This window comes from Streptomyces sp. NPDC006643 (assembly GCF_042870175.1).
Lineage (GTDB): Bacteria > Actinomycetota > Actinomycetes > Streptomycetales > Streptomycetaceae > Streptomyces.
In genome coordinates this window covers 1-57,449 of sequence record NZ_JBIAHA010000034.1, presented here as the reverse complement: position 1 = coordinate 57,449, position 57,449 = coordinate 1, and the positions used below count along the sequence as shown (strand labels likewise).

The following is a 57,449-nucleotide window of genomic DNA, read 5'->3' as shown; positions in this document are numbered from 1 at the left end:
CGGACAGTTGGACGGCGGACTGCGTGCGGGCCGGTGCGGGCAGTCCGCTCCTGCTGCACGCGCTCCTGGAGGATGTGGGAAACAGCCCTGCCTCGCCCCTTCCCGAGACATCGGCGGCGCTCTATCCGGGGGCGTACCCGGCGGCCGTCGGCTGGTGGCTGAACAGCGCCGGAGCGACCACCGCCCACGTGGCACGCGCGCTCGCGGTCGCGGACCGCGACGGACTGTGGGACGCGGGCCCGGAGTTGGTGCCACTGCTCACCGAGGCGTCCGGCGCCGACCCGGCGCGCACGCTCGGCTGGCTCACGGCGATGACGCGCCTGGGCGTTCTGAGTGAGGACACGGACGGTTCGCTGCGCTACGCCCATCCTCTGCTGCGCGACGCCGTACTCGGCGACTGGCCGGCGGAGCTGCGGGAAGCGGCCGGCCGCTCCTTCGCCTACGTGATGCTGCGCCGAGGTGACCGCATCGAGACGGTCGCCGACCAGTTGCTGAACAGCGGGCCGGTCCGGCAGCCCTGGGCCTTGCGGGCGCTGGAGGAAGCGGCGGGGGCCGCTGCCCGCGCGGACCGGCCGCTGAAGGCTGTCCGGTATCTTCACCGGGCCCTGGCGGAGCCGAACTCCGACGCGGGGCGCCATCGCCTCCTGAACAGACTGGGCTCTCTGGAGTACGCCTACGGCAGTGCCTCGGCGGGGATACAGCGACTCCACGAAGCACTGCTCACGGCGGCCGGGCCCCATGACCGGGCGAGGACCGCCATCGCGCTGGGCACCGCGCTGACCGGACGAGGCGAAGTACCGGAGGCCGTCGGCCTGTTGGGGGAAGCGGAGCGGGAACTCACCGGGCATCCGGTGGCGGCCCAGGGCGTCCGGGCCGCCGCCGTCCTGCTCGCCGACCGGGATCAGAACGTGCGCGCGGCGGAGTACCGGAGGCTCCTGGAAGGCTCCGCGGGTGCGCCGGAAGCAGTCGGGGTCGCAGGGCGAGCGCTACAGGTCCGGCACGCGGCCATGGCCTGCGAACTCTCCGCGGCCGAAGCGGCGGCGCGACTGCGGGCCATGCTGAGTGAGCCCGCGGACGAACTTCTGGAGCCCTTCCTCCTGGCCACCGCCGCCACGGTCACCCTGTGGGCCGACAGTCCCCAGGAGGCGGAGAATCTGGCCGAACGCGGCCTGAGACAGATGCCCTTGACCTCTCTGCACCCCGCCGCGCACATGCTGCGCGACGTGCGGGCCGAGGTCGCCGCGCTGCGCGGAGACTACGAACCACTGCTCACGGACCACAAGGAGACGGCCGCCACCACCCGGCGGCCGGGTCCGACCGGCGCCGACTCCTACGCACTGCACGCGCTCACCGAGAGGGGCGAGTTCGAGGACGCGTGGCGCCTGGTTCGGAGCGTCGACCTGCACGAAGCGACCGACTCCTGGGCACTGAGTCGCTTTCTCCACGCCTCTGGGTGCCTGCGCGCCGCCGAAGGCGATATGACGGGTGCCTTGCACGACTTCCTCGACTCCGGACGCCGGCTCACGGCGTACGGGGTGGTCAACCCCGTGGTGGTCCCGTGGCGTTCGGCCGCGTCCGCCTGCCGGCTCGCCATGGGCGACCGGGCGGCGGCACGGGTCCTGGCACAGGAGGAACTACGGCTGGCCCGGATGTGGAACACCCCTCGGACGGTGGGGCGGGCGCTGCACGCCGTCGCCGCCGCGACCGGAGGGCGGGAAGGGCTCGCGCTGGGGGCGGAGTCGGTACACGTGCTGCGGCGGTCCACCGACGTCGCGGAACTGGTCGCGGCGCTGCTCAGCCACGGCCGGCAGTTGGCTTCCGCGGGACAGCGGGTCCAGGCGCGGGACTTCTACCATGAGGCGGCCCGGTACGCGGAACGGGTGGGCTCCGTACGGCTGCGCATGGCCGCCGAGAGAGACCTGCGCACGGTGGGCGCCCGTCGCCCCTCGGCCTCCGTCACCGGCTCCGGGTCCCTCACGGGAAGCGAGCGCCGAATCGCCGAACTCGCCGCCGAGGGCCGCACGAACACCGAGATATCCAGCTTCCTGCACGTCGCCCGGCGCACGGTCGAGTCTCACCTCACCAGCACCTACCGCAAGCTCGGCATCTCCGGCAGAGGAAAGCTGAGGGCCGCCCTCGGGGCGGGCGAGGAGACCGGGTGACGCGGCGTGTCCGCCTTCCCCCGCGTCCCTGTCACCCGCCGCTTCTCCGCGCGACGAGGCCACCACGGCCTCCTCACCACCTGGCACGTCAGGGCGCTCCCGGCGTACGGCGAGCGGAGTCGCTGTCCACGGCAGCCGACAGACATCCGAAATAGCGCACGACAGATGGAGATGAACATGGGCAACTACGCTGTGACGGGTTCGGCATCGGGAATGGGGGCCGCGGTGTCCGAACGGCTCCGCGCGGCCGGGCACACCGTCATAGGGGTGGACCTGCGGGACGCGGAGATCGTCGCCGATCTCAGCACTCCCGACGGACGCTCCGCAGCCGTCACCGAGGTGCTGGACCGGTCCGGGGGCCGGCTCGACGGAGCGGTCCTCGCCGCCGGGACCGGTCCCCACCCCGGGCCGGACCGGCCGCGGCTGATCGCGCAGGTCAACCATCTGGGCACCGTGGAAGTGCTGGAGGGCCTGCGGCCTGCCCTGGCGGCCAGTGGCGACTCCAGGGCCGTGGTGTTCGGCAGCAACTCGCCCACCGTCACACCGGGCCTCCCCCGGTATCTGGTCCGGGCCATGCTCGCCGGCAAGATCGACCGCGCGGCGCGGATGGTACGGCCCCTGGGGCCGGTCGCTCCGAACTTCGCCTACGCTGCGTCGAAGTTGGCGGTGACCACGTGGGCCCGCCGTGCGGCCGTGACCCCGGAGTGGGCCGGCGCCGGGATCCGGCTCAACGTCCTCGCCCCCGGCCCGGTACAGACCCCCCATCTCGAGAAGGATCTCGCACACCCCGCGGCGGCCAGGGCGTTTCGCGCGTTCCCCATTCCGACCGGTGGTGTGGGAGACCCGGAACACCTCGCCGAGTGGGCCATGATGATGCTCTCCCCCGCCGCGGCGTTCCTCTGCGGCAGTGTCATCGTCGTGGACGGCGGTTCGGAGGCCTGGTTCCGGGGCGACGAGTGGCCCCGGCCCATCCCCCTTCGCAAGGTGCCCCGTTCCCTGATCCGCTTCCGGGCGTTCTCCCGGTCCGCCTGAACACCGCGCGTCGCCCGGTCACGGAACCGAGCGGAGTCAGAGGGCGGCGGCGGCTTCGCCGATCGCCTGGTCCAGGATCTCCAGGCCCAGCGAGAGCTCGTCCTCGGTGGCGGTCAGCGGCGGTGCGATCCGGAAGACTCCGCCCATGCCGGGCAGTTGGACGATGTTCATGTGCAGGCCCAGTTCGAGGCAGCGGTGGGTGACCCGCGCGCCCAGCTCGTCCGAGCTCCGCCTCGTCCCGCCGTCCACCACGAGTTCGAGTCCTGCCAGCAGACCGCGGCCCCGGACGTCGCCGACCACCGCGTGACGGTCGGCGATGTCCGTCAGGCCGCGCCGGAGGAACTCCCCGAGCGACCTGGCGCGCTCGTCGAGCTTGTCGCCGATCAGGACATCGAGGACGGTGTTGCCCACCGCGGCCACGAGCGGGTCGGCGACGTGCGTGGTGAAGAACAGGAACCCGCGCTCGTATGCCTCCCGCTCGATCTCGGCGCTGGTGATCACGGCCGCGAGAGGGAGACCGGCGCCGAGTGTCTTGGACAGCGTGAGGATGTCGGGGACGACGCCGTCACGTTCGAAGGCGTACCACGTACCGGTACGGCACAGACCGGTCTGCGCCTCGTCGAGGATCAGCAGCATGCCGCGCTCGCGGCACTTGTCCCGCAGGGCCGCGAAATACCCGGCCGGCGGCTCGACGACTCCGCCCGAGCTGAGGATCGGCTCGACCAGGCATGCCGCCAGGCTGCCGGTCGACTGTGCGTCGATCAGGTCGAACGCGAGGTCCAACTGGCGTCGCCAGTCGAGCGATCCGTCGGCCGTGGTGATGTCGGGCCGGTACGTGCTGGGCACGGGGATGGCGAAGTTGCCGGGCGCGGCCGGGCCGTAGCCCTTGCGTCCGGCGCTGTAGGTCGCGGACGCCGCCGCCTGGGTCATGCCGTGCCAGGACCGCGCGAACGAGACGATCTCGTGCCTGCCGGTGACGAGTTTGGCCATCCGGATCGCGGCCTCGTTCGACTCGGCACCGGTGGTCAGCAGCAGCGCCTTGTCCAGCGGCGCCGGCAGTGTCTCGGCGAGCCGCCGGGCGAGGTCGACCACCGGGCGGCTGAGCATCCCGCTGTAGAGGTGGTCCAGGGTGGCCACCTGCCGCTGGACGGTGGCCACGATCTCGGGGTGCGAATGGCCGAGTATCGCGCTCATCTGGCCGGAGGTGAAGTCGAGTATCCTCCGGCCGTCCTCCGTGAACAGGAAGCTTCCTGCGGCCCGTTCGATGATGACGGGGGTGAACTCGACCCCGTAGCGGACGAGATGACTCTCGGCATCGGACCAGAAACCTTCGTCGGACGGCGAGGTGGTGATCGAGGCAGCCATGCCTTCGACGGTAGATCGCGCCGAGGTTCACGTCCATCTCCCCATGGTGGCTTTCCTGTTCGGCCGAGCCGCACGACAACTGCCGCGTGGTGAACCCCTGGTGGGTGGTTCAGGTGATCGGGTCGCCGATGAGTCCGCCGGTCGCGGTGCGGATGGCGTGGGCCAGGCGCCGGGAGGAGCACGTGACGTCGTGGACTTCCCCGGCGTCGTTGCCGGCGAGGACGGCGGCGCCGGTCTGTTCGCCCAGCACCCGTACGACCGCGGCGCTCACCGCGGCGTGCCGCCGTACCTCCGCGTCCTGGGGCGGGCGGCCCAGCCGGTCGCCGATGATCAGACGCAGCTCGTGCTCGGTCTGGTCGCAGGCCATCAGCCAGGCCGTGCGGAGCGCCGGTTCGCTCTCGGCCAGCCGGATCATCCTCACCGCGAGCATCTCGTCGGCGAGATCGACCGGCGCCATCCAGCGATCAGGACCGTCCAGCTCCGACGCCAGATGCTCCTCCAGAGAACACTCACGCGGCCACCGGCCCAGCACCCGGAACAATTCCACGACCCGATGCATCACGATCGGCTCCGCGCAGCTCTCCTTGCTGCGGAAATACCGCCACACCGTCCGCGTCGACACACCCACCGCCCGCGCGATCTGGTCACCACTCGTCGCCCCCACCCCCTGCTCCCAGAACAGCCGCGACGCCTCCCGTGAGATCTCCAGCCGCAAGCGCGCCCGCCGCTCCTCGCCCGGCCCGCCCCCGCCACGCTTCACCGCCATGACACTCCAGCACTCCCCTCCACCCCCTAGACGTCATCACACGACACTATGTCACTTAATGCCGAAACGTCGACAACGGCTACACCGAAGGCCGTCGAGCACCACGGCCACGGCCGGGCGCGTAGCGCGCGTCGAGACGTCACCGGCGAATGGGGCGAGGGCTGCGCTGGACATCGCGGCGATGTCCGTACGACACGGGCCGCTCGGCGCGAGTGCGGGCCGCAGGGGCGTGATTTCAGGAGGATTCCGCGGCTGCGGCGACAGCGCCCGCCGCGCGCACGTGCCGGGCGAGGCGAGCCGGGTCCACGCCGTCTCGGGCGGTCAGATGGCGCGCGAGAGTGGCGTGCAGGAACTGCCTGGAAGACGGGGGAAGCGTGCCGAGGACAACTTCGCGGGGCAGTTCGGGAAAGCGATAGCCGCTCACGGCGGTCTCGTCGGGTCCCGTCTCCTCCCACGTCAGCAGCCGCGCGGCGACCGCCGTGTCGACCAGGGGCAGGAGTTCGTTCAGCGGTTCGTCCTGGATCTCCGCGAGCACCCCGATGTCAAGCCACTCACCGTCCACGGCGGCGTACGTGAGCAACGCCCGTACCGGATCGGGCAGTTCGGCGAGCCTGGAGAGGACCCTGCCGCGCACGGCTGTGGGCACCCTGGCCAGTGGTCCGGTGCGCCGGTCGGGCGGGAGTTTGAGCAACTCGCCCAGGGTGAAGGGGTTTCCCCCGCTGCGCCACCACAACAGCGTCGCGTCCTCCTGCGTGGTGGTCTCGCCGCGCAGCGCGAGGACCTCGGACACCTCCCGGGCGGTCAGCGGCTCCAGCGGAAGCCAGGTCGCTCCCCGTCGTGCCAGAGCGGTCAGCAGTCCGTCGGACAGGGGGTCGTCGGCGGTTCGCACAGCGAGCAGTACGGCGATGTGGCCCTCCGGGACCGCATCGACAAGTTGCGTCAGCAGCGAGTGGAATTCGGGCGGCGCCGAGTCGAGGTCGTCGATGACGCACAGGACGGGCCTGCGGGAGAGAGCCCGGACGAGCGTTTCGAGCATTGTCCCGGAGCCTCCCCCCGCGGCGCTCTCGGGAGGGCGGCCCTGGCGCAGAGCTTCGAGGAGCCGCGCGGCCGGGGAGGACCGTGGGCCTTCGCCGTTCGGTCCGGGCGCCTGGCCACCGTCGACGCGGGCCACGGTGAAACCCGAGGCACCCGCCCGGACCGCCGCCTCGTCCAGCAGCCGGGTCTTGCCGGAGCCCGGTTCGCCGGAGATCACCGCCCACGTGGTACGGCCCGTGGCGGCGGTCGCCAGGACGGCCGCGAGTTCGGCGGTCTCCTCGGCCCGCCCCACCAGAGGCGTGGTGGCGGGGACCAGGTCGGCCGGGGAGGTGTCGGCGGGGGAGGCACGGAAGCCGTCGAGGAACTCGCTGTCGTGACGCAGGATCGCGACGTGCAGACGGCTCAAGGCCGGGCTCGGGTCGAGGCCTACCTCATCGGCCAGCATCCTCCGGAAGCGCTCGTACTGCCGCAGCGCCTCGGCCGGCCGGCCTCCCTCGTACAGGGCACGCATCAGCAACTCCCAGGACCCCTCACGCATCGGTGCGCCGGCGGCGAGGCTCTCGGCCATCTCCACCGCCCGCTCCACGTCTCCCTGCTTGAGCAGAACCGTGGTCCGCAACTCCCTGGTCTCCTGGAGCATCCCGTGCAGCCTGGCTCTCGCACGCGTCGCGAAGCCGTGCCCGGCCGCCTCCTGGAACGCGTCCCCGCGCCACAGGGCGAGCGCCTCGTCCAGTCTCCGCCCGGCGAGCGTCAGGCGGCCGTGTTTCACCGCACCCCGGGCGCTGTTCAGCAAGTCCTCGAAAGCGGTGCTGTCCCGTGCCTCGCGAGGCACGTGCAAGGAGTAGGCCGACGTCCCGGCGACGAGCACGGTGGAGGCTCCCTGCCGCCGCGGATCCAGGACCGATCGCAGGCGGCTGACATGAGCGCGTATGGAAGACAGCGCCCCGGCGGGGACGCGCCCGTGGGGCCAGAGAGACTGGCACAGCTCGCCGACGGGAACGGGTCTGCCTTCCACGACCAGGAGGTGGGTGAGCAGGAGCCTGCGTTGTCGCGGCCCGAGGTCGAGCGTGGTCTCCCCGCGCTGCACCTGGATCGGCCCCAGCGAGCGGTACCACGATGTCTGGTCGACCGCAGAGTTCATCTCATTCGCCGCTTTCCGGGGATGTCCCCGCGGAGAGAGCGCGGCTTGTTCGGGTCGTACCGATGCCGCGGCCCTCGGTGGCCGGGTCCGCCACCGGCGTGGCAGCTCTGATCACGTGCACAGTGCCCGGACACGGGATGCGTCGGCCGCCGGGCGCCGGAGCGGCGCTGAACAAACGTTCTCCATGTCCACAGGCTCGCTGTCGAGCGAGGACCGGTGACTACTTGTCGCGTCCAACCTTGTGCGGGGTGACGGGTGCGCGCAATTGTGGAGCGCCACGACGACCACCACGTGAACAGCGGCCGGAGCACCACGACTTGCCGCGAACGCGCGCACATCACCGCAGCTCAGAGACGGCCTCGGTGACTCGCCGGACGGCGGCGCTCTTCCCGGGTATCGCATCGTGAAGTACGCCACACGCGCCACACGCGTGACGCACGCGGCGCAACGGTGCGATGGCGCGATGGCGCGGGCGCCTTGAGGGGGCGACCGGGCGTCGCCGAGGGCGGCCCGTCAGGTCACTTTCTCGTGGTGGTGGTCCATAAACACTGTGGTCTGTCATGTGTTGTTCCATCATTGCCCCGGCCCCGGCAGGTACCGGAGGGTGGGTACGTTCCACACGCACAGGACTTGGACACCAACCTGTCCGCCGTCATGCGCGAACGCCCCGGATGGTGTCCGAGCAGACGAGGGAAGAGGTTGATGAAGCGCATACTCATACGCTCGGGGAAGAGCCCGTTCCACGTTGCCAGCCAACAGGAGTTCCTCCAGAAGGACCTGATCGGCACCAACTCGGGCAACCTGCTGTTCAGCGACGCGGCCCACAAGATCCTGCTCACCGACCGGACCGAGGTCACCTCGAACGGCATCGGCACCGTCGCGACCCCCGAGCGGGCACGGGAGATCAACCGGGACTACGACGTCTTCGTCATCCCCCTCGCCAACGCCTTCCGCCCCTCGTTCAAACCCAACCTCAACAAACTCTCCGCCCTCATCGAGCAGCTCACCATCCCCGTCGTCGTGGCCGGCGTGGGCGCCCAGGTGCCCGACGACTACGACACCACCCGCCTCGCCCCCATCGAGGCCTCGGTCAAACGCTTCGTCAGAGCCGTCCTGGAAAGATCCGCCTCCATCGGCGTACGCGGCGAACTGACCGCCTCCTACCTCGAACGCCTCGGCTTCAAGCGGCACGTCGAGATCATCGGCTGCCCCTCGATGTTCCTGCACGGCGACACCTTCCCCACCCCCCGCGACCCCGGCACCATCGACACCCACTCCCGGATCGCGATCAACATGTCACCCGGCGCCATCGCCGTCGGCGACATGGAAGCCCTGGCCCGCCACGCCCTGGAACGCTTCCCCCACCTGCGCTACTACGCCCAGAACATCGCCGACGCCGAAGTCCTCTTCTGGGGCGACACCTCCGCCGTCACCGGCCCCAGGACCCGCTTCCCCCGGGAGCTGACCCACCCGCTGTTCGCCCAGAACCGCGTACGCGTCCCCCTCGACCCCAAAACCTGGATGGACGAACTGGCGACGTACGACTTCGTCTACGGCACCCGCATCCACGGCAACATCGCCCCCCTCCTCGCCGGCACCCCCAGCGTCGTCCTCGTCCACGACTCCCGCACCCTCGAACTCTGCCGCTACTTCGGCATCCCCCACCGCATGCTCAGCACCACCCCCGCCGACATCCACCCCCAGAAACTGTACGAACAGGCCGACTACAGCGAGATGCTGAACGGCCACAAGGAGCGCTTCGACCGCTTCGTAGGCTTCCTCGACCGCAACGGCCTGGAGAACACCTTCACCCACGGCGACGGCGGCGCCGCCTACAACCTGAGACTCGACGCCCTCGACCTGCCCCCCTCACTCGGCGTCTGGAACGGCGGCGACGACGGCTCCCTGCACTACCGCTTCAGCCGGCTCCACGAACGCCACACCGTCGCCGACCGCCGCATCGACAACCTCACCAAGAAGAACAACGAACTCCAGAAACAGCTCAACCTCATGGAACGGCGGCTGTCCAGCCTGGAGCGGAGCCTGCCGGTACGCATCGGACCGGCCGTCCGGCGCCAGATACGACGCCGACTACGACCGGGCAACTGAGCCGCTGCGAAGGGCGTTTCACTTGGCCGGCCGTTGAGTCGGGCAGCGGTCGGCGCGAGCGTAGCGAGGCACCGCCGGGGCTCTCTGATTGTCGAAGGCTTGTCCATCCCCTGCCTCCGGGAGTGTGGACGTCGACACGCGCCGGTCGCGAGTCGCGTGCCCCATCTGCGGTCGAGTCCGTGGCGGTCCGCCCCACCCGCCGCGCCCCGTTTCCTCGCTGCTCGCGGGTGCGTCCCCGCAAGATGTCGCGGCCTTGACAGAAGATCAGGGACATCGTTTAACTCTCGTGACGCCGGTCCCAGATGATCGGCCGCAGAGGTACGCCCAGCCGGTAACCGGTCTCGTACCGTAAATCCGGACTCAGTCGCCAGGACCGCTGAGCGCATCCGAGGCGGGGACCTACCCACCACATCGCCGGAGCTTCCAGCAATGCACCACACCAAGTCATCTGTCTACAAGAAGTCGGCGCTCGTCGGCCTCTGTACGGCCGCCGTGCTCGGCCTCGTCTCCGGGTTCGCCCCGGGAGGCGCACAGGCCGAGGGGGCGGCGCCGACGCCGCCCCCCGCCCATGCGGGCTTCGACTACCAGATCGGTGGCGCCTACACCCCGCCCACCGGTGTGCAGGTGGTCAGCCGGGACCACGAGGCATCCCCTGCCGCCGGCCTCTACAACATCTGCTACGTCAACGCGTTCCAGGCGCAGCGCGGCGCCGAGGACGAGTGGGACGACGATCTGCTGCTGCGTGATGCGAGCGGGAACATCGTCTACGACGGCGAATGGAAGGAGGCCATCCTCGACACCCGCACCGCCGACAAGCGCGAGCGCATCGCCGAGAAGGTCGGCAGCTGGATCGACCAGTGCGGGGACAAGGGATTCCAGGCCATCGAGCCGGACAACTTCGACAGTTTCTCCCGGTCCAAGAACCTGCTGGACGCCGCCGATGCCCAGGCGTACATCAAGCTGCTCTCGGCTCGTGCGCACGCCGGAGGGCTGGCCATCGGCCAGAAGAACACGGTCGAGCTCGCCGGCAACCGTGTGGCGAACGGGCTGGACTTCGCGGTCGCGGAGGAGTGCGGGGAGTGGGAGGAGTGCGGTGACTACACGGCCGAGTTCGGGAACAACGTGATCGTCATCGAGTACACCGACGAGGGTCTCAGCACCGCCTGCGCGGACTTCGCCGACACACTGAGCATCGTGCAGCGCGACATGGACGTGTTGCCGAAGGGCAGCAGCGGTTACGTTCGCGAGACCTGCTGAGTTCTCACCGAACGGGGCCGTCGTGTGGGGCCGTCGTGCCGGGGCCGTCGTGCGAGGTGCGTCTCGCACGGCGGCCCCGGCGCGTTCAACCGGCAGTGGAATTCCACCCCGGGGGCGCGGATGCGGCAGAGCCGGACTGTCCTCGCAGAAACACGCACCCCATGTTGAACCCTTCAGTGGCGCACACCGTAGTTACCACTGACACCGCGGGTGCGCACAGCCCTTCCGCTCCCTACTCCCCCGTTATGGGAGCGGTCGCAGTGGTGTCCTCCTCCTCCCACGTTCGACGGGAGAAGGCGGCCGTGGCCTGGACCCAGGCACTTGGGCTTCAGGCCACGGCATGACCGGCGCCGGTGAGCACCGGCCCGCCCTGGCTCCTCCTCCCCCCGGCGTCCACGGCGTCCCTCCTGAGGAGCGTCCGAGTCGCGCGCTCTCGATCGGTCGGGGTACGCGTACGGCGGGCCGGACACCGCATCGGTGTCCGGCCCTCACTCCGTCCCCGACCTCAGCTCCTAGCCGGCCGAGGCAATCGTCCAGCGCTGCGCGCTCTGCGCCGTGTCGTTGCAGTCCGTCACCTTGAGTCTGGCGTCGTTCCCAGCGGCTCGGCCGCCGTCGACGGCCATGCACCGGTTGTTGGTGGCATTGCGGATCCAGAAGCCGCCCGGATGCGGATCCAGCCACCAGCGCTGGTTGTCCGCGCCCGTGCTGTTGCAGTGGTACTGCGCGAGCTTCGTCCCGTGGGCAGGGGCACCGAAGTTCGGCAGGTCGACGCAGAGTCCGTCCTGCCGGTTCTTGATGATGAAGAGACTCGCCCCACCGGGCCCGCCGTCGCTGTCGACGACCCTGAGGTCCCACAGCTGGTTGTCCTTGGTGGTGGGGCGGCAGTCGTACTGCCTGACAGGCCCGTTGACCTTTCCCTTCCCGAAGTAGGGAAGGTCGGCGCACTTGCCCGTCTCGGCGCTTTTCAGCAGTATGTTCACCCGTCCGGACAGGGCGTTGGCCAGATCGCGGGGCGTGGGTGCTTCGGTCTTCTTCTTGGCCGCCTTGGGCGTTGTCGCCGGCTTGTCCTTGGCCTCGGTGCCGCCCTCGGCCACGACCTCGCGCTTGCTCGGCAACGTGCTCGGCGACGTACCAGCGGGCGGATTCCCCGGCATCGACACCGACTTCGGCGCCTTCTCCTCCTTCGTGTCCGGCTTGGCGGGCGCGGTCGGTGACTTGCTGCCGTCCGTGTCGGGGCGGGCGGAAGTCTCGGTGTCCGGCGACGCACCGGCCACACTGCCGGCCCGGTCCGGTTCGCGCTCGTCCTCTCCCGCCGCGAGGAGCGGAACCGCGATGAGGAGGACCCCGGCGATCGACGCCGCCACCAGCATGTGTTTCCTGGAACGGGCGCCGGGGGGTGTGTCGTCGGAGCCCGAGCGCACCACGGGACCACGGTTGTTGTGGGTCGCTCCGGCGGTCGTCGCGGGGCTGGGAGCATTGACGACCGTCGGCGTCGGCGTCGCGGCCGGTGCGGGGACGGGCTCGGGGTCGGGCTCGGCCGCGGGCGTGGGAGTGGGCGTGGGCAACAGCGCCGTGGGAGCCCCGGAGGGAGCGCTTCCGGCCGACCCGGAGTCGCCCTCGGGCGCGTCGCCGGCACCCGCCGGTGCGGCAGCCGACGCTGTGACGCCCGCTCCTTCCGTGGACGCGCCCTCCGTGGACGCGCCCTCCGCCGACACGCCTTCCGGGGATGTCCCTTCCGCTTCGCCGTCGGCCCGGCCCTGCGGTACCGAGACCTCCTCTTCAGCGGCTGGTGGTACGGGTGTTGCCCTCCTGGAGCCCGGCGTCAGAGCGTCACCAGGATCGCCGGCGGTCCCTCGCATCGGCACGGCCCGGCGGACCGATACCGGCGTACCGCCGGGTTGCCCCACGCTCGCAGACGTACGCGCGCCGGAGGACGTCGCCGACTGCGTGGGTATGCGGTTGGGGGGATCGCTTTCACGTTCCACGTAGTTCCTTCTCCTCTGTCTTGATTCGGTTTCGGGTCACGGCCCGGCACCCACGACACGTCCACCGACGGCGCTTTCAGCGGTACGGGGCCCGCACGGCAGCACCCGGCCTCATCGAGACTGGCTGGGAGCTGTGCGAGTTGTGTGTTCCTCATCCGGCCGCTCGGCGGGCTCCTGCTCCGCCGGTGCCGGGCCGTTCGCCTGCGCCGAGGTGCCGTGGGCCTGTTCGCGAGTCGGCCTCAGTCGTCTGGCACGTTCCAGTGACCCCAAGGGGACCGCGTCGTCCGACCAGTCGAACACCGAAGGCGCCCCGTCCGGTCCCGGCCGTGCGGGTCGAGGGGGTCCCGATTCCGGTGACTCGACAGGTTCCGGAGAAGGTGCAACCACCGTCGACGGTGGTACCGGCCGGGCCGACAGCCCGTCCGGCCGCGCGGTCTTCGCCTGTACGCCCGGGGCCGGCTTCGGCGTCGGCGTCGGCCGACCCGGGGCGGACACCTGAGCGGGTCGCGCCCCGGCGTTCCGCCCGGCGCCGACCGCAGGCCGGGCGGGTCTGTCGTACCGCAGGGTGCGCACACCGTGCTGGGAGGCCAGGCGGCGCAGTTCGCCTCCCCCGTCCATCGGCACTCCGTGCACGAGAAGCGTCGCGCGCGTCCGCAGCCCCGGCGCCAGAGCGCTGAGCAGGTTGGCGAGCGCGGGCCAGAGCGAACTGTCCATGGCTTCGCCCTGTGTGCCCAGTTCGATCACCGGCCCGCCGGCCTCAACCCGCCTTGCCGTGGGGGACAGTTGGGGCCCGCCGCGCGAACCGACCCACAGTCCCGCCCTGGTCACGGTGACCTGCCAGCGATCGCTGAGGCCGATCACACCTTGCTCCGCCCGTGCGGGCCCGGGCAGCGGAGGCGCCCAGCGAAGCAGCCGGGGCGGTTGGGCCCGGCCGCCCTCGTCCGGTGGCCGGCACAGAACCGCGTCCACGAAAGGCATCCACTGCGGCGTACCGTCAGGAGCGGTGACCACGGACCGTATCGAGTAGGCCCCCGCCACGCCGGCTGCCGCGATGAGCGGCAGCCCGGTCATGACTTCGACGCCGATGCGCAGCCGGTCGGCCACCGACTGCGCGGTGGGCAGCACATCGCGTCGCCCACCGGGCAGGAGCCGCACGCCGGACCTGATTTTCGCCGGCAGGGCCGTCAGCACCTCGGTCACCTCCTCGACCGAGACGTCCTCACCGCTGGGTACGCCGATCACGACGGCCAGCCGTCGCGGATCCACCGGCACGGCGTGGTAGAGGTCACCCGGCTCGGTCCTGGGAGCCTCGGCCGGGCGGATCAGCAGCCCAGCCGGAATCTGTTCCACCACGCTCCCACCGGTCACAGCCGTCGGCACACCGGGCAGCGCGGACTGCCAGGAGGGCTCCGGGCTGCGAGGGCCCAGCGCCCGTGGGGCCGCTCCCGGGGCGAACTGCCACCACCCGCCCGCCGACGGCGTTCTTCCGGGAGGAGGCGGGACGAAGAGAGAACCGCCGGGCACGAAGAGGGGGGCTCCGTCCGGGGCACTCACACTCATGGACCAGGCGTCGGCGATGCGTCGCGCGGCGGAGGGCCGCTCCTTCGTATCGTCCCCCGCACCAGCCATGACCAGGCGTACGGTGTCGGTTCCCGACTCGTCCAGCGAGTCGAGCAGTTCACTCAGCCTCGACCAGACGTCGACGGGCTCCACCCCGTCGGCGCCCACGATCACGGTCACGGTGCCGTCCCCCGTACGCATGCCGCGTGACAGATCGGCGACGTCGGATGCGGTCAGCGTGGTGTCCGAGGCGGTCCGGAGCAGGAGGAGGCCGTCGTGGTCCTCGACCAGGAGTGCTTCCGTCTCTTTGCCGACCGCCGCACCGGGCGCCGTCGCGCTCGCATCGGCGCGCTGACGCCGCGGACCGGCGGAGGCCCGGACGTCGCGCCGCCTCGGGATGAGGCCACCCCAGCGTCTCACTTCTGAAACTCTCCGCGCCCCGAGGACGAACCCGCGTCCCTCGCCTCGACGTTGCCGTACATCGGCATCTCGGGTGTGGGGCGCTGTGGGAGCCGAGGCGCACAAGCAACCCTGGAAGTGGGCATGTTGTCGTACTCACTCACCGGCTGGCACTCCAGAAGCAGTGGATGTTCCGCTCATGTACAACGTCCCAGTTAACCAGTCCGCAGAAGCGAAACCTTGTCGTGAGATTGCGTCCTGGGATGCCGCGGTCCGAGTGCGGCAAGGTGGTCTCTGCGGCTGGTTCACGCGCGCCGAGAAAGCGGATGGTCGACGTCGAAGGTCGCGCGAACCAGGACGACCGGGCGCAGCGCCGGCAGCGAGTGGCCGCCGGCGAGAAGAAGTCGGCGGCGGCGCCGACAGACGGTGTGTCAAGTGTGTCGGCTGCGTCGGCTGTCGGCTGTCGGCTGTCGGCTGTGTCGGCGAACAGGGCGGTCGGCTCAGACCGCGACCGGGTCTCCTACCGCTCCGCCGGTGGCCCTGCGGACCGCGTGTGCGATACGGGCGGACGTGTCCGCGAACTGGCGGGGATCAGCGCCTTCCAGGAGTCTCGCCCCCACGTCCTCGCTGATGACCCGCAGTGTGGCGGAGGCCGCCGCGGCATGCAGGCGTACCTCGATGTCCTGGGCCGGAAGCCGGAGCCGTCGCGCGATGATCTCCACCATCTCCCGTTCCACCTGGTCGCAGGCCATCAGCCAGGCCGTACGGATGGCGGGCTCGCTGTCGGCCAGCCGGATCATCTTCATCGCGAGCACATTGTCGGCCATCATCACGGGATCGGCCTCCCGGCCGATCTTCTTCGATTCGGCGAGGAAATGGTCCTCCAGCGAGAGCTCCGGAGACCAGCTGCGGAGCATGGACATCTCCAGCTCGACCCCCTCCATCACGATGGGCTCGGCGCAGCTCTCCTTGCTGCGGAAGTGGCGCCAGATCGTGCGGGTCGACAGACCGACGGCCTCGGCGATCTGGTCACCGCTGGTCGCGTCCACGCCTTGATCCCAGAACAGACGGGATGCCTCGCGTGAGATCTCCAGACGGATACGGTGCCGCCGAAGCTCACTCATCCCGCCCCCGCCACGTTTGGCCGCCGCCTCACCGACCATTCCATCGCTCCTCACTCCGAACCTCCCGGGCAGTGTCATAATGACACTTAGTGACGCCCAAGGCCAGCGTGAGGCCGACGTGACAGCTTCAACGGCCTTCCTGGACTCGTGTACGGGCCCGGCCGCACGCTGACGCGTGCGCAGGATCGGAGTCCGTCGGGGCAGTCCGGGTCAGGTCCTCGTGCTCGTTACGCGGCACCCCGGGCGGGTGGGCCCGGGGCAGGAAGAGGGCTATGAGCAGACCGACCGCCATCGCGCCTGCCGCGATCAGGAAGGAGATCTGGAAGCCCCGCATGGCCGGGACGGTGACGCCGTTCACCGAGTGCGCGGTACCGGCCAGGACCGTGCCGACGACAGCACTGGCGGCCGAGGAACCGATCGAGCGCATCAGGGTGTTGAGGCCGTTGGCCGCGCCGGTCTCCGAGGCGGGGACGGCGCCGATGATCAGGGCGGGGAGGGAGGAGTAGGCGAGGGCGATGCCCGGCCCCAGGATCACGGTGATGACGACGCTCTGCCAGGGGGCGTTCAGCAGGCCGAGGCCGGAGCCGTAACCGAGCGCGATGATCACCATGCCGAGGATCAGAGTGCTCCTGGGTCCGTACTTGCCGGACAGCCGGGCGTGGACGGGGGTGGTGACCATCATGGTCAGGCCGAGCGGTGCCATGAGCAGGCCCGCGACCACCATCGACTGGCCGAGGCCGTAACCGGTGGCCTTCGGCAGCTGGAGCAACTGGGGAAGGACCAGCGAGACGACGAGGAAGGAGACGCCGACCATGATCGAGGCGAGGTTGGTGAGGAGCACCGCGGGTCGGGCCGTGGTGCGCAGGTTCACCAGCGGTGCCTTGAGACGTAGCTCCATCGCGCCCCACAGGACGAGCACGACCGCCGCCGTGGCGAACAGTCCGAGGGTGGTGCCGGAGGTCCAGCCCCAGTCGCTGCCCTTGGTGATCGGCAGCAGGAGGAGGACGAGACCGGCTGACAGCCCGACGGCGCCGAGGACATCGAAGGTGCCTTGTGCGCGGACCGGGGACTCGGGGACGACGAGGAGGGTGAGGACGACGCCGAGGAGGCCGAGTCCGGCGGAGCCGTAGAAGAGGACGTGCCAGTCGGTGTGCTGGGCAACCAGGGCCGCGGCGGGCAGCGCGAGGCCGCTGCCGACGCCCATGGAGGAACTCATCAGGGCCATCGCCGAGCCGAGCTTCTCGCGGGGAAGTATGTCGCGCAGCAGGCCGATACCGAGGGGGATCACGCTCATCGCGAAGCCCTGGAGGGCCCGGCCCGCGATCATCGTGAGCAGGTCGTTGGTGAGGGCGCTGACGAGCGCGCCGACGACCATCACCGCGAGGCTGAGAAGCAGCATGCGGCGCTTGCCGTGGAGGTCGCCGAGGCGGCCCATGATCGGCGTGGCGACGGCGCCGGAGAGCAGAGTCGCGGTGATGACCCAGGTCGTGTCACCGGGGTCGGCGTCCAGCAGTCGCGGCAGGTCCTTGAGCACCGGGACGAGCAGGGTCTGCATCGCCGAGACCACGATGCCCACGAAGGCGAGCACCGGGACAAGGGCCCCACTCGCTCTCCCGGCGGGCCGGTCGGTCGACTTGTGCGTCATGAGGGACGGCCGGCTGTCGCCCAGGGGCCGAGGGCGAACCCGTCTCCCTCCCGCCGGACTTCCAAAGCGCCCGCGCCACCGAAGTGCGCGGGGACGAGCAGTTCCCGTTCATCGGCCGCCCGCGCGAGAATCCGACGGCGAGTGGCCACCGCTTGTTCCGGGGCCAGGCAGGCGTTGCTGTTGCAGCACGGATCGAGAATCTGCACCGGGCTGTGCAGCAGATCTCCGGCGAAGACCGCCCGGTCGCTCCCGGACGCGAGCCGCAGCACGGACGAGCCGGGGGTGTGGCCGGGCGCGGACTCCAGGGTGAGATGTTCGTCGATGCGGTGGATGCCGTCCCAGAGCACGGCCTGTCCGGCCCGGTGGACGGGTGCGACGCTGTCTTCGTAGATCAGGCGGTCGACCTCCTGCGCACCGTTTCCGTACGCGTTGTCCGGGCCGTAATGGAAGTCGTCCGCGGCCGGAATGAGGTACTGGGCGTTGGGGAACGTCGGTACCCACTGCCCGTCGGCGTCGACGGTGTTCCAGCCGACGTGATCGACGTGGAGGTGGGTGTTGACGACGACGTCCACGTCCTGCGGACGCACGCCGGCCCTCGCCAGGAGGCCGGGAAGATCACTCTGCGCGTTGTGGAACGGTCCCATGTTCGGTCGCTCGCGCCCGTTGCCCGCTCCGGTGTCCACCAGGACGGTCCGCCCGCCGCTGCGCAGCACCCAACTCTGAAGAGCGAGCACCACCACGTCGCTGTCCGGCTCCCAGTGGTCCGGGGCCAGCCAGTCCTCGTTGTCCTTCCAGGTGCCGGCGGCGGCTCCGGGGAACATGCCGGAGGTGGGCAGGAACGGTTCGTGCCACTCGACGACCCGGATGACCTCGACGTCACCCAGCACCATGCTCCGCACACTCTCGTTCAAGTTCGTCATGTGCTCGACCTTAAGAACGGTCGGACGACCCTCTCAATGCGCATCCAGCTCAAGAAAATACGAATCCGTCTCATGGCCGATACGCGAGATATGCTGCGTCAATGGATGTGGTCAGCGACGCGATCTCTGCCGTGCACCTCGGACACCCCTGGTCCCACCGGGTACGGACGAGCGGGAGCTGGTGCGCACGGCTGGACCCGTACGACGGCGCGGGCTTCTACGTCGTGCTGAAGGGCAACTGCTGGCTGCTGACGGACGGCGGCAGCCCGGTACCGCTCTGCGTGGGTGACGCGGTGCTGCTGCCTCATGGCACGGGCCATGTGATCGCCAGTTCTCCCGTCGACGCGGCGGGCGCGACGCTCGCGGCGCAGGAGGCGGTGCCCTTCAAGCAATGGCTTGTGGAGACAGGATCGCGAGCCCCGTCCGATCGCGACGAGACGGAGATGCTCTGCGGCAGGTACTGGCTCGATTGCAGCCGCATGCACCCGCTCATGACCGAACTGCCCGAGGTCGTCCACCTGCCCAGCCGAGTGGGCAGCCACCTCGAACTCCGTGCCGCGATCGACCTGCTCGCCGGTGAGTTGGACGAGATGCGGCCCGGCTCCTGCGTGGCGCTTCCGAACCTGCTCGACCTTCTCCTCATCTACATGATCCGCTCCTGGATGACGGAGAGCACCACCGGAGTCTGGCCCGGCGCGCTGGGCGACCCGGTGACGGCCGCCGCCCTGCGCGCGCTGCACTCGAATCCGGCCGCGTCGTGGAGCAACGACAGCCTGGCGGCGGAGGCGGGTGTCTCCCGCCCCACGCTGGCGCGGCGGTTCACCACCTTGGTCGGCCGCCCTCCCATGGCGTACCTGACCTGGTGGCGCATCATCCTTGCCGCCACACTGCTCCGCGACACCCCGCACACCCTGGCCACCATTGCGGGCCGGGTCGGTTACGGGAGCCCATACGCCCTCTCGCACGCGTTCGAGAGGGAGTTCGGCATCACGCCGGGGCGATACCGGGCGAAGGCGGCGGACCGTACCGCTCCCACCGACAGCCCTCCGGCAGACCGACCCTGAAAGGTGGCGGGCCGAGCGGCGGAAGGAGCCAGGGGCCGGGCAGGACCGTCGGCGTGGATCGTCCGAAACGCCGTCGGCGGCGGTGCGCTACAGGCGGAAGCCGCCGGTGGCGTCGATGAGTTGTCCGGTGATCCACCGGGCGTCGTCGGAGGTGAGGAGTGCGACGACGTCGGCGACATCGGCGGGTTCGCCGATCCGGCCGAGGGCGTTCTGGGCGGCGATGGTGGAGATGAGTTCGGAGTTGCCGCGCAGCCAGGAGGCGTTCATGTCGGTGTCGGTGGTGGCGGGCACGACGGCGTTGACGGTGATACCGCGGGGGCCGAGGTGCAGGGCGAGGGGAAGGGTGAGGGCATCGATGGCACCCTTCGTCATGGTGTAGCCGATGAGGTCGGGGAGGGCGACGCGACTGGTGCCGGAGGAGATGTTCACAATGCGCCCACCGTCGGCCAGCCGGGGCAGGGCTGCCTGGATGATCAGGAACGGTGCGGTGGCGTTGATCTGCTGCTGGACGATGAAGTCGTCGGCGCTGAACTCTTCGATGGTGCCGTGCAGGGCGACCCCGGCGTTGTTCACCAGCACCCGCACGGGGGCGTCACGCAGCGGACCCGCCGCCGCGTCGTACGCGGCCCAGAACACGGTGCCCGTGTCCGGCGCGGCCAGGTCGGCGGCGAACGAGAACGCGGAGCCGCCGGCCGCGATGATCTTCTCGACGACGTCGGACGCGGCGGCCGAGTCCTGGCGGTAGTGAACGGCGACGGTGTACCCGTCGGCGGCGAGACGGCCGGCGATGGCCGCGCCAATGCCACGGCTGCCTCCCGTCACGACGGCGATACGGTCGGACTCTCGGGCGTCCAGCGCCTCGGTGTCGCGCAGTTCGGTGTCAGACATGATGCTCTCCTGTCGCCCCGGGTCGGGCGTTGATAGGTGCTGATGGGTGCTGATTGGGTGCTGCTGGGTGCTGATAACTGGTGGCCACTCCGGAGGCTCACCCCCTTCGCGGCACTGGCGACGGCCGCTCCACGCACTGGTCGCTGCGGCCATCGATGAGTGGAACCTCCACCCACGGACTTCTATTCCGATCGGAACAGAAGTCCGTGGGTTTTCTCGCACACCCGCCGAAGTGGCCGCTGGGGCAAGGGTCGTCACGGCCGTGCGTCCGCCTGAGAGCCGACCAACCTCCCGGTGCCGAGGCGGAGTTGGCCGGAGCGCCACGTACGGGCCCGAGGCGGAACACCCGGTGCGAGCGCAGAGGAGTCTGCGCCGGCCAAGGGAGTCTGGAGTGGACCTACGCGGCTGGGGACGATCAGTGCGGCAGCTTCGGCGCCAGGGACAGCGTCGGTGCCGCGAGCGACGACGGTCTGTTTCGTGGAGGGCGGAGACGACGTGCGTCCTACGCCGTACCCGCCCTGTCACCCCACGGCTCCGATGGGGCGCGCCCGCCGGAGTTGGTGTGGATGTGGATGTGGGTGCCGCGAGCCTGAGCCGCGGCACCCACACCCAACACGGTCAGCGCAGGAATTCACGCAGCATCTGCGTCAGTTCCTCGGGCTGCTCCTCGGTGATCCAGTGTCCGGCGCCGGGAAACACCACCCCTTCGACGTTCGTGGCGTACTTCTTCCACTGGTCGCCGACGGACGCGCCCAGCAGCTTCTCGCCACCGATCGCCAGAATGGGCATGGTCAGCTTGCCCTTGGCCCGGAGCTGCTTGTTCTGGGCGGCGTTCTCGGGCAGCGCCCGGTACACCTCCATCCAGGCCTTCAGACGCCCGGGCTCTCGCAGGAACCGGGCGTAGTACTCGTACTCTTCCGGGGAGAAGGCGTCCGGCTCGGTGACGATCAGGCCGATGAATCCCTCAACGAACTCACGTTCCTGTCCGGCGATGAGCTTCTCGGCGAGTTCCTCCTGGAAGAAGCCGAAGTGCCAAGCCGAATGGCTCCCGTCAGCAGTGATGGCCGGACCCTGGAAGATCGTTTCGTCCGGGATGGGCGCCTCCATCACCGCCATGCGCTCCACTTCCGACGGCCACATCGCGGCGTACGGATAGGCCGCCCAGATCCCGACGTCGTGGGCGACGATCTGGATTCCGTCGTTCAGGCCGAGCTGGGTCAGCAGAGCGTGCACGTCCCGGGCCAACTGCACGCCGTCGTAGCCGTCTTTCGGGACGCCCGAGTCCCCGGCCCCGCGCAGGTCCACCGCGATCACCGTGTGGTCCTCGGCCAGGGGGCCGAGCTGATGGGTCCACTCGGCCGAGGTCTGCGGAAAGCCGTGCAGCAGCACGATGGGTGACCCGCTGCCGCCGCGCAGGTAGTGCATGTTGAACCCGTTGACCTTCGCGTACTTCGACTTGTAACCCGCCGGCGGGCGAGGTTCGTCGCGCGACGTGGTCGGGGCCGCGGCGGTGTCAGCTTTTCCGGGAGACGAGGCCACGACGGTGTCAGCCGTCGTGGAAGGCGAGGCCGCGCCGGGCAGGGCACCCGGAATCAGCAGCGCGGACGTCGCCAGAATCACCGCGACACCGAGTCTTCGAATCTTCATCGTGCTCACCGTCTCCACTTCTGGATCGATTGAGCCATAAGTTGAGCACAAGCAGTGCGACAATGGCAAGGGGCTACGGAGCGGTGGCGGGAGAGGCACATGGCACGCACGGGACGACCACGGGAATTCGACCGTGACCACGCCGTACAGACGGCGTTGCACCTGTTCTGGGAGCACGGCTACAACGCGACGAGCCTCGCGCAGCTGCGTACGGCGATGGGGATCTCCTCAGCGAGCTTCTACGCCGCGTTCGGCTCCAAGGAGGCTCTGTTCGAGGAGACCGTCCAGACCTACGTGGCGCGCTTCGGTCGCGTCACCGACGCCGTGAGCCAGGAGTCACTGCCGCCCAAGGCGGCGGTTGAGCACATCCTGCGGGCCTCCGCGCGCATGCAGACGGACCACAGCCACCCCTCGGGTTGTCTGATCGTGCTGGCCGCGGCCGTCGGGGCGGACGACCAGTCGGCGGTCCGGGCGTTGCTGACCGACTATCGCGCGGCGGTACGGCGCAATGTGGCTACCTGTATCCAGCGCGCGGTGGCGGCGGGCGAGCTGTCGCCCGCGACGGATCCGGAGAGCATGTCGATCGTGTTCACCGGATTCCTCCACGGGCTTTCGGTCGAAAGCCGCGACGGCACCTCCCTGGAGAGCCTGGAGGCGGCGATCACCCAACTGATGCAGGTCTGGGACGCCGCCCGCGTATAGGAGCCCACGCCCGCGGGGATGGTCTCGGCGTCGTCCGGGTCAACCCCCTCCAGCCCGGACGGCCGTGGCCGGAGGTCAGTCGGCGTATACGAAGATCAGGCACAGAGCCACGAACGGCACAACGGACGCACCCAGCAGCGTCAGCGTCGCCGGGGCCGCCGCTGCCAGCCGTTCCCTCTCCTTGCGCCGGCCCGAGCGGAACACAAGACAGGCCAAGACCAGCGGCAGCGCCACGAGGACGAGGAAGATCACCGGAGCCGAGAATCGGCTGAACCCGGTGGTGCCGCTTTCGGTGGCGAGGCGCCAGGCGCTCGTGCCGAAGACGACTGCCGGGCCGATGAGCAGGCCGAACGAGAGGACCGACGCGACAGCGACGGTCAGTCCTTCGATCAGCCGCCCGGTACGCGTACGTTCACGGCGCACTTCCGTCACCCCTCCACGCCCCATACCCTGCCCCATCCCTGCACCCAAGTGCGGCAGTTCGGTGTCTTCAAGTCGAGTTGCTCAGTATGTCGGGGAATCGCCAACGCTGGTGGTCGGGGCGCAATACAGTCGGACCGATGGTCCGTAGCAGAGGAGACAGACCCCGCCAGGGTCCCGCCGGCACTGGCACAGAGATCACCGTGACCGGCAGTGGCAACGCAACTGCGGCTTTCGGGGGAACGGCCGTTACCGGCTACCAGGGCGCAACTCCCGGAACCGACCGGACCGACGGAACCGACCGAACCGACCCGGTTCCTGGCACTGCGGTGGATCTGTCCGACACCGGGGACGCGACCGCTTCCTGGGGCGGAGTGGCCAACACCGGACAGTTGAACATCGGCACGCTGGCCGTGCAGCAGCGTGCTCCACAGGCGACGGCCTCCTGGCCGCATCAGGTCGGGCTCATCCCGACCGAGGCGCGGTCCTTCCAGCACCGCGTCGAGATGGACCGGCTCGACGAGAGGGTCGACAGCGGGGGCCCCGCCGTGACAACGCGGGTACTGACCGGCATGGGCGGGGTGGGCAAGACCCAACTGGCCGCCGACTACGCCCGCAGAGCCTGGGCCGGCGACGGATCGGCCGGCGGCCTGGATGTCCTGGTGTGGGTCACCGCGAGCAGCCGCCAGGCCATCGTGACCGGCTATGCGCAGGCCGGAGTGGAATTGTGCCGGGGCGATCCGAACGATCCGGAGAAGGCCGCCCGCTCCTTTCTGGCCTGGCTCACCCCCAAGTCCGCGGCGGAACCGTGCCAGTGGCTGATTGTTCTGGACGACGTCGCCGATCCTTCGGACGTGCGTGGCCTCTGGCCGCCGGCCAGCTCTCACGGCCGCACTCTGGTCACGACCCGCCGCCGGGACGCCGCCATCGCCTCGAACGACCGTCACACCATCGAAGTCGGTCTGTTCACCAGGGCCGAGGCCCTCTCCTACCTCACCGCGTCCCTGGCCGGACACGGCCGTAACGAATCCGCCGACGAGTTGGCGGCTCTGGCCTCGGATCTCGGCTGTCTGCCCCTCGCTCTTGCCCAGGCCGTCGCCTACATCATCGATGTCGGACACGGTGTGGCCGACTACCGAGGCCTGCTCGCCGACCGTGCCACCACGCTCGACGACACCACCCCCGATGCCCTGCCCGACGACCAGACTTACCCGCTGGCCGCAGCCTGGTCCCTGTCCATCGACCGTGCCGACATCCTGCGCCCCGCCGGACTTGCCCGCCCCATGCTCCAACTCAGCGCCCTGCTGGACGCCAACGGCATCCCCACCGCCGCCCTCACCAGCGGCCCCGCTCTCGCCTACCTCACCGCACACCGCACCCGCACGGGCCCGCCGTCCGCCGGTGAACCGGCCCCTGTCTCCTCCGGAGACGCCACGCGCGCCCTGCGGGCCCTGCACAGGCTCAGCCTGATCGACCATCGTCCGACCTCGCCCCATCAGCCCGTACGCGTACACCAGCTCATCCAGCGCTGCGTCAGGGACGCCGTCTCACCCGTCAGGCAGGAGGCCGCCGCGCGGGCGGCCTCCGACGCGCTGAGCGCCGTCTGGCCCGACATCGAGCGGGACTCAAGTTTCGCGGCGAGCCTGCGCGCCAACGCGATGGCACTCGCCGACACGGCTGAAGCAGCCCTGCTTCAGCCCGACGTACACCCCGTACTCCACCGGGTCGGGACGAGTCTCGGAGAGTCGGGACAGCTCAGCGCCGCAGTCGGTTACTACGAACAGCTCACGGCGACCATCACCAGGTATCTCGGCCCCAACCATCACTCGACTCTGACTTCGCGTCACGAACTCGCCGGCTGGCGAGGTGAGGCCGCAGATGCCTCCGGTGCGGTCGATGCCTACGAGAGGCTGCTTCCCGACCGGATCAGAGTGCTCGGCTCTGACCACCCGGACACTCTGACCACTCGGCACAACCTCGCGTGGTGGCGGGGCAGGACCGGAGATGCCGCGGGCGCTGTCGAAGCGTTCGAGGAGTTACTGGCACACCGGCTTCGGGTACTGGGCCCCGACCATCCCGACACCCTGAACAGTTGGGGAAACATCGGCTGGTGGCGCGGACGAACCGGAGACGCCCCCGGGGCGGTAGCCGCGTTCCAGCACTCCCTGTCGGGCAGACTTCGCGTACTCGGCCCGGAGCACCCCGACACCCTGGTGACCCGGCACAATCTTGCGTGGTGGCGAGGCGAGGCCGGTCATGTGACCGCCGCGATCTCCGAATTCGAGGAACTCGCGTCCGATGTGCCACGGGTCATGGGACCGGGCCATCCTCAAACTCTGGCTACGCGCAGTGCCCTCGCCAACTGGCAGGGAGAGGCCGGAGATCCGCTCGGAGCGGCTGCCGCGCACGAGATCCTGCTGAGCGACGCGCTGCGGGTACTCGATCCTGACCACCCCCGGCTCGTCACCATCCGTCAAAGGCTGGCTCGCTGGCGCGGTGAGGCGGGAGACGCGGACGGCGCCGTGCGTGTGCTTGAGGGATTCCTCAGCGACGCCGTGCGGCGGCTGCCCCCTGATCACCCTGACATCGCTGCTTTCCGGCGTGACTTGGCGCGTTGGCGGGAGATGGCCGAAGCGCGGGCGGAGGGCGGACGGTGAGACTGCCTCGGGCCCGTAGTCTTGCGGCTTGTGAGATCCATACGTAGGGAGTGGGACCGCGCCCGGCACGGGCGGGGCAGAGGAAGTGCGGCCTCTTCGCAACGGGTGACCCTGGACCGTATCCAGGAACTCCTCGCGGCGGGCGACTTCGAGGAAGCCGAGACCGAGGCGCGGGCTCTCGCCGCCGCGTCGCGCGCCCGGGACGGCGACCCCGGACTGGTCCCGTGGCTGGCGCGATCCCTTGCCGCCGGGGCGGGGATCGCCCACGGCCGGGGCGCGGAGCTGCTGCCCGAACTCGAAACTCTGATCACGGAGTTGGAGCAGACAGCCGGCACCAACCGCCAACTGCTTCTGGCCGTCCGGTCGAACCGTGCGGCGGTCCTCGTACAACAGGACCGGTACGCCGAGGCCGAGACCGAGGCGCTGGACATCCTGCGCGGCACGACCCGACTCGCGCATCTCACCGAGATGTGGAGGATCGAGCAGAACGCGTTGACCAACTTGGCCGGCGCACTGAACGGGCAAGGCCGCCACGAGGAAGCGGAGGCCATCGCGCGAGGGCACCTGCCGCAGGCGGACGGGCCCACGGCCGCCTTCCTGCATCGTGCGCTGGTGGACAGCCTCAACGGGCAGAGCCGGTACGAGGAGGCGTTGGCCGAGGCCCGCCGGTACACACCGGCGGGAGGTCGGACGGCGAGCGGCATTCTGGAGATCGTGACAGCCAGGGCCCTGCACGGCCTGGGCCGTCGCGACGAGGCAGAGGCCACCGCCCGCGAGGCACTGGCCGCCTGCGAGCAGTTCCTGCATCCGGCCCACCCGCGCCTCAACGAGGCCCGTACGCTGCTGACCCGCATCATCGCCGAGGAACCCACCCCGGAATGACACCCTCCTCACCACTCACATCTCAGTGAGCTTGCTCAACTCCCGCTGCGGGACCCCGCGTGCGGGGATGGGCCCAGGGGCACCGGGGCACGGTCGAGACCTGCTGGATCGAATCGGGCCGCCCACGGTGGCACGCGGCGCCCGTCATTGCCGGAGACCGGGGGCGGGTGAGTACGCGCCCGCCACGAGGTAAGCAGCCGGACTCATGAACGGCGCCGCTGCGTGACCGAGGATCAGGAGCACCCGCTCTCACGGAAGGCTCCCCCGGTGAACTCCAAGACGTACGCCGCTCTTTACGGCCCGTGGCAGCCTGCCCCCACGCCTCATCGCGGGCAGACAGCCGTCGCCGTAATGGCCGGTCTGGTGTGGGCTCTCACCCTCGTGTCCCTCGCCTGGCTCGCGTTCCTCGTCAGCATGACCACGGTCTGGGGTTTGGCGGCCGAGATGCCCGTGGGAGGGTTCCTTCTGCGATACGCGCTGATCGTCGCCGGATCGGCTGCCGCGCTCATCGCGCTGGCCTTCGCGCCCGGCGTCCGCCGGCTCGCGACCGAAAGCCGACTGCTTCTCACAGGCGTCGTCGCCTTCCCCGCGCCCACCGTCCTCGCGGTCACCACATGGATCCAGGCCGGCTGAAGACGCCGAGGAGTGGGGCGACGTACGACCTGGGCGCTCAGTTCACGACCGGAGTGGTCGCAGGGCGCCGGCGACGACGGTGGTCATCATCCTGCGGACGGCGGCGGTCTGCGGCGGGGCGCTTGTCCGGTCGGCGAACGGCAGGTGCCCGGCCCCGACCAGGGTGGGGGCGAGCGTGTCGATGTCGGCGTCATCGGCCAGACGCCCCAACTCCCGCTCGGCGGTGAGATATCCGGCGATCATGGCAGTGCCCTGCATGACCAGGGGGATACCGGGCAGACCGGCCTCGCGCAACCGGGCGCGGAGCCCGTCGCGGAAGGTGATGAGCGCGACGATCGCCACCGTGACCGGCGCGAACAAGTCCCGCAGGGTGTCGGCGAGGCTGTCCACCACGCTCCCGGTGCCGGCGGCAGCGCGCAGAGTCGTGGTGCGCTCCTCGATGGCGCGGACGCGGTCGAGGATCAGTTCCGCCAGGAAAGCGTCGAAGTCGGCGAAGTGCCGGTGCAGCACACCCTTGGCGTGGTTCGCCTCTTCGGTGACCGCCCGGCTGGTCAACGCGTCGGGCCCCGAGTCGTTCGGCGTGGACGCCGAACGTTACGACCGTGCCCGACCGCCGTATCCCGACGCCCTGGTGGACAGGATCATCGCGGCAAGCCCCGGCCGGCACATCCTCGGCGTCGGAGTGGGGACCGGCGTCGAGGCACGGCAGTTCCAGGCGGCCAGCTGCACGGTGCTCGCTGTCGAGCCCGACGAGCGGATGGCCGCCTTCGCGCGACGCGGGCATGTCGAGGTCGAGGTCGCCAGGGAGGATCGGTCGTGGACGCCTACCAGCCGCTGTTCGCGAGAATCGCCGACGGCATACGGCAGTCAGGCAACTTCAGCGAGCCGGAACAGTGGCGCTTCGCCTGGGAGCGCACCTACTCCCGAGAGGAGTGGCTCGACCAACTTCCCACCTTCGGCGGCCTCACCCAACTCCCCGCAGACAAACTGGCCGAGGTCCTGGACAGCGCCGGGACCGCGATCGACAAGCTCGGCGGCCACGCCACCCTGCCCTACACATCCGTCGTGATCACCTCGACCCGCTCCCCAGGGACCCGACCGCGACAAACGTCGGCGCCGGACGCCGGAGCGTCGGCGGTCTACCCCGGCGACGTCCAGGAGGCCCGCGCTGCTCAACCTTCCGAAGCGTGGTCCCTCTTGGCGCGTCGTACGACACCTACGGCTTGGTTGACGAGGTGATCGGCGATCCTGCCGGGGCTCCGGAGTCCGGCACCCCCGCGTAGTCGGGCAGTTCGACACCGTTGATCGCGCGCCCGACCAGCTCCGTGAACCATTCGCCGGCGAAATCGGGGGCCGGTTCGGTGTCAGGCCCGGGGACTTCGCGGCTGCGGGCGTTCAACCGGCCGATCTCCTGGTTGGCCTCGACGAACGAGCGCATCCGCGCCTCGTAGCGGGCGAACCCGGCGTCGGGGTCCCATCCGGCGGCGGCCAGTTCCCCGGCCAGCAGATAGGCGCCGACCAGTGCCAGCCCGGTGCCCTGCCCGGACATCGGCGACGAGCTGAACGCCGCGTCGCCGAGCAGCCCCACCCGTCCGCTCGACCAGCGGTCCATCACCACCTGAGCGACCTGGTCGAGATAGAAGTCCGGCGTGTCGTCCAGGTGCGCGAGGATGTCCGGGGTCAACCAGCCCAGGCCCGCCATCCGCTCCCGCAGCAGGAACTTCTGGGCGGCGATGTCACGGTGGTCGACGTCGAAGTCGGCCGAGGCGAAGTAGAACATGGCCATCGCCCGGGTCGCGTCCTGGATGGGGCGCAGGAGGGCGGAGCGCCCGGTCTCCTGATCCTGGTACTCAAGCAGCCAGCGATCCAGCCCGAACTCGTTGGGCACGCTGTAGAAGGCCAGCACGTGCCCGAGGTGGCGGAGGAACCGTTCATGCGGCCCGAAGACCATCGCTCGCAGCTCCGAGTGCGGCCCGTCCGCCCCCACCACCAGGTCGAAGCGCCGTCGGCTGCCGCCGGCGAAGACCACGTCGACCCCGTCCGCGTCCTGGGCGAGTTCGGCGATTCGGTCGCCGAAGACGTACTCGACGCCGTCGCGGGTGTCGTCGTAGAGCACCTGGGACAGGTCCCCGCGCAGGATCTCGATGTCCGCGATGAACCCGTCGCCACCGTCGTCGTCGGCACGGAAGGTCTCCAGCACCTGCCCGTCCGCGTCCACGGTGTGTGCGCCGGCGGTGTCGGTGCACGCCGCGCGCACCGCCGCGTCCAACCCCATGCGCGCGATGGCCTCCTTGGCGACCCCGCGCGCGTCCACCGCCTGCCCGCCCGGGCGCAGCCCGGGAGCCCGCTCCACCACGGTCACCTCGGCCCCTCGCCGGCGCAGCCAGTGGGCCAGCGCGGGTCCCGCGATGCTCGCCCCCGCCACCAGCACCCTGGGACCGCTCGCCCGCGTCCCCTGCCCGCCCGTCCGGATCGCGTGCCCCTGGTCGGAGTCGTCGGCGCTCATCACTGCCTCCATGTGCTTCCTCCCGCGCCGGACGTTCCCGGCACAGGCCCCTCGCTGTCGGTGTATCCAGCCGTACCGACCACCGAGCCGCACCGAACTCATCGGTCACGGCAGACATTGATGACAAACGCCAACTCCTATGACGCTTATATCAACCCAGACTGCCGCAAGCCCGGCGGACCGGCCCGTCGGCCGGGGCACGGGTCGGCCGATCCCCGCGCAGTACAGTCACGGGAAAGTGATCTTGGCCCGCGCGGTGGGCGTGAACGGGCTTCGGTGCACGGCGGAGAGCGCACGGATCGAGAGGTGTCGGGGGGTGACGCGGGTGGGTGAACGGCTGGAGTGGCAGGACGCCGGGGGTGATCCGTGGGCCGGGGTGAACGCGGACGCCGTAAAGCTGGCAGTCCGGGAGCAGTCGGAGCGGGCCGTGCCCGGTGTGACGGACATGGCGTCGTATCTGGCGGCTCAGGTGTCCGACACCTCTCACCGTGAGGTGGTGGGTCCGCTGCTGGACGGCGGATCGCCGAGCGGTGTCGTCGTACGTCGCGGTGCGGTCATCGCCTCCTGGGGTGATCCGGCCCGGGTGGAGATGGCCTTCAGCGCGACCAAGAGCGTCCTGGCGCTGACCGCCGGACCGGCGTACGACGACGGGCTGCTGCGACTCGACGAGCCGGTGCACCGCTCCGTGGACCTGCCGCAGTTCGCCGGCTCCCACGGACGGGCCATCACCTGGCGGCACCTCCTGGACCAGACCAGTCAGTGGGAGGGCGAACTCTGGTCCAAACCCACCTCGGTCGACGCGCAGAGCGTCCGGGAGGGCACGGAGTCGCCGGGCGGGCCGCCCGGCGAGGGCTGGGCGTACAACGACGTACGCGTGAACCTGGCCGCCTTGGCACTCACCGTGCTCTACGGCAAGCCCCTGCCGGAGATACTGCGCACCCGCATCGCGGAACCCATTGGCGCCTCGCCCCTGTGGTCCTGGCACGGATACGCCAACTCCTGGGCCGATGTGCCCGATGGACGCGTGCCCGTCGTGTCCGGGGGCGCGCACTGGGGCGGCGGACTGTGGATCAACGCCCTCGACCTGGCCCGCATCGGCCGGCTCTGTCTGCTGGGCGGGAGTTGGGGAGGACGCCAGGTGGTCTCCCGTCGCTGGATCGAGGAACTGTGGACGCCCTGCCCGGTGAAGCCGAACTACGGCCTGTCCTGGTGGCTCAACGACGACCGCACGGTATGGCCCGACGCCCCGTCGACCGGACGCTGCGCCCGGGGCAACGGCGGCGCGCACCTGCTCTGGGTCGACCCGGCGCGTGACCTGGTGATCAGCTCACGCTGGGGCGCCGAGCCCGAGGCGCTGCTCCGGGCTGTCTCGGCGGCCGTGGCCCCGAACTCCGGGTCGGCCTCGGAGGGCTGAGGCAGGCGGGCCGGCCAGTGCGTGTGGTGAAAGCGGCTTGTGGTGCGTGCGATCACAGGGCGGAGGATCGGCGAAGCAGAGGGTCAGCGGCCGGGACGCTTGACCTTCGAGTCAGGTAGAAGGTCTACCGTCGGAGGGTGAGCACGATGCGGATCTCCCAGCTCGCCGAACGCAGCGGCGTCCCGGCCACCACCCTGCGTTTCTACGAGAACGCCGGGCTTCTGTCCGCCGGCCGCACCCCGGCCGGCTATCGGATGTACGGCGAGGACGCGGTCGAGCGCCTGGCGTTCATCGGCGCGGCCAAGCACCTCGGGCTGCCCCTGGAGGAGATCGTCGAACTCCTCGCGGTGTGGCAGGCCGGGACTTGCTGGGAGGTCAGGGCGGACCTGCGGCCACGGATCGCCGCACGCCTGGCCGAGGCCGAGCTTCGGGCCGCCGAGCTGGCCGCCTTCACCGCGTCGCTGAACACGGCGCTGGCCCACCTCGACGCACTGCCCGACCGGGCCGGGCGCTGCGATCCCGGGTGCGGCTTCCTCACCGCCCCGCCGTCCGCCGGGAGCACCCGGGCGGTGGACGTCGACCTGCTGCCCGGCCGCCAGGCCGCCGAGCAGGACGCGGAACGGTGGCGCCGTACCCCGGTGGCCTGTTCCCTGACCGGCGACGGCTTGCGCGAACGTACCGCCCAGTGGCACGAGGCGCTCGACGGCGCCGTACGGACGGCCATTCCCGACGGCCTGCGGCTCACTCTGCCCGCCGCGCGTACCGCAGCGGTGGCGGCGCTCGCCGCCGACGAACAGCGGTGCTGCCCCTTCTTCGACTTCCGGCTTCATCTCGACGGCCAGGAGCTGCACCTCGAAGTCCGCGCCGCCGCCGACGGCGCGGGCCTGCTCACCGATCTCTTCGGCCCGGCCAACTGACCGTCACACCACCGACTCTCACCTCCTCGCCGTCCGACAGAAGGACCCTGCCGTCGTGCTCGTCGCCCGCTCCATCGCCCTGTTCATCGTCGCCGCGCTCTTCGAGATCGGAGGGGCCTGGCTGGTCTGGCAAGGCGTACGCGAACACAAGGGCTGGATCTGGGTCGGCGCCGGCGTCATCGCGCTCGGGTTGTACGGGTTCGTCGCCACGCTCCAGCCGGACGGCAACTTCGGCCGCATCCTCGCCGCGTACGGCGGGATCTTCGTCGCCGGGTCGATCGCCTGGGCCGTGGTCGCCGACGGCTTCCGCCCCGACCGCTACGACATCATCGGCGCCGTCGTCTGCCTCGTCGGAATGGGCATCCTCATGTACGCGCCCCGTGGCCACTGACGGAACGGGTTCGCTGACCGGTCGGTCATCGACCCGACCCGCCCCGGCTCGGCCCGTCGATCAGGGCCGCGGTCGGGTCGGTCGTGGGCGAGCGTTGGCGGGCGAGAGCGAGGCCGGCCACTGCCGTGATCGCCATGGCGGCAATGCCGACCAGCGCGGCCGTGGTGTAGGCGGCCTCGTCCGGGAAGAGACGGCCGGCGTCGGTGCCGGCGGCCAGGACCAGGCCGCCCATGGCGCTGCCCAGGGAGTAACCGACGCTGCGTACGACGTAGTTGAAGCTCATCGCGCTGGACGTCTCGCTCTTGGGGGTGACAGCCAGGATGACGCCGGGCATGGCGGCCGAGAAGCTGCCGACACCGAAGCCCAGCACGCCCATCGCTACGAAGAGTTCGGCCAGATTCGACCGGGCCGCCGCGAAGAGAACGAACCCGCCACCCACGACGACGGCGCTGCCCGCCAGGAGCAAGGGGGCGTCGACCCGTGCGCGAAGCCGAGGCGTGAGTTTGCCGGCGACGAACCCCAGCGCGGAGAACGGGACAAGGACCAGCCCGGCGACGAAGGTGGTCAGCCCGAAGCCGTAGCCGGCGCTGTGCGGCGTCTGCGCGTACCGGGTGATGAGGGTGAGGAGGAGATACATGCCGATCCCGCCGACGAACATGGCGATGTTCGCCCCCGCGACCGCTGGGTGCCGCACCGCCCGGACATCGACCAGGGGCGTCTTGCTGCGCAGCTCGGAGGCGGTCCAGACGCAGAGCAGGAGCACGGCGACGACGGCGAGGACCACCGCCACGGTGAGGTGATGGCTCCACAGGCTCGTCTCGCTTGCCAGGAACAGGACGAGGAACAGTCCACCCGCCAGCAGGAGCGCGCCCGTTACGTTCACGTGCGCGGAGCGGCCGTCGGGAGCCACGGGGATGGAGCGCCACGCGGCCAGGAAAGCGGCGGCGGTGACGAACAGGCCGAAGCCGTAGGCGGCCCGTACCCCGCCGAACTCGGCGAGCAGCGCGGTGAGCGGGTAGCCGACGCCGGCTCCGATGATCGAGACCACCGAGATCAGGGCGATCGTGGCCGCGCCGCGCTCCTCGGGGAGATGGTCACGGGCCACGCCCATCATCAGCGCCGTCAGACCGAGCCCGATGCCTTGGGCCGCCCTGCCGACAAGCAGCCACGCGAACGGCAGCGGCAGCACGGTGAGCGCACTGCCGGCGACGACGACCGCCAGTGTGGCGAGAATCGTGGCTCGCCGGTGCGGGCCTGCTCCGAGCCTCCCGAGGACGGGTGTGGCGACGGCGCCGCTCAGCAGCGCGATGGTCAGCGTCCACTGCGCGCTGTCGAGCGAGACGTGGAACGTGGTCGCCACGCTGGTGATGAGCGGCGTCCCGAGGCTGGCGACGGCTGCGACGACCAGGGCGACGAATGTCAGGGAGGGGACCAGCAGTCGCGCCTCGGGGTGTTCCGGGGTGGTGCTCATCGGCCGGTTCCGGTTGTGAGGACGAGCAGCCGTTCGCGCTCGGACGTCCAGCACTCGTCGGCGGGGCCGCCGGGCGTCATGCGCGCGAGCAGCGCGTCGGCCTGGGCGGTGTACGGCGGTTCCAGCAGGGCTGTTCGCGGCATCGGTGCTCCCGTCGAGGTTGTTTCTCAATGAGAAACACGGGGCGGATGCTAGTGTTTCGAATAACGAAACACAAGGAGAGTCATGCCGACACCGCGCCCAGGAGCCCCGGTTCGTGGATCGACCACCGGCCGTCCGATCATGGCCGCGATGGATCTCTTCGGCCGTCGGTGGGCGCTGCGAATTCTCTGGGAGCTGCGTGCGGGTCCGCTCGGTGCGCGTGCGCTGCTGGCACGGTGCGCGGGCCTGTCGTCCAGCGTCCTCTACCAGCGGCTTCGCGAGCTCACGTCGAGCGGGATCGTCGCCTCCTCCGACGATGGCTATGAACTCACCCGGCTGGGGGCCGCGCTCGGTCATGCCCTCCAACCGCTCGACGAATGGGCGATCACCTGGGCGCAGGCGCAGGAGGAGAACGACCGGAATCCTGAGGAGGGTTGAAGGCCGCGGGCTCTTCGATCGCTTCCGGTCGGGGAGGGCCGGGACACGGCTTCCGCCGTACCGCGGTGGTTGTGGACGGCCCCTCCCCGACCCGCGCTCGCCCTGGGTGGACTCCGGCTGTGCCGTTCAGTTCGTGACCCGGGTGAGGAAGCGCCTCAGGCCGACGCGTGGACGGTGGGCCGGTAGATCAGTTCCTGGATGTGGTTGTCGAGCGTCCGGTGCTCGATCAGTTCGAGGTCGAAGTCGGCCGCTCCCTGGAAGATCGCGTCCAGCCCGGTCCGGCCGGTGATCACCGGGAAGATCGTCACCTGGACGCGGTCGACCAGCCCGGCGGCCATCAGCGCCCGGTTCATCGAGAGGCTGCCGTGCGAGCGCAGCGGTACGGGGGACGACTCCTTGAGCGCCGCGACGACGTCGACGGCGTCGCCATGTACGAGGTCCGCGTCGGGCCAGTCGAGGGGTCCTTCCAGGGTGGTCGACACCACTGTCGCCGGCAGGTTCACCATGCGGGTGACCCAGGGGTCACGTACCTCGGACTCCTCGGTGCTCGCGGCCAGCATCCGCGTGAACGCCCGAAAAGTGTTGGCCCCGAAGACCATCCGCTGTTCCTCGCCGTAGAGGCCGAAGCGGTGGTCGAGGAGTTCGGGGCCCTGCTTGCCCCAGTAGCCGGTCCAGTCGCCGCCGGCGGCGCCGAAGCCGTCGAGGCTGGAGAAGACGTCGAACGTGTAGGTGGTGGTCATGACGATCTCCTTGAGTGCGATCGACTACATGTCTCGGATACAGACCGGCGTCCACGGCCGGACTCATCGCTCCCCGTCGGCACGGTGCCGCGTGCGGTCATGACCGGTAGCGGGCGAGCCGCCGCCCATCGTGCGGAGCATGGGCGGGCCACCGGTGCGCCAGAAGCGGACCAGGAGTACGGCCGCGAGGGCGAGGAAGGCGATATTGAGCCAGGTGGTGTAGTTCCAGCTGATGCCTTCCGTGGGAAGCTTCGCGCCGTCCTGATCGGGGATCAGCCCGAGTCCTCCGAAGACCAGTTCCACGACGTATCCGGCGACGACCGTCGCGAGGTAGAACGTGCCGAGGAGAAAGGCCGCCATCCTGGCGCCGTAGTACTTCCGGTAGATGTTGAGGATCGGCAGGATCAGCAGATCGGCGAAGATGAACGCCACCACCCCGCCGAAACTGATGCCTCCCTTCCACAGCACCACCGCCAGTGGGACGTTGCCGATGGAGCAGACGAACGAGGCGATGGCCACCAGCGGGCCGACGACGGGACCCCACAGCTTGGCTGCCAGAGGGTGGCCGTCGAAGAAGAAGGCACGCCAGAACGAGTCCGGCACCCAGGCGGCGATGGCGCCGGCGATGAGCAGACCGGCGACCAGGTCGCGCAGGATCGCCGCCCATTCCATGACGAAGACGTGCGCCGTGGCGGTGAAGCCCTCCCGGGAGAACAGCCGCCGGGTGAAGGAGCCTTCGCGCCGGACGGTCATGTCCATCGCGGCGTGGCCCTCCATGGACCCGGACAGCCCCTTCCGGGCCTGGTCATGGGCCTGGCGCAGGAGTCTGTCGCGCAGGAGGAGGCGGAACAGGACAGCCAGTACGACGATCATGACGGGGCCGCCGACGAACTCGGCGGCGGCGAACTGCCAGCCCATCAGCAACACCAGGATCACGCCGAGTTCCACGACGAGGTTGGTCGAGGCGATCTCGAAGGCCATCACGGCGGTGAAGTGCGCGCCCTTGAGAAACAGGGACCGGGCCAGCGCCACCGCCGCGTAGGAGCAGGACGAGGAGGCCGCACCCAGGCCCGCGGCGACGGCGAGAGTGGCCGGCCGGTCGTCACCGAGCAGCGCGACGACGGTCGACTTGCGGACCACGGCCTGGACGACGGCGGACAGGGCGAAGCCGAGGATCAGGGCCCAGGTGATCTCCCAGGCCATGGACCCGGTGATCGACAGCGCGTGCAGTACGGCGTGCATCCGTGAAGCGTGCCTTCCCCCACGGCGTACGTCCGGAGGACTCGCCAGCCCCGTCGGCCACGAACTCCCCCGGGCTCAGGCGACCGGGCGGTCCGGAGGGCGCGCGAGCCGGAGGTGGGGCAGGAGACGGGCCGCCGCGTCCAGGACCGCTGTCCCGGATCGCCGTTCAGGCGCGCTTACTCGAACAGGTGCCGGTTGGCTTGGCTCCAGGCGACTCGTTGGGTCAGGTCGTCGAGGTAGCCGTCGGCGACCCAGCGGGCCTGGGGCTGGAGTCCCCGCGCGGCGAGACCGCGAACCTGCTCGATCGCCGCTTTCTGGACGTCGACGACCGCGCCGGCCAGTCCGTCGGTGGAGGTCAAGCCGTAGGCGTGGGCGAACAGTTCCAAGCGGTGGCGCCGGTCGGGTGGCCCGGGATACCGCAGCCAGCGGACGCATTCGGCGTCGTCCCGGAACGGGGCGACGTACTCCAGCGCGTAGGCGATGTCGTGCAGCCGGTCCGCCGGCCGGGCGTAGTCCCAGTCGAGGATGCCGACGGGGTTCTCCCGCTGCCAGACGATGTTCCACGGGCCGAAGTCACCGTGGCAGACCACCTCACCGTCCCGCGGCCCGCTCTCCCCGGTGCACCAGGTCAGCCCTTCGGACAGACGGAAACCGTCGACCGCGTCGTGATACTGACGCAGGAAGCGCGCGAAGGCGGCGAGACCGGAGTCGTCGATCACCTTGGCCCAGCCCTGCGGTCCCGACTCGCCGTCCAGATAGGTGAGGACCTCACGTCCGCTCTCGTCGATCCCCCGCACCCGTGGCGAGTAGGGGAAGCCGACAGCCTCCAGATGCCGGAGCAACTCGTGGACCGCCGGGGTCCACGAATGCACGGGCCGCCGGACCGTGTCGCCGATACGTACCACTCTGCGATCAGGATCATCCTGCAACACGCGTTCGTCAGTCACCCGCGCAGTATTCCGCAGCTCCCGCAGCGGTTACATCGCAATTGTTCGCCGCAGGCGCCGACCGCGCCCGCGGCCAGGTCCGGGCTCGTTCCCGCCGGACCGTGCCCCGCCAAGAACACGTGCCGTGCGGCAGGCTCAGCCGACCGGCACGCTCAGCCGACTGCCTCGCGCAGTTCGGCGGCGGTCTGGGCGACGAGTTCGGAGAGGGTCGCCTCCGGGTCGGCCAGCCAGCGGGACGTGGCGCGCCGGGAGACCGCAATCGCCACGTCGATGATGAAGCGTGCTTTGCCGCGCTCGACGCCTCGTTGTTCGAGCGCCCCTGCCAACGCGTCGGCGATGTCGGCGAGTTTGATCAGATCGCGCTCGGCCAGTGCCGGACTGGTGGCGATCACTTTGACGCGGCGCAGCAGGAACTCGCGCGAGGGAAAGACCTCGTCGGCGGTTCCCAGTGCGGTCAGCAGCGCCTCGATCGGTGTGAGGCCGGGGTCGGCCGCCTCGACCCGGGCGGCAAGGTGCGCTTCGAGTTCGTTGCCGGCGAAGAGGACTTCCCGCTTGTCGGGGAAATAGCGGTAGAAGGAGCGCTCGGTCAGGCCGGCGGTGCGCGCGATCTGCGCGACCGTGGTGCGCTCGAACCCCTGCGTCTCGAAGAGCTCGAGCGCCGCGCGCTCAAGCCGCCCCTGTGCGTCTGACTCCCATCGCGGCATACCCGACAGCATATGACAGCAGAGGCTGTCGTCAGGACGCGTTACCATCGATGACAACAGATGCTGTCATCACTTAGAAGGATGGTCATGATCATGAAGGCGCTTCAGTTCGACCGGTTCGGTTCTCCGGACGTGATCGTGCTCCGCGAGGTCCCGAAGCCCGAGCCGGGACCCGGCCAGATCCGGATCGCCGTGCGGGCGTGCGGCCTGACGCCGGGCGACTGGGCGGTGGTCGACGGCGTGCTCGCCGATCAGCTGCCGCCGCTGCCGCGCGGGCTCGGCGTCGAGGTCGCGGGCACCGTCGACGGGCTCGGCGAGGGCGTTTCCGGCGTCGAGATCGGCGACCGCGTGTTCGGCCCGGCGACCCTCGACGGCCCGACGGCCGGGGCCGCCGAGTACGCGCTGATGGCCGCCTGGGCCCACATTCCCGCGGGCGTCACCGCCGAGCAGGCAGCCGCGCTGCCGATGGCGGCCGAGACGGCCTGGCACGCGCTCGACGACCTGGGTGTCCAGCCGGGCGAGCTGCTGCTCGTCCACGGCGCGGGCTCCACCGTGGGTGAGGTGGCGGTGCGCCTGGCGCTGCACCGGGGAGTCCGGGTGATCGCCACCGCCGGGCCGACGCGGGCCGCGGCCCTGGCGGAGATCGGCGCCCTGGTGACCGGCTACGGCGACGGCATGGCCGAGCGCGTCGCCGCGCTGGCCGGGGGCCGCGTCGACCGCGCCCTGGACACGGCCCCGAGCGGCGGCCGGATAGACCGCGCCCACGAGGCAAGCCCGGGCGGCGGCTCGCTGCCGTCCCTGATCGAGCTGACCGGGGACCCCGATCGTGTCCTCACGATCTCGGACTTCGCCGCCGCAGCCGAACTGGGCACCCGGATCACCCAGATCGAGATGCGCTACGACCGGATGAACGAGTTCGCCCGGCTGGCCGGCGAAGGCGTTCTCGTCGTATCGGTCGCCCGCACCTACACACTCGACCAGATCCAGGAGGCGGCCGAGCTCAGCCAGTCCCGCCGGCCCGGCGGCAAGCTCATGCTCGTCCTGTGACCGGGTTACCGGGCGGGGCAGAGGCCATCGCGTGATCTTGAGGAGTCCTTACAACTCTCCCTGATTACGCGGTGGTTGCACCTCCCTTCCCGCCACCGCGACGGGACCGGGCCGGACTGAGGAGCAGAACGGTGCGGGGACGGCCGACTTCCAGCGGTTCGTTCACCTGCGCGGCATGACCCACGTAGGGGTGAATCCCGAGTGATCGTGCCATGCCGACCGGCGGACCCCGTCACGCTGTTCCCTGTCGGCCAGGGTGACCTGAGGAGTCCGCGTGACGGTAGAACAAGCGACGGACCCCCATGTCTTCGTCCCCGTCGGCCCCTCCGTGCCGGTCCCCCGGCACGTCGCCTGCGTGATGGACGGCAACGGCCGGTGGGCCGTACGCCGGGCGTTGCCGAGGACGTCCGGTCACCGTGCCGCCGAGGCGACCGTGATCGACGTCATCGAGGCGGCGCGGGCCGCCGGGGTTCAGTGGCTGAGCCTGTACGCGTTCTCCACCGAGAACTGGCAGCGCCCGGGCAGCGAGGTCGACTACCTCATGCGGCTGGTGCGCCGCGTGGTGCGCAAGCATGCCCCGCTGTTGCAGGCCCGGGGGATCCGCTGCCGGTTCCTCGGCGTCAGCGACTCCCAGATCCCCGCCGAACTGGCCCGGGATTTCGCCGATCTGACGACGCTGACGAGCGGGAATCGCGGCATGACACTGACGGTGGCGTTCGACCACGGCGGGCGCTCGGACATCGTCGAAGCGGCACGCTCCCTGATCCGCAACCAGGTACCGGCCGACGCGGTGAGCGAGGAGAGCTTCGCCGCGCACCTGCCCCACCCCGACACTCCCGATGTGGATCTGGTCATCCGTACCTCGGGGGAACAGCGCATCTCCAACTTCATGCTCTGGCAGGTCGCCTACGCCGAGTTCATGTTCCCCCCGGTGCTCTGGCCGGACTTCAGCGCCGCGCACTTCGTGGAATGCCTGCACACCTACCGGCAGCGCAGCCGCCGCTTCGGCGGACTGACACCCCAAGCAGACGGAGCGTCCCCACCGTGACCGACCCCGCCACCAGCCCCACCACCGGCCCCGACCTCGGCCCCCGCTCCGTCCCCGGCCCCCGCCCCGGCGACATTCCGTCGGCGTCCGGTGTACCGGCGGACCTGACCGAGGATCCGCTGTTCGGCCCGGGAGCGCAGTTCCACGCGTTGTTCAACGATCCGCGCTGGGCGCTCGCCATGATCCGGGCGACCGTGCTGGAAGCCGCGCACCCGCAGATCGGCGCCGCCCTCCTCGACAACTCGACGTTCGTGGCGCACCCGTGGCGGCGGCTGCGCAACACCTTCCAGAGCATGCAGCGCATGTTCTGCGCCGACGACGACGCCCGGCAGCGGGAAGCGGCCCGCCTGAACCGGATGCACGCGCGGCTGAACGGCACCGACGCCCGCAGCCGGCCGTACGACGCGATGGACCCCGGAGTGCGGGCCTGGGTGGTGGCGACCTTGTTCGAAAGCGCCGTGACCATGTGCCGCCTGGGTGGACAGCCGCTCGAACAGATCACGATGGAGAAGCTGTACGCCGAGTTCCAGGCCTTCCTCGCCACCATGGGCGACCAGGCCGGACACCTGCCGGCGAACCTGAACGACTTCTGGCCGTACTTCGACCGGATGGTCGAGGAGGAGCTGGAGAACACCGAAGCTCTGCGCATCATCCTGTACCGGCTCTTCGACCATCTCCCCGCGCCACCGGTACTGGACGGACTGCCGACGGTGTGGGCGGCCGGCCGCACACTGGCCGGGCCCGTCATCGGCGCCATCACCGTGGCCTCCCTTCCCGAGTCGTTCCGCCGGAAGGCGGGCCTGCCCGAGATTCCCGGGGCGCAGACCGTGATGCAGAGTGCCTATCTGGCCGCCGGCCTGGCACGTTTCCTGCCCGACAGCTGGATCCAGGCCGAAGGCGTCGCGGGCCTGCTCTTCCTCACACCCGACAGCGACGACCCCCGTGCGCGGAGCATCACCGCGGTGCACGAGGCGATGAAACGAGCCGGCGCCTTCATCAGGCTGGTCACCCCCCTTCCCGCACAGCCCGAACCCGCCCGGTCGCCCGCGCCGCAGCGCGGCGCCGAGGAGTTCTTCCACGCGGTGCTGGACCAGACCGGCGACGGCTATCTGGACTGGCCCGACCTCGCCGCCATGGCCAGGGAACTCGCCGGCCGCCTCGATCTGGACGAACCTCAGGAGACCCGTCTCTACAACGCCTTCGCCCACTGGTGGAAGGAACTCCAGGAGGCCCTCGACACCGACGGCGACGGCCGCGTCAGCGCCCAGGAGTACGCCGCCGCCGTCCCCTCCCTCGCCGGCCCGGCCCTCATCCGAGTCGCCGAAGTGCTCTTCGACGCCACCGACAAGGACGGCAACGAGACCATCGACGCGGACGAGTACCGGGCCCTGTTCCGCACCGGCTTCCACCGGGACATGGACAACCCCGAGGGGACGTATTCGCGCAGCGCGTTCCTGAACGACTTCCTCTCCTTCATGGCGGGCCGTCAGCGCTCAAGCGCGTACGACCCCCTGCTCACCGACGCGTAGATCTCACCTCTCTCGCGGCTGTCACTCGCGGCGTACGCAGCTCGTCGATCCACCCGTGTTCGACGAGCAGGTCGGCCTGAGCCTCTGCCAACTCCCCCACAACGGATGAGTGCTTGGCGTCGGCCATGGCGCGGTCGAGGACCCGGACGGCCTCGTCGGTACGGCCCTGCCCGGCCAGCAGCGCGGCGAGCTGTCGCGGTGCGCCCCCGCGGGTCCGCAGGACTCTGATCGCGTCCTCGGCGCGGCCCTGTTCGTCCAGGAGCCGGGCCACGTCGAGGGCGGCCGTGGAGGTCAACTCGTAGGGGTTGTGCCGCCTGGCCTCCAGGGCGACGAGGGCCTGATCGGCGCGCCCCTGTTCCACCAGCAGATCGATGAGCCGGTCGTGGGCGTACTGCTCGTGGGCATCGACGCACACCTGCAACGCGGCGATCGCCTGATCGAAGCGCCCCAGCCCGGCCAATGCGTGGGCCAGCAGAGGACCAGGGGCGCCGAGCGCCCGCAGTTCCTCGATCCGGCCCTGCTCGGCGAGGATGCCCGTCACCAGGGTGCGGGCGTAGGGACGTTGACTGTCACCCGCCATCGTCCGTACGTCCGCGACACGGCCCTGCACGAGGAGCAGATGCACCAGCAGGTGCCGTCCGGCGTAGTCGTTCGTCTCCGGGTGCGCCTGGAGGAAGGTGATGGCCTCGTCAACTCGGCCTTGCGCGCGGAGCAGTTCGATCAACTCAGCAAGGGCGGCCTTCTCCTGGGCCTCCAGGCGCACCTTCATCACGATGCCGGCCGTCGTATCGGCGAGTGTGTCGGCCAGCAGGAGTTCCAGACACGCGTTGTCGGTCCCGGCGATCGACCGCCAGCTCCTCGATCCGGCCCTGTGCGGCGTACAGCTCCGCCAGCCGTGCGCGGGCCAGTGCCGTACCGGTGAGGGCCGCCGACCGCAGCTCTTCGATCCGGCCCTCGTCGAGCAACTGCTGAACGTACCGGCGGGCGTACTGCTCGTATGGGTCCCGCCCCGCGGACTCATTGGAAGTCCTCGGGGGAGCCGGCCACCGGCGTCGAGGGGGATGCTCGATCCACCCCTACGTGCGGGCAATCGCGTGGTCGTTGGCGGGTGCGCAGGTCGAGAGCAACGCCCGTTCCATTCCAGTCAGATGCAGCACGTCCAGCTCATGGCCGTACGCCGACCAGGCGGCAGCCCCGTACAACCGCACCTCGCACGACGGCGAGGACCGCACACCCTCCGTCGCCGCCAGCGTGTCGAGCAGTTGGGCGGTGATGCGGTCGAGTGCCGGCCTGACCTCCTTGTCGAGGTCCGGTCGGTGAGTGGGCCGCTCGTCGGGATGTGCGTCCCAGCGTGCGTAGAGCCCGCGCTGGAAGACCTTGTTCGCCTCGATCTGGTCCCCGAACACGGCGACCACCGCGTCAGGATCCAGGCCGAGCCCGACGGCCCGGCTGGCGACGTCGTCGAGGATGTCCCGCTCCCGCGCCGGGTCGTCGATCGGCCGGTCCGTGCCGTACTTGGCGGCGGCCACCTTGTCGGCGACCAGCAGCCGCTCGGCGAACAGGTCCGTCAGCGCGGTGAGTCCGCGACCGGCGGAGAGCGCGGACCCCGCTGGCTGCGACTGGGCCACGGCGGGTACGGCTGCCGCACCGCAGAACAGCAGCGCCGCGGATGCGGCGACCAGCACGGAACGCGTACGTCGGATTCGCACGGGGAATGTCCTTCGGCTTCGGAGTTGGGGGTAGTTCAGTCTCCAAGGAGGGGGCACGCCTCAGCGCGGGACGCGCCCGGCCGCGGCGCGCTCGTGGGGCGGGCGTCGGCGCAAGTGGGTGCGCAGGCGGTGCGAGGTCGGTGAGCGCGGAGAGGGTCTCCTCGACGCCGGCGGTGCCGAAGAAATTGACGCCCTCGTCCGGTGCCCGGTGGCAGCGTCGTCCGGGCCGCCCGTGTGAGTGTTGCGGCCCGGACTGCACAGGGATGTCAGGTCAGTTGGTTCAGCCGTTGTACGGGGCGGTGACGTCCAGGACCCAGGTGACGCCGAAGCGGTCGGTGAGCATGCCGTACAGCGGCGCCCACTGGGCGGGCTCCAGCGGACTCACGACGGTCGAGCCCTCGGCGAGCTTTCCCCACAGGGCGCTGATCTCCTCGGCGTCGTCGCCACGCACGGAGACGAAGAACGAGTTGTCGCCCTGGTTCCAGGGAAGCTGCGAGGGCACGTCGTAGGCCATGACGTGGAAGCCGTTGTCGCCGGCCACCTCGCCCCACATGACCCAGTCCGCCTCGCTCTCGTTCCGCACGGCGCCCGCGTCCTTGTAGGTGACCGCGACAGTGCGTCCGCCGAAGACGGACTGGTAGAAGTCGAGCGCCTCACGTGCGGCGCCCCGGAAGTTCAGGTGAGTGGTGGTCGTGACGGACATGACTGCTCCTTGCCTCGATATGACAGATACGCGATGCCGGACATACGCCGTCGGCCCGTAGGCCTCGATGTGGGGCAACGGCCACCAGCGCCAGGGGCTCGTGCCTCCCGACCGGCTCGTACGCCACGATGCCGGAGGTAGAGGCCAGGTTGTGTCCGGTACTCCGCGGAGTACGGGCTTCAATGCCTGTGACCTAGCACGTACGGCACAAGCAGTCGGGCCGGCGCCTCCCCCTCTCATCTCTCCGAGCAGCTTGACTTTTGGTCATTGACCAATTTCACTGGATCGTGAAGTTGGTCAGTGACCAAAACTGAGGAGTGGTGAAAGATGCCCGGCATCAAGGCGCTGATCTCCGGCGCCGGTATCGCGGGCCCGGCGCTCGCGCACTGGTTGGCGCGGTACGGGGCGCAGGTCACGGTGGTCGAGTCCGCGCCGGCGCGCCGCACCGGCGGACAGCTGATCGACATCCGCGGCTGCGGACGTGACGTGATAGCCCGGGCGGGCCTGGCCGAGGCGGTCCGTGACGCCCGCACGGGCGCGGACGGGATGTCGTTCGTGGACGCGCGGGGGCGGCGGCAGGCATCGATGCGGGCAGAAGGCTTCGGCGGGGACGGGCCGGTGGCCGACACCGAGATCCTGCGGGGCGCGCTGGTGGAGATCCTCCACGAGGCGACCGCCGGCTCTGTCGAGTACGTCTTCGATGACCGTATCGACGCACTCGACGACCGCCACGACGGCGTGCACGTCACCTTCGAGAAGTCGGCACCGCGCCGATTCGACGTCGTGGTCGGGGCCGACGGGCTCCATTCGGGCGTGCGCGCCCTGGCGTTCGGCCCGGACGGCGCGCAGCTGCGCCACCTCGGCTACTACCTGTCGTTCTGGACCGCGCGGAACACGCTGGGGCTGCGCGACTGGACGGAGATGTACTCCGAACCGGGCCGCACCATCGGCGCCCGCGCCGTGAGCGGCAACACCCGGCTGATGACGGTCCTCGCCTTCCGGTCCGCCCCGTTCCGGTACGACCCTCGCGACACCGCCGCGCTGAAGACCGTCGTGCGCTCGCGCGCCGCCGGAATGCGCTGGCGCACCGACGAACTGGTCGACCAGTTGGAGGAGTCCGCCGACTTCTACTTCGACGCGTGCAGCCAAGTCGCCCTGCCGCACTGGTCGTCGGGCCGGATCGGGCTGGTGGGCGACGCGGCGTTCTGTGCCTCGCCGATGTCCGGGCACGGCACGACCATCGCGCTCGTCGGGGCCTACGTACTCGCCGGTGAGCTGGCCAGGGCGGATGGGGACGTCGCCGCCGGGCTGCGGGCGTACGAGGAGCGGATGCGGCCGTGGATCAGCCGCGTCCAGCGGTTCGGGCAGGGCAACGGCAGAACGATGGCTCCGCGGACGTCGGCCGGTATCGCGTTGCGGCGCGGCGTGGTGGCGCTTCAGGAGCGGCTGCCGATCGGCGATCTGCTGCTGCGCCACCAGATCCGGCTGTCGAGCGGCTTCGCGCTGCCCGACTACACCCCCTACGAGAGGACGCGGCCGTGATCGAACATGTCGACCCGCCGGCTCTGGCCCCTCCGGTCGGCGGCCTCTATCACCATCTGGCCATCGCCCGCTCGGGATTCGTCGTCGCGATCGCGGGACAGATCGCGCTGGACGCCGAAGGGCGGCTCGTCGGCGAAGGCGATCACGAGGCCCAGGCCGAGCAGGCGTTCCGCAACGTCGCCGACGCGCTGGCCGCGCTCGGCTGCGGCCCGCGCGATCTGTTGAAGAACACCATCCATGTGGTGGGGCACCGTCCCGAACTGGTCGAGCCGATCTTCGCGGCCGGCCGGCGGGCCTTCGGCGGGGACTGGCCCCGTACGGCGAGCACGCTCATCGGCGTCCAGGCGCTCGGCCGACCCGAATGGCTCGTCGAGGTCGACGGCCTGGCCGTCGTCCCCGGGCAATTGCCGCTCACCCAGCACGGTCGGGAAGCCCCGACCGGTACCGAGGAACACAGGAGCGCGACATGACCGCGAAGACATGGTTCATCACCGGCGCGTCCAAGGGGTTCGGCAGGCAGTGGGCCGAGGCGGCCCTGGAGCGGGGCGACCGGGTCGCCGCGACGAGCCGGACCGCCGGCGCGTTCGACGACCTGGTCAAGACGTATGGCGACAAGCTGCTGCCGATCCGGCTGGACGTCACCGACCGCGCGGCCGTCGACGCGGCGGTCCGTCAGGCCGCCGACCGCTTCGGCCGCCTCGATGTCGTGGTCAACAACGCCGGCTACGGCCTGTTCGGCATGGTCGAGGAGATCAGCGAGGAACAGGCCCGGGCGCAGATCGACGTGAATCTGCTCGGCCCGCTGTGGGTGACGCAGGCCGCGCTGCCGCATCTGCGCGGCCAGGGCGGCGGGCACATCATCCAGGTCTCCTCGATCGCGGGCGTCTTCTCGCTGCCGGGCCTCGGCGTCTACCACGCCTCGAAGTTCGGCCTGGAGGGATTCACCGCGAGTCTCGCCAAGGAGGTTGGGGACTTCGGCATCAAGGTCACCCTGGTCGAACCCGCCGGATACGCCACCGACTGGGCGGGACCGTCCGCCGTGCACGCCGAACGCCTGGCCGCCTACGACGGCCTCCGCACCGGTATGCAGCGGCCGACCGGAGTACGCGGTGAGCCGGCCGCCACCCGCGCGGCGATCCTCGCGGTCGTCGACGCCGACGAGCCACCGCTGCGGATCTTCTTCGGCAAAGAGCCGCTCGATGTGATCCGGGCGGAGTACGCGTCCCGTATCGAGGAGTGGGAACGTTGGGACGCGGTGTCCCGGGCGGCGTTCGGCGCCTGACGGGGAGCTGTCGGGGGACCTGACCAGGCGGCTGACGAGGGACGGAAGGATGGCCCTGAACAGCCCGGCTTGTAGCATGCCCAGGAAAACGCCGGTGGGTGTCGGGGAACGGAACGGGACACGAGGATGCGCTGGACGCTGAACGACGTGATCGAGGCAGCGTTCACCACGCTTGAGGCGGAAGGTCTCGACAGACTGACGCTGCGCGGCGTCGCCCGCACCCTCGGCTCCCACCTCAACTCGGTGAGCTCGTACGTGAAGACGAAGCAGACGCTCATCGAGACGATGGCCGACCACATCGTCGGCTCCGTCGACGTCGCCCACCTGCCGGACGAACCGGTCGAACGGGCCCGCGTGGTCGCCACCCGTTACCGGGACGCGCTGCTCGCACACCGCGACGGAGGCCGGCTGGTCGCGGGCACCTTCACCGGCACGGGCAAGACCCTGCGTGTGGCCGACCGCATCGTCGGCGCGCTGCTGGACGCCGGATACGACGAGGCGGACGCGGCCCGCCTGTGCTGGTCGATCGTCTACTTCACGCTCGGTCTGACCCAGGAACAGCAGACCCCGTCCGACAACCCCCGCGGCTCGTTCCACGAACTCGTCACGACCGGCAGCTACCCCGCGCTCGCACGGGTCGGCGAGCACCTCATGCTCACGGACTCCTTCGACGACCGGTTCCGCTACGGGCTGTCACGCTTGCTGCCCCCGGAAGCCTGAGCCCGCGAGCACTCGGCCCGCGACCAGTCAGCCCGCGAGCACTCGGCCGACGAGTCGCTGCGGCCAGCCCGTCAAGTGTCAGCCGGTGGACGTCAGTTGCGCCGTGATGTGGCTCGCCGTTTCCTTCAGACGGTCCGTCAGGTAGAAGTGGTCGCCGCCCCGCACCGTGTATACGTCGAGAGGCCCGGTGGTGTGCTCGCCCCACGCCTCGGCCTCCGCCGAGGTCACCCGTGGGTCCCGGTCGCCGATCAGTACCGTGATCGGGATTGTGAGCGGCGGCGTGTGCGGGGCCCAGCGATAGCGTTCGATGGCTTGGTAGTCGGCGCGGCATACCGGCAGGACCATGGCCAGTACGTCCGGGTCGGTGAGCAGCGTCGCCGCGGTGCCGCCCAGGGCCGTGATCTCGGCGACCAGTCCGGCGTCGTCGAGCAGGTGGACCCGTTCGTCGCGGTTCCGGGACGGGGCGCGGCGGGCCGAGGCGAAGAGGGCGACGGGCCGGGGAGCGCCCGCGGCCTGGAGTCGTGTGGCCACTTCGAAGGCGACGATGGCGCCCATGCTGTGGCCGAAGAACGCGTACGGGGTGTCGGTGAAGGGCAGGACCGCGGCGGTGACCTGGTCGGCGAGCGTTCGGATGTCTGTCAGCAGGGGCTCGTGCCTGCGGTCCTGACGTCCGGGGTACTGGACGGCCAACACCTCCGTGTCGGGGCGCAGTTGGGCGGCCAGTGGGTGAAAGAAGCTCGCGGCGCCGCCGGCGTGGGGAAAGCAGAACAGCCGTGTCGAGGCGTCAGGGGCGGGACTCGGACGCCGTATCCACAGATCACTGTCGACGGTCACTTTCGACATCATGGTCCCTTTCCTTGGATTCACTGAACGGTTTATCGGTGCTTTAGAGACGGCTTCGACAATCGATGCGATCTGGGCGACGCAGTTCCTGACGGAAAGGCAGATCTTTATGACTCGTATTCCCAATGTGGTCCTGCATGGCGGTCCCGCCATTCCGGATCGTGACCGTGTTCGGTACGTCGAGGACACCACTGAGCGGTTCAAGCTCTTCCGTGGCAATCGGTACGAGCACTTCGATCCCACCGGCGAGACTTCACTGCACCTCGGCGAGGAACTGCTGGTATTCACCTGGATCCAGTCCACATTCGTCGCGGAGTAAATACGGAACAGACTGGAACAGACACGGACCGGACGTGGACGGGACGTAGACGGGACGTAGACCGGACCGAAGAAGAACGGTAAGGGCCCGCAGACCCTTACCGTTCTTCTTCCGTCATGCGCGCGACAGCTTCCCGCGCAGCCGCAGCAGCCCGAGCAGCAGCCCGGTCACCGCCCGTTGTGGATTGCGGGCGCCGCTCATCCGCAGCAGGGAGTTCGGCACCCAGAGCCGGATCTCGTTGGCGTGGTTCGGTGAGCCGTGGACGTCGTCGTACTCGTTGAGCGAGAGATTCCGCACGTACTCCCTCAACTGTCGTATGTCTCCCGGCGGAATGATCTCGTCGCGTTTGCTCGCCGTGTAATACACCGGGAAGTCCAACGACTTCAGCAGTGCCGCGTCCAACGCCCAGTTGTGGAACAGGTCCGGCAGCGAGCCGACCGGCACACCGGTCAGATGGGCGAGCGTGTCCAGCGTCACCCGGGGCAGCCGCCCGAACCACTCCCGGTCCGTGAAGAAGTCACTGACCGGCGCGCCGATCGTCACCACCCCCCGGAGCCGGTCGTCCGCCGCGCCCCAGCGCAGCGCGAGATGCCCGCTGAAGCTCAGGCACGCCGCGTACGTACGCGACACGTCGGCGCGATCGGCCACGGCGTCGAGCACGGCCGGGAGCATCTCCCAGCTGTCACGCTCGTACAGCAGGGAGTTCTCCCCGACGCCGGGCATCTCGGTGACGACCACAGCCATGCCCAGCCGCTCGAACAGCGGGAGGACCGACGCCCACTGTTCCTTGATGCTGACGATCCCGCCCATGAGGATGACCAGCGGCTTCGGAGACGTACGGGACATTCCGCTCGCCCAGCAGCCGATACGCCCCTTGGGAAGCTCGATGTCGAGCCGCTCCACCTGCGGATACGCCTCCTGCCAACGGCCCAGGGAGTCAACGCAGTTGGTGAGTGCCTCCTGCCGGGCCGGCCCGTCCACGAAGGGGAAGCGGGCCATGTTGAAGCAGCGCGCCGCCTCCAGGTGCTCGCCGGCCGCGGCCAGCCCGGCTCCCGCCGCGGACCATTCGACGGCCCAGGAGCCGGGCTGCCCCTCGTCGTCGTGGCGGATCCGGTCGAGGACCGTGCGGTAGCGCTCTTCCGGCATCGCCTGGGCCTGTGCGTGCGCGACCACGAACTGCTTCAGCTCATCGATGTCATTCATCGCTCACCCTTCTCCCACTCGTGCCGCCGAGGCGGAGGCGGAGGCGGAGGAGGTGGTGGGAGTTGATGTGGACGTGGACGTGGACGTGGAGGTGAACGTGGATGTGGATGTGGGGGCGGTGGAAGTGAGGGAGGCGGTGGAAGGCGGGGCGAACGGAGACACGGACTCCAGCGCATCCTTCGTCTCCGTGAGTACGTCGGCCGCCTCCGCGCCGTCGATGACCCGGTGATCGAACGCCAGGCTCAGCCGCATCACGGGCGCGACGGTCACCTTCCCCTCCCGGACCACCGGACGGTCCAGGACACGGCCCACACCGAACGTCACGGCGGTGCCGCCCACCGACTGGAAACCGTCCACCGCCCGGTGCCCCAGCGACGTCACCGCGAAGGTGCCCATCCGGGCCTGGCGACTGCCCAGGGGCCGGGTGGCGCGGTGGAACAGGAATCTGGCCAGCCACGGCGGCAGCTTCTGTAGTTTCCGCAGCGCCTCGAACTCCGGCATCGTCTCCGCGTTCCCGTCCCGGAAGTGCTCGATCTGCCGCTGGATGTCGCCGAGTTCCGCCCGTTGGAGCGATGTCAGCACCGTGGACACCACGGCCCGCTGCCCCTCGATCGTCTTGTCGAAGGTGACCTTGCCGTTGACGTCTTCATACTCCGCGATCCGGGGCCTTGCCCGCCCGTGGATCGCCGCGTTGGCCTGCGGATGCCGGGCGAGCACCCTGGCGGCGGAGTGCAGGACGTAGCTGACGACGCCGTACCTGAGGCCCGCCTCCTTGGCGGCGCCACGGTGTTCGCGTACCCGCGTCATGTCCACCTCGGTGTCGAGGAAGACGGGCGCGAATCCGGCGATCTCCTCCAGGAAGTAGATCGTGTGCCTGCGCTGCCGCGCCAGGGGTTCGCCCTTCACGGGATCAGCCGCACAGCTTCAGGTCGAGGCTGACACGGGTGTCGTAGTTGGGCGGCGTCTGGAGCAGCGTCCACTTCAGGGTGCCTGTCTTGCCCGCGTACGCACCGGAGGTGCCCTTGACGTGGAAGGTCGCCTCGGCGCCCGCGAACATCTCGGTGCGGTTCACCAGGCCGACACCGGTCAGATTCCCGTCGGGGAGTTCCGCGGTGTGGTTGTACGTGGTGATGAGGTCACCGTCGGCCGCCCTCCTGACCGCGCTCACATAGCCGACGGCGTGCCCGACCTCTTTGTCGTTCTCGTCGAAGATGAGGTCGTCGTAAATGAGCGCTTCGCCGACCTTCTGCACCGGATAGGGATCGGCGGGGCCGATCCGGAAGTGCTGCATCGTCTCCTCGGTCCAGCCGTCCAGACTGGTCACACACTTCTTCTTCGAATGCGACCGCGCCTCGGCCGTGTCGCTGCCTTTGGACTCACTGGCGTACGTCGAACCGGAAAGGCCAATGGCGAGTCCGGTCACGACGGTGGCGGCCAGCGTGGCGCGTGCCCACGGCTTGTTCAGGGGGTGCGGCATTTTCTTCCTCTCGGCGGCGGCCGTGCGGGTGCGCGGCCTTGGTGGAATTCCTGGTCATGGTCAATCGGGCGGCTAAGCGTCCTCTAAAGCGTGCGGTCGCCGACCGCTTCCAGTTCGGAGCAGAGATGGCCGACGAGGGAGACCGGGGTGGGGTGGTCGAAGACGATGACCGGCGGGAGTTCGAGTCCGGTGACCGTGCAGAGCGTGTTGCGCAGTTCGAGTCCGGTGAAGGAGGAGAAGCCGAGTTCGAGGAACGAGAGGGAGTTGTCGATGTCGTCGGGCGAGGCGTGGCCGAGTACTTCGGCCGCGGCTGCGCACACGACGTCGAGCAGCAACCCCGACTGTTCCTCGGGGCTGAGGCCGGAGAGCCGGCGGCGCAGCTCGGCGGGGCCTCCGCCGTCCGTGTCCGCCGTCGTGCCGGACTGGCCCCGTTGGCCCGCGTGCTGCGTGCCATCCGTCAACAGCGGCCTGATCTCGGGGAGTTCGCTGAGCAGCGCGCCGTACGCGGACCGGGCCGCCGTACCGAGACCGGCGAAGACCTCCCAGTCCGCGTCGACCACGGCGAGGGACGGTCCGTCGCCACGGTCACCAGGGTCGCCAGGGTCGGCACCGTCACGACGGTCGGCACCGCTGATCCGTGGCAGCAGAGCCACGGCGCGGCCCGGTTCGACCGCGCGTAGTCCGGCGGCCTCGTTCGGTCCGGTGGAGCCGTTCTCGGCCACCGCAGCGGGGCCGAAGGACACGACGGTGGCCGGCAGACCTTCGGCCCGTCGGCGCAGTGCCAGTGACTCCAGGCAGGCGTGCGCGGCGGCCACGGTGGTGTGACCGGGGGTACCGACGGCCGCTTCGAAGGAGCTGAAGAGGAGGAATCCGTCGACGGTACGGTCCCGGGTCAGCTCGTCGAGCGCCCGCACGCCCGCGACGGTGTCGCCCACCGTCCGCGCGGCGGTGGCCGGATCGATGTCGGCGGCGCTGTCAGCGGGCCCGGCAGACCTGGCAGGCCCGGCAGGCTCAGCAGGCAGGCTGTGGAGCACGCGCAGCGGCTGCGTGTCGGGTATCGCGTCGAGTACGCCTGCCAGTTCTTGGCGGTCCGTCAGGTCGCACCCGACGATCTCGACGGTGGCCCCGAAGGCGGTGAGTTCGGCCTCCAGTACGCGCACCGCGTCGCCCGACCTGCCGTCGTCGGGCACGGCCAGTGTCAGCCGGTCGCAGCCCTCGTCGACGAACTGCCTTACCGCGTGGGCGACATACGGGGTGACGGGTCCGGCGACAAGCACCGCACCGGAGCGGCGGCCGGTGGTCGAAGTGGCCGACTCCTCGGTGGCCGGCCTCTCTCTAAGGGCCGCGCGTCGGAGGCGGAGAGCGTACGTCCCGGTCGCGCGCAAGGCGACCTGGCGCTCGGCCCGGTCCGTACGCGGCTGGGAAAGGACGCGTGCGAGCCGTTCGGCCGTGACTGTGTCGGAGGTACCGGGGGCGGGCGTGGCCGTGGTGGCGGTCCCCGTGGTGACGGTGCCGAATCCGGTGGGCAGATCGACCAGGCCGCCCCAGCGGGCGGGATATTCGGCGGCGAGGGACCGGCCGAGGCCCCACAGCGACGCTTGTCCGACGGCGGGCCCGCCGGCCGGTCCGCTTTCGGGGCCGTCGGCGTCGTCGGAGCCGGGGGCTACCGCGTCCTGGGTCAGGCACCACAACGGCGCCTCGATGCCGCAGTCAGCGAGGGCCTGCGCCAGCGCGAGTGTCAGGGCGAACGACGCGAACGGGGCGAACGGGGCGTCCGTGCCGGAGGCCGGCGCGGTATCGGCCAAGGAGAGCAGGGAGAGCACCCCGGCGACGGACCGCCCGTCGGCACCTGCGGATCTGATCCGTTCCAGCATGGCGTCCCGGTCGGCGTCCGCCACCCCGCCCGTCCCGTCCACTCCGTCCGTCCCGCCCGTCCCGTCCGTCCCGACGGGCACTTCCAGCACGGTGGCTCCGTACCGGGTCAGCATCTGCCGGACGGCGTCGACGGCGGGCTCGCCGGTGCGCCCGGCGGGTACGACGAGCAGCCATTCACCGGTGAGCGACGGCTCGCCCCGGCCCGCGGGCAGCCGCTTCCAGCCGAAGCGATGCCCCCACAGGCTCTGCCGGCGCCAGCCGTCGAGCGCGGGGAGGACGGCGCGCAGCGCCTTCATCTGCTCGTTGTCGAGGCGCAGTTCGCTGGCCAGGGCGGCGAGGTCGCCGTCGCCGACCGCCGCCCAGAATCCGCGCTCCTGCGCGGACGGAGCCGTACCGGACACCTCGCCTGCTGCGTGGCCCGGGAGCGCCCGGGACGCGGGACCGTCCGTGTCGAGCCAGTAGCGGCGGCGCTGGAAGGCGTACGTCGGCAGGTCGACGGGCCGCTGTCGCGCGCCGCGCTCGGTCAGCAGGCTCGCCCAGTCGACCGTGGCGCCGGACACCCAGAGCTGCGCGAGGGCGGCGGCGAAGGTGCGTTCCTCGGAGCGGTCGCCACGGCATGCGGGCACCAGCACGGCAGGCTCGGTGGTCAGGCATTCCCGGGCCATGCCGCTCAGTACGCCGTCGGGGCCGATCTCCACGAACCGGGTGACGCCGGCGTCTTCGAGGCTGCGGATCCCGTCGTGGAAGCGTACGGCGCCTCGGATGTGGTCGGCCCAGTAGTCGGGGGACGCCAGTTGCCCTGCGGTGGCCCGCTCGCCGGTGACGTTGGAGATGAGCGGGATCGCCGGTGCCGCGTAGCGGAGAGCGGCGGCGGCCTCCCGGAACTCGGCGAGCACGCTGTCCATGTGCGGTGAGTGGAAGGCGTGGCTGGTGCGCAGCCGCTTGGTCTTGATTCCGTCGGCGCGCCAAGTCCCGGCGACGGCCCGTACGGCGTCGGCGTCTCCCGAGATGACCGTGGAGGAAGGGCCGTTGACGGCGGCGACCGACACCCGGCCCGCGTACTCGGCGAGGGTCTTCTGGACGTCGGCCTCGGGGGCTCGTACGGAGACCATGGAGCCGTCGCTGTCGGCGGACTGCATGAGCCGTCCACGGGCGGCGACCAGGGCGCAGGCGTCGGGGAGCGGGAGGACGCCCGCGGCGTGGGCGGCGGCCAGTTCCCCGATGGAGTGCCCGAGGACGAAGTCCGGTCGTAGGCCGAAGGATTCCATCAGCCGGAACAGCGCGGTCTCGACGGCGAAGAGCGCGGGCTGCGCGTAGCGGGTCTGATCGAGGAGGGCGCCGTCCTCGGAGCGCGCGCCGGCGAACACGACGTCGCGCAGCGGGCGGTCGAGTTGAGTGTCGAAGTGGGCGCAGGCGGCGTCGAACGCCTCGGCGTACGCGGGGAAGGTCTCGTACAGTCCCCGTCCCATGCCGAGTCGCTGGCTGCCCTGACCGGTGAACAGGAACGCGGTTCTGCCGCCGGTGGAGGCACCGGCGCCGGCTTGGACGATGTCCGGTGAGGAGCCGCCCTGGGCCAGACTCCGCAGGCTGCGCAGGAATCCGGCGCGGTCGTCGTCCAGGACGACGACGCGGTGCGTGAAGGCGGTACGGGTGGTGGCGAGGGCGTGGCCGATGTCGGCAGGGCTCTCGTCGGTGAGCGCGCCGGAATCGCCGGTCAGTACGTCGTGCAGGCGCGCGGCCTGGGCCCGCAGGGCAGCCGGGGACTTGGCGGACAGCAGCCAGGGGACGGTGCCGGAGTCCGCGTCGGAGTTCGCATCGGAGTCCGCCTCAGGGTCCACGTCCGGGTCCACGTCGAGGTCCGCGTCGGAGTCGGCCTCAGGGTCCACGTCCGGGTCCGCGTCGAGGTCCGCGTCGGAGTCGGCCTCGGCGGTGCCTTGTGTGGCCGGTACGTCCTCGATGATGACGTGGGCGTTGGTGCCGCTGATACCGAACGAGGAGACGCCGGCCCGGCGCGGATGCTGGTCGTCGGTCCAGGGACGGTGCTCGGTCAGGAGTTCCACGGCCCCGGCGGACCAGTCGACCATCGGTGTCGGCCGGTCGATGTGCAGGGATTTCGGGAGTGTGCCCGCCCGCATGGCCATGACCATCTTGATGATGCCGGCAACGCCGGCGGCGGCCTGGGTGTGGCCGATGTTCGACTTGACCGATCCGAGGTGGAGGGGCCGGCCGGGCAGGCGATGCTTGCCGTAGGCGGTGAGGAGGGCCTGGGCTTCGATGGGGTCGCCGAGGGTGGTGCCGGTGCCGTGAGCTTCGACGACGTCGACGTCGGCGGGGGTGAGGCCGGCGTCGGCGAGGGCCTGGCGGATGACACGTTCCTGGGAAGGGCCGTTGGGCGCGGTGAGGCCGTTGCTCGCGCCGTCCTGATTGACGGCCGAGCCGGCGACGACGGCGAGGATCCGGTGCCCGTTGCGCTCGGCGTCGGAGAGCCGCTCCAGTACGAGGAGGCCCGCACCCTCGGCGAAGCCGGTGCCGTTCGACTGGGCGGCGAAGGGCTTGCAGCGGCCGTCGGCGGAGAGTCCGCGCTGGCGGCTGAACTCGATGAAGAGGGCGGGGCTGGCCATGATGGTCACTCCCCCGGCCAGCGCGAGGTCGCAGTCGCCCTTGCGCAGGGCCTGCGCGGCGAGATGCAGGGCGACGAGCGAGGACGAGCAGGCGGTGTCGACGGACACGGCCGGGCCTTCCAGGCCCATGGTGTACGCGATACGTCCCGACGCGACGCTGTTCGTACTGGCGCTCCCCATGAACGCCTCGAATTCCGCCGGGAGTTGGGCGAGCCGGCCGACGTAGTCGCCGTAGGCGACGCCCGCGTAGACACCGGTGCGGGTGCCGCGCAGCGAGTCGGGGGCGATGCCGGCGCGCTCGACGGCCTCCCACGCGGTCTCCAGCAGCAGCCGCTGCTGCGGATCGGTCGCGATGGCCTCGCGGGGGCTGATACCGAAGAAGGAGGCGTCGAAGTCGCCGGCGTCGTACAGGAAGCCGCCTTCGGCGACGTAGGAGGTACCGGTCTGCTCCGGGTCCTGGTGGTAGAGGCCGTCCAGATCCCAGCCCCGGTCCTCGGGGAACGCCGCGATGGCGTCCTCGCCCTGCTCGACGAGCCGCCACAGGTCTTCGGGCGAGGTCACCCCGCCCGGATAGCGACAGGCCATGCCCACGATGGCGACCGGTTCGTCCTGCGCCGACTCGGCGTCCGCGAGCTGCTGCTTCGTCTGCTTCAGCTCGGCCGTGACCCATTTCAGGTATTCGACGAGTTTGGCGTCTTCCGCTTCCGACATCTGATGACCCCCTTCAGGAGCTGCGGTGTTCGTGGACCTCTGGTGACTGGTACGGGCGCCGGCACGGGCGCTCGTACGGGGATGGGCACGGGCGCTCGTACGGGCGTCGGTACGGCGGGGTCACTTGGCCCCACGGCCCAGCTCGTTGTCGATGAACTGGAGAAGTTCGGCGGCGCTCACATCCGCGAAGTCCTCCTTCGACTCCTTCTCCTGCGCCGCCTTGCGCTGTGCGCCGGCCCGTGATCGAGCCTGGGCCTTGGCGGCGGGGCTGTCCTCGTCGTCCGGGGACCAGCGCCTGAGCATGGACTTCAGATGGCCGGCGATGCTGATGCGCGCGTCCTCGTCCTCGACGAGTGCGGTGAACTGGGTTTCCAGGCTCTGGAGTTCGGCGAGCATCGCGGCTGTGGTGTCCGCCGCTTCGGGTGTGAGTTGGGTGTGGATGTGGTCGGCGAGGGCGGTCGGGGTGGGGTGGTCGAAGATCAGCGTCGCGGGTAGCCGCAGCCCGGACTCGGCGTT

General features: G+C 70.3%; 48 protein-coding genes and 2 pseudogenes (1 of these 50 running past the window's edge). 22 read left to right on the top strand and 28 right to left on the bottom strand.

The genetic code is table 11. The annotated features are described in order from the left end of the window. Nucleotides 1–2,162 carry the 3' portion of an AAA family ATPase gene (locus ACFYNU_RS34895; RefSeq protein ID WP_356596620.1) on the top strand. The gene continues 586 nt to the left of window position 1, outside the view, so only the last 2,162 of its 2,748 coding nucleotides appear in the window; its start codon lies beyond the left edge, outside the window; the stop codon is at nt 2,160–2,162. Between the two features lie 177 nt (nt 2,163–2,339). Further along, nucleotides 2,340–3,194 carry an SDR family oxidoreductase gene (locus tag ACFYNU_RS34890; protein WP_356596618.1) on the top strand — a complete coding sequence of 285 codons (855 nt, stop codon included), beginning with the start codon at nt 2,340–2,342 and terminating at the stop codon, nt 3,192–3,194. A 36-nt stretch (nt 3,195–3,230) separates the two neighbouring features. On the opposite strand, the gene ACFYNU_RS34885 is transcribed toward ACFYNU_RS34890, so the two are convergent. The 3 genes from ACFYNU_RS34885 to ACFYNU_RS34875 form a co-directional block, all read right to left on the bottom strand. Then, nucleotides 3,231–4,559, bottom strand: a complete 1,329-nt coding sequence (locus ACFYNU_RS34885) for an aspartate aminotransferase family protein (RefSeq protein WP_356596616.1) — start codon at nt 4,557–4,559, stop codon at nt 3,231–3,233. A gap of 109 nt (nt 4,560–4,668) precedes the next feature. Beyond that, nucleotides 4,669–5,325, bottom strand: a complete 657-nt coding sequence (locus ACFYNU_RS34880) for a helix-turn-helix domain-containing protein (RefSeq protein ID WP_356596614.1) — start codon at nt 5,323–5,325, stop codon at nt 4,669–4,671. A 235-nt stretch (nt 5,326–5,560) separates the two neighbouring features. Then, on the bottom strand, nt 5,561–7,501 hold the full coding sequence (locus ACFYNU_RS34875; RefSeq protein ID WP_356596612.1) for a BTAD domain-containing putative transcriptional regulator: 1,941 nt from the start codon (nt 7,499–7,501) through the stop codon (nt 5,561–5,563). 702 nt (nt 7,502–8,203) lie between these two features. Between ACFYNU_RS34875 and ACFYNU_RS34870 the strand changes: the two genes are divergently transcribed. Then, complete coding sequence (locus tag ACFYNU_RS34870; protein ID WP_388768382.1) at nt 8,204–9,610, top strand: polysaccharide pyruvyl transferase family protein; 1,407 nt, start codon at nt 8,204–8,206, stop codon at nt 9,608–9,610. A gap of 429 nt (nt 9,611–10,039) precedes the next feature. Further along, nucleotides 10,040–10,867, top strand: coding sequence for an endo alpha-1,4 polygalactosaminidase (locus tag ACFYNU_RS34865; protein ID WP_356596531.1), 828 nt, complete (start codon nt 10,040–10,042; stop codon nt 10,865–10,867). 512 nt (nt 10,868–11,379) lie between these two features. On the opposite strand, the gene ACFYNU_RS34860 is transcribed toward ACFYNU_RS34865, so the two are convergent. From ACFYNU_RS34860 to ACFYNU_RS34840, 5 genes are all read right to left on the bottom strand, one after another. After that, entirely contained in the window at nt 11,380–12,432 is a 1,053-nt protein-coding gene (locus tag ACFYNU_RS34860; protein WP_356596529.1) for an RICIN domain-containing protein, read from the bottom strand. Between the two features lie 531 nt (nt 12,433–12,963). Then, nucleotides 12,964–14,832, bottom strand: coding sequence for a hypothetical protein (locus tag ACFYNU_RS34855; RefSeq protein ID WP_356596527.1), 1,869 nt, complete (start codon nt 14,830–14,832; stop codon nt 12,964–12,966). 479 nt (nt 14,833–15,311) lie between these two features. Further along, nucleotides 15,312–15,935 carry a helix-turn-helix domain-containing protein gene (locus ACFYNU_RS34850; RefSeq protein ID WP_356596525.1) on the bottom strand — a complete coding sequence of 208 codons (624 nt, stop codon included), beginning with the start codon at nt 15,933–15,935 and terminating at the stop codon, nt 15,312–15,314. A 127-nt stretch (nt 15,936–16,062) separates the two neighbouring features. After that, nucleotides 16,063–17,580, bottom strand: coding sequence for an MFS transporter (locus ACFYNU_RS34845; RefSeq protein WP_356596523.1), 1,518 nt, complete (start codon nt 17,578–17,580; stop codon nt 16,063–16,065). Next, entirely contained in the window at nt 17,577–18,500 is a 924-nt protein-coding gene (locus tag ACFYNU_RS34840) for an MBL fold metallo-hydrolase (RefSeq protein ID WP_356596521.1), read from the bottom strand. The genes ACFYNU_RS34845 and ACFYNU_RS34840 overlap by 4 nt, the downstream gene beginning before the upstream one ends. A 101-nt stretch (nt 18,501–18,601) precedes the next feature. Between ACFYNU_RS34840 and ACFYNU_RS34835 the strand changes: the two genes are divergently transcribed. Next, complete coding sequence (locus ACFYNU_RS34835; RefSeq protein WP_356596519.1) at nt 18,602–19,564, top strand: AraC family transcriptional regulator; 963 nt, start codon at nt 18,602–18,604, stop codon at nt 19,562–19,564. Between the two features lie 87 nt (nt 19,565–19,651). Here the strand turns inward: ACFYNU_RS34835 and ACFYNU_RS34830 are convergent, their stop codons facing one another. Then, on the bottom strand, nt 19,652–20,452 hold the full coding sequence (locus tag ACFYNU_RS34830) for an SDR family oxidoreductase (protein WP_356596517.1): 801 nt from the start codon (nt 20,450–20,452) through the stop codon (nt 19,652–19,654). 618 nt (nt 20,453–21,070) lie between these two features. Next, entirely contained in the window at nt 21,071–22,168 is a 1,098-nt protein-coding gene (locus tag ACFYNU_RS34825) for an alpha/beta hydrolase (protein WP_356596515.1), read from the bottom strand. Nucleotides 22,169–22,198: 30 nt separating this feature from the next. On the opposite strand from ACFYNU_RS34825, the gene ACFYNU_RS34820 reads away from it, so the two are divergent. Continuing rightward, entirely contained in the window at nt 22,199–22,801 is a 603-nt protein-coding gene (locus ACFYNU_RS34820; protein ID WP_356596513.1) for a TetR/AcrR family transcriptional regulator, read from the top strand. A 75-nt stretch (nt 22,802–22,876) separates the two neighbouring features. Here the strand turns inward: ACFYNU_RS34820 and ACFYNU_RS34815 are convergent, their stop codons facing one another. Continuing rightward, on the bottom strand, nt 22,877–23,224 hold the full coding sequence (locus tag ACFYNU_RS34815; RefSeq protein ID WP_356596511.1) for a hypothetical protein: 348 nt from the start codon (nt 23,222–23,224) through the stop codon (nt 22,877–22,879). A 326-nt stretch (nt 23,225–23,550) separates the two neighbouring features. Here ACFYNU_RS34815 and ACFYNU_RS34810 point away from each other — a divergent pair, with 326 nt between their 5' ends. The 3 genes from ACFYNU_RS34810 (at nt 23,551) to ACFYNU_RS34800 (ending at nt 27,393) form a co-directional block, all read left to right on the top strand. Further along, nucleotides 23,551–25,878 carry a tetratricopeptide repeat protein gene (locus tag ACFYNU_RS34810; protein ID WP_356596509.1) on the top strand — a complete coding sequence of 776 codons (2,328 nt, stop codon included), beginning with the start codon at nt 23,551–23,553 and terminating at the stop codon, nt 25,876–25,878. Between the two features lie 105 nt (nt 25,879–25,983). Continuing rightward, nucleotides 25,984–26,760 carry a tetratricopeptide repeat protein gene (locus tag ACFYNU_RS34805; protein WP_356596507.1) on the top strand — a complete coding sequence of 259 codons (777 nt, stop codon included), beginning with the start codon at nt 25,984–25,986 and terminating at the stop codon, nt 26,758–26,760. Between the two features lie 267 nt (nt 26,761–27,027). Further along, nucleotides 27,028–27,393 (top strand): hypothetical protein, encoded by a 366-nt coding sequence (locus ACFYNU_RS34800; protein ID WP_356596505.1) that lies wholly within the window; start codon nt 27,028–27,030, stop codon nt 27,391–27,393. Nucleotides 27,394–27,435: 42 nt separating this feature from the next. Here ACFYNU_RS34800 and ACFYNU_RS34795 read toward each other — a convergent pair whose 3' ends face one another. Then, nucleotides 27,436–27,948, bottom strand: coding sequence for a TetR/AcrR family transcriptional regulator (locus ACFYNU_RS34795; protein WP_356596503.1), 513 nt, complete (start codon nt 27,946–27,948; stop codon nt 27,436–27,438). Here ACFYNU_RS34795 and ACFYNU_RS34790 point away from each other — a divergent pair. Continuing rightward, nucleotides 27,908–28,479: pseudogene (locus ACFYNU_RS34790) on the top strand (class I SAM-dependent methyltransferase); the annotation flags it as partial. The gene ACFYNU_RS34795 and the pseudogene ACFYNU_RS34790 sit on opposite strands and share 41 nt — an antisense overlap. A 130-nt stretch (nt 28,480–28,609) precedes the next feature. On the opposite strand, the gene ACFYNU_RS34785 reads toward ACFYNU_RS34790, so the two are convergent. Further along, nucleotides 28,610–29,899, bottom strand: coding sequence for an FAD-dependent monooxygenase (locus tag ACFYNU_RS34785; protein ID WP_356596501.1), 1,290 nt, complete (start codon nt 29,897–29,899; stop codon nt 28,610–28,612). Between the two features lie 316 nt (nt 29,900–30,215). On the opposite strand from ACFYNU_RS34785, the gene ACFYNU_RS34780 reads away from it, so the two are divergent. The 3 genes from ACFYNU_RS34780 to ACFYNU_RS34770 all read left to right on the top strand — a co-directional run bounded on the left by ACFYNU_RS34780 (nt 30,216) and on the right by ACFYNU_RS34770 (nt 32,621). Further along, nucleotides 30,216–31,313 (top strand): serine hydrolase domain-containing protein, encoded by a 1,098-nt coding sequence (locus tag ACFYNU_RS34780; protein ID WP_356596499.1) that lies wholly within the window; start codon nt 30,216–30,218, stop codon nt 31,311–31,313. Between the two features lie 146 nt (nt 31,314–31,459). Then, nucleotides 31,460–32,230, top strand: a complete 771-nt coding sequence (locus ACFYNU_RS34775; RefSeq protein WP_356596539.1) for a MerR family transcriptional regulator — start codon at nt 31,460–31,462, stop codon at nt 32,228–32,230. A 55-nt stretch (nt 32,231–32,285) separates the two neighbouring features. Beyond that, nucleotides 32,286–32,621, top strand: coding sequence for a YnfA family protein (locus tag ACFYNU_RS34770; RefSeq protein WP_356596497.1), 336 nt, complete (start codon nt 32,286–32,288; stop codon nt 32,619–32,621). Nucleotides 32,622–32,646: 25 nt separating this feature from the next. Here the strand turns inward: ACFYNU_RS34770 and ACFYNU_RS34765 are convergent, their stop codons facing one another. After that, on the bottom strand, nt 32,647–34,092 hold the full coding sequence (locus tag ACFYNU_RS34765) for an MFS transporter (RefSeq protein ID WP_356596495.1): 1,446 nt from the start codon (nt 34,090–34,092) through the stop codon (nt 32,647–32,649). Beyond that, complete coding sequence (locus tag ACFYNU_RS34760) at nt 34,089–34,235, bottom strand: hypothetical protein (RefSeq protein ID WP_356596493.1); 147 nt, start codon at nt 34,233–34,235, stop codon at nt 34,089–34,091. The genes ACFYNU_RS34765 and ACFYNU_RS34760 overlap by 4 nt, the downstream gene beginning before the upstream one ends. 139 nt (nt 34,236–34,374) lie before the next feature. Between ACFYNU_RS34760 and ACFYNU_RS34755 the strand changes: the two genes are divergently transcribed. Continuing rightward, nucleotides 34,375–34,671, top strand: coding sequence for a helix-turn-helix domain-containing protein (locus ACFYNU_RS34755; protein ID WP_356596537.1), 297 nt, complete (start codon nt 34,375–34,377; stop codon nt 34,669–34,671). 155 nt (nt 34,672–34,826) lie between these two features. Here the strand turns inward: ACFYNU_RS34755 and ACFYNU_RS34750 are convergent, their stop codons facing one another. The 4 genes from ACFYNU_RS34750 to ACFYNU_RS34735 all read right to left on the bottom strand — a co-directional run bounded on the left by ACFYNU_RS34750 (nt 34,827) and on the right by ACFYNU_RS34735 (nt 38,304). Then, nucleotides 34,827–35,411: a dihydrofolate reductase family protein gene (locus ACFYNU_RS34750; RefSeq protein ID WP_356596491.1), complete on the bottom strand. Its 585-nt coding sequence runs from the start codon at nt 35,409–35,411 to the stop codon at nt 34,827–34,829. Between the two features lie 63 nt (nt 35,412–35,474). Then, nucleotides 35,475–36,653, bottom strand: a complete 1,179-nt coding sequence (locus tag ACFYNU_RS34745) for a permease (protein WP_356596489.1) — start codon at nt 36,651–36,653, stop codon at nt 35,475–35,477. Nucleotides 36,654–36,829: 176 nt separating this feature from the next. Further along, nucleotides 36,830–37,600 carry an aminoglycoside phosphotransferase family protein gene (locus tag ACFYNU_RS34740; protein WP_356596487.1) on the bottom strand — a complete coding sequence of 257 codons (771 nt, stop codon included), beginning with the start codon at nt 37,598–37,600 and terminating at the stop codon, nt 36,830–36,832. A gap of 152 nt (nt 37,601–37,752) precedes the next feature. Further along, entirely contained in the window at nt 37,753–38,304 is a 552-nt protein-coding gene (locus ACFYNU_RS34735) for a TetR family transcriptional regulator (RefSeq protein ID WP_356596485.1), read from the bottom strand. 93 nt (nt 38,305–38,397) lie between these two features. Between ACFYNU_RS34735 and ACFYNU_RS34730 the strand changes: the two genes are divergently transcribed. From ACFYNU_RS34730 to ACFYNU_RS34720, 3 genes are all read left to right on the top strand, one after another. After that, a complete protein-coding gene (locus ACFYNU_RS34730) occupies nt 38,398–39,351 on the top strand; it encodes an NADP-dependent oxidoreductase (protein WP_356596483.1) in 954 nt (317 codons plus the stop codon). 358 nt (nt 39,352–39,709) lie between these two features. Next, nucleotides 39,710–40,399, top strand: coding sequence for a polyprenyl diphosphate synthase (gene uppS / locus ACFYNU_RS34725; protein WP_356596535.1), 690 nt, complete (start codon nt 39,710–39,712; stop codon nt 40,397–40,399). 74 nt (nt 40,400–40,473) lie between these two features. Further along, nucleotides 40,474–41,928: an oxygenase MpaB family protein gene (locus ACFYNU_RS34720; protein WP_388768396.1), complete on the top strand. Its 1,455-nt coding sequence runs from the start codon at nt 40,474–40,476 to the stop codon at nt 41,926–41,928. Here ACFYNU_RS34720 and ACFYNU_RS34715 read toward each other — a convergent pair. The 3 genes from ACFYNU_RS34715 to ACFYNU_RS34705 form a co-directional block, all read right to left on the bottom strand. Then, on the bottom strand, nt 41,915–42,949 hold the full coding sequence (locus tag ACFYNU_RS34715) for a tetratricopeptide repeat protein (RefSeq protein ID WP_356596481.1): 1,035 nt from the start codon (nt 42,947–42,949) through the stop codon (nt 41,915–41,917). The genes ACFYNU_RS34720 and ACFYNU_RS34715 overlap by 14 nt on opposite strands. Nucleotides 42,950–43,004: 55 nt before the next feature. Then, nucleotides 43,005–43,637: a gamma subclass chorismate mutase AroQ gene (gene aroQ, locus ACFYNU_RS34710; RefSeq protein ID WP_356596479.1), complete on the bottom strand. Its 633-nt coding sequence runs from the start codon at nt 43,635–43,637 to the stop codon at nt 43,005–43,007. Nucleotides 43,638–43,917: 280 nt separating this feature from the next. Beyond that, nucleotides 43,918–44,340, bottom strand: coding sequence for a VOC family protein (locus ACFYNU_RS34705; protein ID WP_356596477.1), 423 nt, complete (start codon nt 44,338–44,340; stop codon nt 43,918–43,920). A gap of 327 nt (nt 44,341–44,667) precedes the next feature. Between ACFYNU_RS34705 and ACFYNU_RS34700 the strand changes: the two genes are divergently transcribed. The 4 genes from ACFYNU_RS34700 to ACFYNU_RS34685 all read left to right on the top strand — a co-directional run bounded on the left by ACFYNU_RS34700 (nt 44,668) and on the right by ACFYNU_RS34685 (nt 47,884). Further along, nucleotides 44,668–45,882 carry an FAD-dependent monooxygenase gene (locus ACFYNU_RS34700; protein WP_356596475.1) on the top strand — a complete coding sequence of 405 codons (1,215 nt, stop codon included), beginning with the start codon at nt 44,668–44,670 and terminating at the stop codon, nt 45,880–45,882. Next, complete coding sequence (locus ACFYNU_RS34695; protein ID WP_356596473.1) at nt 45,879–46,352, top strand: RidA family protein; 474 nt, start codon at nt 45,879–45,881, stop codon at nt 46,350–46,352. Before ACFYNU_RS34700 ends, ACFYNU_RS34695 begins: the two co-directional genes overlap by 4 nt. After that, entirely contained in the window at nt 46,349–47,164 is an 816-nt protein-coding gene (locus ACFYNU_RS34690; protein WP_356596471.1) for an SDR family oxidoreductase, read from the top strand. Before ACFYNU_RS34695 ends, ACFYNU_RS34690 begins: the two co-directional genes overlap by 4 nt. 147 nt (nt 47,165–47,311) lie before the next feature. Beyond that, nucleotides 47,312–47,884, top strand: coding sequence for a TetR/AcrR family transcriptional regulator C-terminal domain-containing protein (locus ACFYNU_RS34685; protein ID WP_356596469.1), 573 nt, complete (start codon nt 47,312–47,314; stop codon nt 47,882–47,884). A gap of 78 nt (nt 47,885–47,962) precedes the next feature. Here the strand turns inward: ACFYNU_RS34685 and ACFYNU_RS34680 are convergent, their stop codons facing one another. Next, on the bottom strand, nt 47,963–48,730 hold the full coding sequence (locus tag ACFYNU_RS34680; RefSeq protein ID WP_356596467.1) for an alpha/beta fold hydrolase: 768 nt from the start codon (nt 48,728–48,730) through the stop codon (nt 47,963–47,965). On the opposite strand from ACFYNU_RS34680, the gene ACFYNU_RS34675 reads away from it, so the two are divergent. Then, complete coding sequence (locus tag ACFYNU_RS34675; RefSeq protein ID WP_356596465.1) at nt 48,729–49,046, top strand: DUF5988 family protein; 318 nt, start codon at nt 48,729–48,731, stop codon at nt 49,044–49,046. The genes ACFYNU_RS34680 and ACFYNU_RS34675 overlap by 2 nt on opposite strands. Nucleotides 49,047–49,160: 114 nt before the next feature. On the opposite strand, the gene ACFYNU_RS34670 is transcribed toward ACFYNU_RS34675, so the two are convergent. The 5 genes and pseudogenes from ACFYNU_RS34670 to ACFYNU_RS34650 all read right to left on the bottom strand — a co-directional run. Further along, entirely contained in the window at nt 49,161–50,249 is a 1,089-nt protein-coding gene (locus ACFYNU_RS34670) for an alpha/beta hydrolase (protein ID WP_356596464.1), read from the bottom strand. A 3-nt stretch (nt 50,250–50,252) separates the two neighbouring features. Continuing rightward, the gene (locus ACFYNU_RS34665; RefSeq protein ID WP_356596462.1) at nt 50,253–51,155 is read right to left on the bottom strand and encodes a 2-oxo acid dehydrogenase subunit E2; all 903 of its coding nucleotides are present in this window, start codon (nt 51,153–51,155) and stop codon (nt 50,253–50,255) included. 4 nt (nt 51,156–51,159) lie between these two features. Further along, entirely contained in the window at nt 51,160–51,726 is a 567-nt protein-coding gene (locus ACFYNU_RS34660) for a hypothetical protein (protein WP_356596460.1), read from the bottom strand. A gap of 83 nt (nt 51,727–51,809) precedes the next feature. After that, nucleotides 51,810–56,882 (bottom strand): annotated as a pseudogene (locus ACFYNU_RS34655) (type I polyketide synthase); the annotation flags it as partial. 171 nt (nt 56,883–57,053) lie between these two features. After that, the coding region (locus ACFYNU_RS34650; protein WP_356596456.1) for an acyl carrier protein at nt 57,054–57,449 on the bottom strand (396 nt) is incomplete at its 5' end.

Excerpts from the sequence above, each read along its gene's own strand:
- uppS (WP_356596535.1), top strand. The coding sequence starts at position 39,710 with ATGGACGGCAACGGCCGGTGGGCCGTACGCCGGGCGTTGCCGAGGACG.
- ACFYNU_RS34760 (WP_356596493.1), bottom strand. The coding sequence starts at position 34,235 with ATGCCGCGAACAGCCCTGCTGGAACCGCCGTACACCGCCCAGGCCGAC.
- ACFYNU_RS34765 (WP_356596495.1), bottom strand. The coding sequence starts at position 34,092 with ATGAGCACCACCCCGGAACACCCCGAGGCGCGACTGCTGGTCCCCTCC.
- ACFYNU_RS34735 (WP_356596485.1), bottom strand. The coding sequence starts at position 38,304 with ATGCCGCGATGGGAGTCAGACGCACAGGGGCGGCTTGAGCGCGCGGCG.
- ACFYNU_RS34850 (WP_356596525.1), bottom strand. The coding sequence starts at position 15,935 with ATGAGTGAGCTTCGGCGGCACCGTATCCGTCTGGAGATCTCACGCGAG.
- ACFYNU_RS34845 (WP_356596523.1), bottom strand. The coding sequence starts at position 17,580 with ATGACGCACAAGTCGACCGACCGGCCCGCCGGGAGAGCGAGTGGGGCC.
- ACFYNU_RS34675 (WP_356596465.1), top strand. The coding sequence starts at position 48,729 with ATGGTCCCTTTCCTTGGATTCACTGAACGGTTTATCGGTGCTTTAGAG.
- ACFYNU_RS34835 (WP_356596519.1), top strand. The coding sequence starts at position 18,602 with ATGGATGTGGTCAGCGACGCGATCTCTGCCGTGCACCTCGGACACCCC.
- ACFYNU_RS34745 (WP_356596489.1), bottom strand. The coding sequence starts at position 36,653 with ATGCACGCCGTACTGCACGCGCTGTCGATCACCGGGTCCATGGCCTGG.
- ACFYNU_RS34875 (WP_356596612.1), bottom strand. The coding sequence starts at position 7,501 with ATGAACTCTGCGGTCGACCAGACATCGTGGTACCGCTCGCTGGGGCCG.
- ACFYNU_RS34785 (WP_356596501.1), bottom strand. The coding sequence starts at position 29,899 with ATGAGCGCCGACGACTCCGACCAGGGGCACGCGATCCGGACGGGCGGG.
- ACFYNU_RS34755 (WP_356596537.1), top strand. The coding sequence starts at position 34,375 with ATGGCCGCGATGGATCTCTTCGGCCGTCGGTGGGCGCTGCGAATTCTC.
- ACFYNU_RS34680 (WP_356596467.1), bottom strand. The coding sequence starts at position 48,730 with ATGATGTCGAAAGTGACCGTCGACAGTGATCTGTGGATACGGCGTCCG.
- ACFYNU_RS34705 (WP_356596477.1), bottom strand. The coding sequence starts at position 44,340 with ATGTCCGTCACGACCACCACTCACCTGAACTTCCGGGGCGCCGCACGT.
- ACFYNU_RS34880 (WP_356596614.1), bottom strand. The coding sequence starts at position 5,325 with ATGGCGGTGAAGCGTGGCGGGGGCGGGCCGGGCGAGGAGCGGCGGGCG.
- ACFYNU_RS34670 (WP_356596464.1), bottom strand. The coding sequence starts at position 50,249 with ATGAATGACATCGATGAGCTGAAGCAGTTCGTGGTCGCGCACGCACAG.
- ACFYNU_RS34830 (WP_356596517.1), bottom strand. The coding sequence starts at position 20,452 with ATGTCTGACACCGAACTGCGCGACACCGAGGCGCTGGACGCCCGAGAG.
- ACFYNU_RS34730 (WP_356596483.1), top strand. The coding sequence starts at position 38,398 with ATGAAGGCGCTTCAGTTCGACCGGTTCGGTTCTCCGGACGTGATCGTG.
- ACFYNU_RS34660 (WP_356596460.1), bottom strand. The coding sequence starts at position 51,726 with ATGCCGCACCCCCTGAACAAGCCGTGGGCACGCGCCACGCTGGCCGCC.
- ACFYNU_RS34775 (WP_356596539.1), top strand. The coding sequence starts at position 31,460 with ATGCGGATCTCCCAGCTCGCCGAACGCAGCGGCGTCCCGGCCACCACC.
- ACFYNU_RS34820 (WP_356596513.1), top strand. The coding sequence starts at position 22,199 with ATGGCACGCACGGGACGACCACGGGAATTCGACCGTGACCACGCCGTA.
- ACFYNU_RS34840 (WP_356596521.1), bottom strand. The coding sequence starts at position 18,500 with ATGACGAACTTGAACGAGAGTGTGCGGAGCATGGTGCTGGGTGACGTC.
- ACFYNU_RS34865 (WP_356596531.1), top strand. The coding sequence starts at position 10,040 with ATGCACCACACCAAGTCATCTGTCTACAAGAAGTCGGCGCTCGTCGGC.
- ACFYNU_RS34700 (WP_356596475.1), top strand. The coding sequence starts at position 44,668 with ATGCCCGGCATCAAGGCGCTGATCTCCGGCGCCGGTATCGCGGGCCCG.
- ACFYNU_RS34885 (WP_356596616.1), bottom strand. The coding sequence starts at position 4,559 with ATGGCTGCCTCGATCACCACCTCGCCGTCCGACGAAGGTTTCTGGTCC.
- ACFYNU_RS34890 (WP_356596618.1), top strand. The coding sequence starts at position 2,340 with ATGGGCAACTACGCTGTGACGGGTTCGGCATCGGGAATGGGGGCCGCG.
- ACFYNU_RS34715 (WP_356596481.1), bottom strand. The coding sequence starts at position 42,949 with ATGAGTCCGCGGGGCGGGACCCATACGAGCAGTACGCCCGCCGGTACG.
- ACFYNU_RS34870 (WP_388768382.1), top strand. The coding sequence starts at position 8,204 with ATGAAGCGCATACTCATACGCTCGGGGAAGAGCCCGTTCCACGTTGCC.
- ACFYNU_RS34750 (WP_356596491.1), bottom strand. The coding sequence starts at position 35,411 with ATGACCACCACCTACACGTTCGACGTCTTCTCCAGCCTCGACGGCTTC.
- ACFYNU_RS34690 (WP_356596471.1), top strand. The coding sequence starts at position 46,349 with ATGACCGCGAAGACATGGTTCATCACCGGCGCGTCCAAGGGGTTCGGC.